Raw genomic sequence first — 57,671 nt, forward strand, 5'->3', positions numbered from 1 at the left:
ATCGTGTCAGGAAATGCCGGCAGCGCAGAAGTCGCCGTCCGCCAGCACTTGACGGAAACCGCGGCAGTCGCCGAGCGGCTGCTCTCCGGGGAAGAATAGGAATCATTCCATGCCCAAAGCTTTTTGGATTGCCAATGTGACAATCACAGATCCCGGCCGGTACAAAGGGTACCAGGCGGCGGCTCCCGCAGCCTTTGCCGAGTTCGGCGCCCGTTTTTTGGCACGGGGAGACGCGGAGACATTGGAAGGCCGTCCCTGGCAGCGCCGGGTCGTCATTGAATTCGACAGCCTGCAGCAGGCCAGGGCCTGCTATGAGTCTAAAGCCTATCAAGCCGCCCGGGCCGAGCGGGCCGGAGCTTGCGAAGCGGACATCGCTATCATCGAAGGCCTGGACTAAGCACAGCGCCCTTTGCACAGCACGCTTTCCTGCGCCTGCGGCCCGATAGCTGCTGCTGCGGCTTCCGGTTGTTAGCGGGTCCTATCAGCATCCCCCTTCCCCCGGGGCGGCCGCTGGACGGCGTTGCTGCCAAAACTGCCCGCGGCTTGGCAACCCGGCCTGACCGCTGCCGCACCTCAGAGCCAACCGGGCTAACCGGAAGACTACCGGATGCCGTCAGCCTGCCTGGACGGCGCCGCAAACTGGCTGTCTGTTACGGCCGCTGCCAGTCTTTCGATATCCTCCCCGAGCGGGCGGTCTTCTTTCAGTGCAGGCGATATCTCCCGGATGTCAGCACAGGCCTGCGCCAGGAAGCCGCCCAGGCCGCCCGCCTGGGTGCGCAACTCCACCGCCTGGCAGGCCACCAGAAGCTCTATTGCTGTCAGCCGCTGCAGGTGCCCGGCAATCCTGGCCAGCGCCTTGACCGCTGCAGGCGAGCCCGTCAGGCAGTCCTCCACGCCGTTTGCATTGACACTTGGCCAGACGGGCACCGGCTGCGCCGCATGGGTCAGCTCCGCCACCAGGGCCTCAGCCGGTTTCATCACCGGCGCAAACCCGTTGGAGGCACTGTCCGGCATCGCCAGGAAGTTTTGCAGGCCGCTGAAATCCGGGTTCAGCAGTTTGGAAATCCGCGCAAGCTGCGCCATGGCCAGCGGCACCAGAGCGCGGCTGAGCGTCTCAGCAGCGCTGGTGATTTCGGCGGTAAAATAGGCACCGCAAGATGTGATCTCGCTGCTGGCGGCGAAGGCGGCAGGATTATCGCTGGAGCTGTTGATTTCCAGCTCGACACATTCCACTGCGCGGACCAGCGCCATGCCGGCGGTGCCGTGAATCTGGGCGATGTTCCGGAAGGACAATGGATCTTGCAGGCGGCGTGCCTGACCGGGCTCTAACAGTTTGCTGCCCGCCAGCCGCCTGCGCAGCCCTTCGGCCGCTTGCAACTGGCCGGGATAGGGTTTCACCATCAGCACATGCGGCTGCAGCGGGCCGCAGTTGGCCCGGAAACCCTCCATCGACAGGGCTGCGGCCGTCTGCGCAGCCTCAAAGGCGCAGGCAGCGGCAGAGACGGCAAGTGCCGCCATACCGCCGGTGGCGCCGGAATGGTTGGCCAGAGCCAGCCCGTCGCGGGGCGCCAGCTTCAGCGGCTCGATGCCATGGGCTGCCATCAGGTCGGCGCTGGAGCCGATGCGGCCCTTGGCATCGCGCATCCGGCCCTCGCCGATCAGGGAGAGGCCGGCGGTGGCATTCAGCACCAGATCCGCAGCACCGATCGATCCCGTCTGGCCCGCAACCGGGGTGAGGCCCGCGTTCAGGCAAGCGGCGATGTGCTGCGCCACCTCCGGACGGGCGGCGCTGTGACCCTTGAGCATGGTATTCAGCCGCACGATCAGGCCTGCCCGGATGATTTCCGGATCTTCTTCCGGTCCAACCGCATGGGCGCGGCCGCGCAGGGTCTGGACCGAGAATTCGGCCAGCGCATCAGCGCTGAGAACCTCGGTGGCACGGGCACCAAGCCCGGTGGTCACCCCGTATACCGGCACCCGGTCGCGGATCACCTGCCCCACCAGCGCATGAGACTGTGCCATCGCCTCCAGCCCGGCCGGAGCCAGCTCAACCGTCAGGCCCTTCTTGGCCGCCTGGCTGAGGGCCGCAACCGTGAGCGAGGAACCGTCCAGCCGCAAAACTTCCATCTCAGGCATCCCGGTAGAGGAGGTTCTGGACAATGCCCATGCCGCGCGCTTTTTCCAGAATGCGCGCGCCCAGAGCGATATCGCCGGTCGACATGCCGCGATGCCAGAACAGGATGGTCTCGTCATCGGCCTCACGGCCTGGCTTCAGCCCGGCAGCAATTTCACCGATTTCAGCATAGAAGCTCTGCTCGCTGATCAGGCCCGCATCGATATGCGGGCGAAGCGCACCCAGATGGCCTGCCCGCATCTGGCCCAGATCATCCATCACGAGTTTGTCGAAGCCTTCGGTGAAATCCAGCGGCAGCGCGCTCATGGTGCCGTAAGGCACAACAAAGGCGCCTTTTTTCACCCATGAACGGTCGAACATCGGGGCCGGCTGGTTGAGGCGGGTGGCTTCGATCAGGATATCGGCGCCCTCCAGGCAGCTTTGCCAATCCTCCGTCACGATGACTTTTTTGCCCAAGTCGCGGCTCAGCCGCTCTCCAAAGGCATCACGGCTTTCGGGGCGGCGGGAGTGCACGCGGATTTCTTCGAAGTCGAACAGATGATCCAGCAGCCGCACGTTCCAGTATGAGGTGCCGCGGGCACCCACATGGCCCAGCACTTTGGGGTTCTTGGGTCCTAGCCATTTAGCCCCCAACGCGGTCAGGGCTCCGGTGCGCATGTCAGTGATACCGGCCGCGTCAATCACCGCCCGCGGCATGCCGGTGCGCGGGCAGAACAGGTTCAGAAGCGCCAGCTCCGACGGCAGCCCCTGCTTGTAGTTGTCGACAAAATCGCCCACCACTTTGACCCCGGCGTAGCCCAGCGGCTCGACATAGCCGCGCAGCACGTTGAAATGGCCGTTAAAGGCCGGATCCGGCGTCAGGTGCATGCGCGGCTCGATCACAGTCTTGCCCTGCCCGGCCGCGATCAGCCCCTGTTCGATCGCATCCAGGATGTCGTCATTGGTAAGGCCCACCCGGTCGATCTCCGGCTGACCCAGGTATTCAATTTCAATCCGTGCCATGCGCATCTTTCCTGATTTTTTCTCATCATGGGCTTTGCGCGCTGGCGTTACAGACCGGAAAATGTAAGCCTTGGCCAAGAATTTCTGATGCATAGTAGACAGGCACATGCGACTTCCCCCGCTGAACTCCTTGAAAGCATTTGAGGCTGCCGTACGCCTTGGCGGCTTTACCGCAGCGGCGGCCGAGCTCGGCGTTTCTCCCGCTGCTGTGAGCATGCAAGTCAGAAAAGCTGAGGAATTTCTTGGGAAATCCCTGTTTCGCCGCACCCATAACAGCCTGCTGCTGACCGATGCGGGCCGTTCCTACTACCCGGCAGTTTCGGAAGCGCTGATGGGGATTTCGGCTGTTACCGACCAAATTTTGGAAAACGAAGCGCGCTCCCGTATTGCGATCAGCACAATCCAATCTTTGGCAGAAAAATGGGTCGCCCCTGCGGTATCCCGGTTCCGCGAACACCACCCCGAAACCGGTATCGAGCTGCGGATCGAGCCGGATCCTGTCGACCTGCTGCGCACGCCCGCCGACATCCGGCTGACTTATGAGAGCCACCTGTACCCGCAGCATTCTTCAGTGCCCATCTTTCAGGACACGGCCCATCCGTTTTGCACCTGGGCATTTTTCGAACAGCACATTGCAGGCCGCGGAATAGCCGCAGTGCCGGATCACCTGCTGATCCACACAGATTGGGGTGAACAATACGCCTCCTACCCGACCTGGGCGGGTTGGTTCCGGGCCGCGGGCGCGGCCAAGACTCCCGATATGCGCAAAGGCCTGCGTGTCGGCGGTGCGGCGGTGGCCTTTGCCCTGGCTGCGCAAGGGGCCGGCATCGCACTGGCACCCAGAATGCTGACGGACGCAGCGACGGACGCCGAACAGTTTGTTCTGCCTGAACCGCTGAACCTGCCACTTCCCTATTCCTATTCCGCTATCCTGCCGCACCAATCAGGCCCGCCGGCCAAAACAGCACTGGTCAAAACGCTGCTTGACGAATTGGTGCGCGGCAGCGAGGCGCCGGCCTCATAAGCCGGTGGCAAACCAACGGGAAAGCGCGGGTCAGATCCTGCCTGACCCGCTTTGTCCATTAGCAGTGCAAACGGTGCTCAGCCGCAGCAACCGCTGGTCTTTTGCACGGCTGCATTGCCAGGAGCCTCGTTCAGGTTGGCGCCGCGGCCCAGCCAGGTGCGCTCGGCCAGGTAGAAGGCTGAGAACCTCTCCTCGAAATCCACTGGAACAGACTTTGCCGCGATGCCGGTCGCCAGCAGAGCCTGCTGCCAGGCTTTGACCTTGGGGTAGCCCGCCAGCAAGTCAAAGCCGTTATGGGCTTCCACCAGCGCCGCGCGGTGCAGCAAAGGCAGCCAGGCAATGTCGACATTGCCCAGGACGCTGCCATTGAAGTACGGCCCCTCGGCCAACTGTTTCTCAGCCTTCTCAAAGGCTGGCTGCAGCTTTGCCAGGCGCTCGTCCAGCACCGTCTTGTCGGCGCTCTGCATGGTGCTGCACTGCACCAGGTACTGCTTCGAGCCCTGATAGCTCCAGGCCCGGTTGGAGGCACGCTGTTCTGGCGTCAGGCCAGGCTCCAGCGGCGCGGTCACTTCGTCGATGTATTCCACGATCGCATCCGACTCGAACAGCGCTACACCGCCTTCGGTGACCAGAACCGGCACTTGGCCTGTGGGCGAGATGTCCAGGAACCACTGCGGCTTGCTGCTCAGCTCGATGTAGTCGATGCTGTAAGGCACGCCCTTGGCTTCAAGCATAGCAGTCACCCGTTGTACAAACGGGCAGATCTTAAAGCTGACGATCTTGATCATTGGCTGTTTTCCTTTCCTGTAGCCTTTGACCTGTAAGACGAAGGCCGCGCAGAAAAGACGGAGCTCGCAGGAAGAATTTTCGCAACCCTTTCATTTCCTGTCTTATTTTTCTCCTGCCGCATCACAAGAAAAACTTCCCGCGGCCCCCGTCCGCGGTATGGTCGGGGCATGGAACTACGCCAGATCAAATATTTTTGCGCCGTTGCCGAGCTCAAGAGCTTCACCCGTGCAGCGATCTTTTGCCGGGTGACTCAGCCCGCGCTCAGCCGCCAGATCGGCGCATTGGAGCAGGAGCTGGAGGTGGAGCTGTTCGTGCGGGATGGGCGCGGCGCGCATCTGACCCCGGCCGGGGCGGAATTCTTCCGGCGCTGCGCGGATATCAATGGCATGGTCAAAGAAGCGGCGGATGCAATGCAGCCCTTCCGCGGCCGCCGCCACGAAATTTCAGTTGGCGCGCCGCCTTCACTGGGACCGGAGTTCCTGGCCTCCATGTCCGCCGCTTTGACCGCGTTTTCTTCGGGGCCTGAACTACGTCTGGTGGAGGGCTACAGCTATCAGCTGGCCGATTGGCTGGCCTCGGGGCGGCTGGATCTGGCGCTCTTGTACCGGGGCGCCAGCCATGCCCAGGCGGAACTGCTGGCCAGCCTGGTGGAATCGCTGTTTCTGATCTGCCCGGGACCAAGCATCGGAGAGCCTGCACCGGTCCGCTTTGCGGAGCTTCCCGGATATTCGCTGATCTCTCCGGACCTGCCCAGCACCACCCGGGGAGAAATGGAGCGGCTGGCGCGGCCCCTGGGCGTGAAACTGAACTTCAAAATGCAGATTGATTCCGTTGCGGCGATCAAATCCATGACCGCAAGCGGCATCGGCCATGCGATCCTGCCCTATGCTGCAGTGGAGCAGGAGATCGGATTTGGCCTGGTCCATGCCCGGCCGATCACCGATCCGGTGCCGCAACTGAAGCTGGACCTGATGGCGAGCACAAGGTCGGGACTGGATCAGCGGATCTATGAACTCAGCCGCCCGATCCTGGACTGCCTGCGGCAGAAGACCGAGAGCGGCGAGTGGAAAGGCGCCAGGCTGCTGTAGCCTGCTCAAATACCCGGGGGCAGAAGCTGCAGCAGGTCTGTTTCCGGCTCGCCATGCAGGATAATTGGGGACAAATCCTCCCCTGCCCCGCCAACGGCGCAGTTACTCCGGTACTTCTGGATCAGCTGGTCTGCCGAGACTGGCAGCTCCAAGCTGCCCGGAACATGCGGAGCAGACCGGGTGAGGGTTTCACCGCTGGCGAGTGTAATGCTGAGCTGATCCGGGTGATCCGGGGACAAGTCCTCGATATCCGGGGGCACGTCTTCGGGGACGAGTTCGATGCAGGCTTCCAGGCGGCTGATGTCCGGGCGGCCGCAGCCGGTTTCAAAACAGGCTATGTCCAGGGTCCCGCCGGTCAGCAAAGCGGCGGCGCACCAGCTAAGGCTGAATTTTGCCGCCTGCGCGGTTTCCGGCGCGCGCCGCGCCACCACATCCAGGAAAGGGGCCGGCATGGCGATGCGGACGGCCTGGATGTCCTTTGACGGCACTTGCAGCAATTGGCAGAGGTGAAGGATGCGGTGACTGTAGTGGCAACACGGCCAAAGCTTGCGAAAGATCACACCCGGAGGGATGGCCAGTTTCCCAGGCGGCGCAGCTGAAATGTTTTCGCCATAAAGTTCAATGAAGCGCGGCAGCGTTTCAGTCGCGGTGGTGATCCCGCACTGAGCCAACCCGGCAGCCTGAAGACCCGCATGGGCGGCAAATCCGAGCTGCAATCCTTTGGCGTCGGTGCCGAACTGAGTTTTGAGCCCCGCTGACTGACTGGCAGCCAGCGACAGCGCATCAGCAGTTTGGTCCGCATTCAGGCGAAGCGCCCGGGCGCAGGCAGCTGCCGCGCCGAAGACGCCAACAGTCGACGAGGCGTGAAAGCCGCGTGCATAGTGGCCGTAGCCCAGCGCCCCGCCAATGAACTGGATGGCTGCAATGCCTGCTTCATATCCGTCCAGCGCCTGACCCAAGGTGAGCGGGCTCTTCTTGGCCAGCGCCATGAGCGCGGCATACAAGACAGTACTGGGATGGGTGGAGCCGATGAGCTCGCTGTCGTCGAAATCGTCGTAATGTCCGGCCACTGCGAGGCGCACAGCCAGCGGCATCTCCAGCGCCTGCAGCTTGGCCAGCAGCGGCGAGCGAGCGCCTGCAGCCATGCAGTCCAGAGTATCAAGCAGAGACAACCGCGCCTCGGGCCACTCACCTGACGCCGGTGCCGATGCCAGCCACTCCGCAAACTCTGCCGGGTCAGCCGCCATGGAAGCCTGTGACCGGAAACTTGGCGCAGATTTCGGCCTCCAGCGACGGGTCGGTCAGCGGTTCGGCAGCGCCGAGGATCTCATGCACCCGTTCCTTGGCCCGCTCACGCAGGTCCGGCTTGCCGGCTTCGACCCAGGCGTCCGGCGGCTCGCGGCTGGCCAGCGCCGGGTAGTGGTAGGCGGAGGACATCAGCTCCAGCGTTTGCGCGTGGCCCAGGTAGTGGCCCGGCCCGCCGAGGCAGACGTCGCGGATCACATCAATCGACAGACTCTCTTCGGTCACGTCGATGCCGCGGATCACTTGGCGGGCGGCGGCGATCATCTCGTCGTCGATCACATAGGCCTCCAGCGCGCAGCCGACGATGGAGCCAATCATGCCGGTGGCCTCATAGATCACATCCGCGCCGGCCAGGCCTGCTGCGAGGTTGGTCATGCCTTTCTCATAGCCATATTGCGCATCCGTGGTTTTGGAATCGGTCATTCCGCCGGAGGTGCAATTGGGCAGCTCGTACCAGCGCGCCATCTGGGCAGAGGCGGCATTCAGGACCGCAATTTCGCCGCCGCCGCCGGAGAAGGCACCGGTGCGCAGGTCCGAGACAAAGGGCCAGTTGGCCCAGATCACCGGCGCGCCTTTGCGGGCCAGCTGCACCATAGCGATGCCCGCGAGCGACTCGGCCACGGTCTGGGCCATAGTGCCTGCCAGCGCCGCAGGCGCAGTGGCCCCGGCCTGGGCTGCGTTGGTCATTTTGACCGGGAAGCCGCGGCGGGCTGCTTCCATGGCAACGACGGTGTTGTCTTCGCCGTACATCAAAGGCGGCACAACGGCGCACGTGTTGCAGGTGGTGAAGGGTTGCGCGGCAAAGGCGCCCTCGCCGCCCAGGATCATGTCATACATTTCTGCGCATTCGCTGACGTGTTCCGGCAGGTTGAAGCCGATCCCCAGCGGCTTGGCGGTGCCTGCCGCACAGGCATAGGCGATGGAGAGGTCGAACTGTCGCAAATCCGTGATCTCGGACGGCACGCAGGTGCGGTTGAAGACCTGGATATGCGGCAGGTTCTCGACCAGCCGGGCGCAGTCATAGAGGTCCTGCAGAGTTGAAGGACGCCATTCGCCGGTGCTGATATCCACCATCCGCACCGCCATCCCTCCGGTGGCGTAATGGGTAATGCCGGCGCCAAGCGGCACGTTCAGCTCTTGGCGGCGGCCATGCAGGGTGATCTGCTTGGGCACCCATTCCAGCATCTCGGCAATCCAGCTGCGCGGGAAGCGGAGGCGGCCGTCATCGCCGACGGGCAGGCCTGCGGCAACGGCGGCCAAACGCAGCTCTTCCGGCACCCCGCCCATGCCGATCTCTTCGAGAATGGTCAGCGCGGCCTCGTGGATCTGCTGCACCCCTTCGTCGCTGAGCGGGCAGTAGTGGCCACCGGAAACAGGTGAGACCACTCCCGCGTCTGGCGCGGTGCGGGCCGCCTTGCGCTCTTTGCGGCCGCGGCGGCGGGTTATGTCCGGCTGATCGTCCATCGCAATTGATCCAGTCTGTCTTGCCCGTAAACGGGCTGGTTTTGGTATTCGAACAGCGGCACGCCCCAGTGGCCGGCATCAAACATGGCCTGCTGGTTTGCCGTGAAATACGCGTCTGCCTCGGGAAGCAGCGCCTCATGCTGATCCGCCGGCCCCGCAGGCAGGCCGCAATCTGCCAGCAGCGCGCGGATCTGCTCCGGCTGGTCCCAGCCCCGGTGCAGCCCGGACCAGATGCGCCGCATCAGGCCGCTGTAGAGGGGGTACCGGCGCTCACCATCCGCAGCCCAAAGCATGTTGTAAAGTCGCCTGACCCGCGCCTGTTCGCTGGTGGCGATCCACAGCGAACCCGGCGTCCAGTTAACCGGCGAAGGATCGGGGTCACCGTAAGGCAACTTCAGGAATGCCGCGGTGCGAACCGCATCGAGACTGAAATAGGCCTGCTCAATCGGGCCGCGGTCTGCATAGGCTTCCGGGATGCGGATCACGCCCGGCAGCACCGGCCGCATCACGATCTCCACCCGGAGATCCCGGGCCAGCGCGTCAAGACGGTCCAGGGCAAAGTAGCAATAGGGGCTTTGAAAGGAGCCGAAAAAGGTGACACGCCGGGCCATAGTTCAATCTCTCAGCTTGGGGGTAGATTCCGAGGCCCTGTCGATCTGGACCCGCTCGCGCGTGCCCTCGCGCTGGCAGGCTGCGTCCGCCGCGCGCAAGCCCTCGTAGCGGGTGCCTACGGCGTATTTCTTGTTGCGCTGCTGCGGCTGCACGCTGTCCATGTCGCGTGGATCCACCTCTTCGGTGACGGTCAAGTAGCCTGCCTCCACCGCCCGGCGCACCAGATCGGCGTCGCGGGCGCTGCGCACCACGATGGCGTTGGTGCCGGGGTCATCATCATCGGTCTCAGGGGCAGGCGAGCAGCCGGACCAGATGTGGGGGGCGGCGGTGTCGGCGGTTTCACCGATGCCGTCCGGGCAGACTTTGCAGCAGAGGGGCAGTACCCACATGCTCTCGTTCGTGCCCCAGAAATCGGTGTAGCGTTTCTCGACCACGGTGCCGTCGGCCATCTCAATCCTGGTTGGGCCGGGGCAGCCGCGGTAGCGGAAGCCGGTGACCTGCTCCGGGTCCAGCCGTTCCAGCACATCTGCAGCGGTTTCCGAGACCGCGCGGCCGGTGGAGCTGGCATGGCGCACCTCGGGCAGGCTCAGCGAGCATTGCATGTGACTGTCGCCGCGGACAATCAGGAGTTCCTCGCTCGCGATACCCTCCTGCTCGGCGGTGATTACTTCCGGTGCAGAGTAGACGCGCCACGGCAGGCTTTCGCAGGCGCCCGGCGGTGTGGCGAATTCAATGGCTCTTGCATCCATGGCGTCCCTCCCTTGTTGTTCGCTAGCCGGGTGTGATGGTGATCAGGCGTTCCTCTGTCATATCGCGGATAGCGGCACGCGGCCCTTCACGGCCCCAGCCCGAAGCCTTGCAGCCGCCATAAGGCATCGGATCGGCGCGGTTGGACGAGGTGTTGTTGGTGTTGAAAAGGCCGACCTCAACCCTCTGTGCGGCCTTCAAGGCGCGGTCGATGTCTTGGGTAAAGATGCCCGCGGACAGGCCATAGGGCGTGGCGTTCACCGCATCGATCGCGATGTCGAAGTCGTCAAAGGGGATCAGGCTGACGATGGGGGCAAAGGCTTCCTCGGCCAGGACCGGCATATTCGGGGAGACATTTTCGAGGACCGTCGGCTGCATCAGTGCGCCTTTACGGGTGCCGCCCAGCCGCAGGGTGGCACCCATGGCAAGGCTGTCCTTGACCATCTGCTCTGCCCGTTTTGCCTCTGCCCCGGCGATCATCGGGCCGATATCGGTGGCCGGGTCGCGCGGGTCGCCGGTGACGAGCGCAGCAGCCTGGGCGGTGAAGGTTTCGGCAAAAGCCGCCATTACGCTGCGCTGCACATAGATGCGCTGGATCGAGGTGCAGACCTGGCCCGCCTTGCGAAAGGCAGTACCGATACATTTGGCGGCAGCCTTATCTGTGTCAACATCCTCGCAGACCACGACAGCTGAGATGTTGCCCAGCTCCATCTGGGTCCGGCGCATGCCTGCGGCGGCCTGGATGGCCTCGCCTGCCGGCCCGCCGCCGGTGAAAGCGAAATAGGCCACATCCGGATTGGCGCACAGCGCCCTGCCCGTCTCACCGCCGGGGCCGTGGATCAGGTTCAGCCAGCCGGGCGGCAGACCTGCTTCCTCAAAGATTTCGGTCAGCAGGGTTGCCGCAAGCGGCGTGTAGCTGGCGGGTTTCAGCACCACCGCACTGCCCGCGGCGATGGCCGGGGCGATCTTATGCGCGACGGTGTTGAGCGGCGAATTGAACGGGGTGATGCAGGCCACCACGCCCAACGGCACGCGGATGGTGAAGGCGAGTTCACCCGGATGGCCAGGCGCAGCGGCAATCGGGATCATCTCGCCGGAGATACGCTTAGCCTCTTCGGCGGAAGTCAGCAGCGTTTGCTCGCAGCGGGCAAAATCGCCTGCGTTGTCGGCACGGGTAAAGCCGGTTTCGGCGACAAGCGTATCGAGGACCTCCTCCCGGCGGCGCAATAGGATGTCCCGGGCGCGCATCAGCAGGGTGTAGCGGTCCGGCAGCGGGATCTCGCCGCTGCGGAAAGCGGCTTTGGCTGCAGCCACGGCCTGGTCCACCAGCGCCGCATCGGCAATTTCCGCCATTGCGATCTGCTCGCCGGAGTATTTGTCCAGCACCGGGAAGGCGCCCGCACCGTTCTGCCATCTGCCGCCGATGTAAAGCCGTGCTTGTTTCATGCCCGCATCCTTTCGCCCCTCGGATCAAAGGGCGCCGTCAGGTGAAGCTGCGCTGGGAAGCGCTCCAGCCCAACCTCCACTTCATAGCCGTCTGCCAGCAGATCGCGGTCCTCCATGGAGCCCAGCTCAACCCATCCCAAAGCGGCAATCTTGTCCAAAAGCGGCGAATAGGCCGCAGAGGTGATTTCCCCGGCCAGCACGCCATTCCGGTAAAGCGGCTGGTGGCCGGTGGCCCAGCTGTGTTTGGGCAGGGTCAGGGAGACCAGACGTTTGGTCAGGCCTGTTGCACGCTGGGTTTCCAGTGCATCGCGCCCCTTGAAATCCTTGGACCAGTCAATGGCAAAGCCGAGACCCGCCTCCAGCGGTGTTTCGCGGGCGCCCATGTCGTGGCCCCAGCTGCGGAAACCCTTCTCCAGGCGGCAGGTGTTGAGGGCATGGGCGCCTGCGGGCTGGATGCCCGGGTGCGCATCCATCAGGGCGTCATAGACTGCAGCCATCATTTCGGTGGGCACATGCAGCTCCCATCCGAGGTCTCCGGCAAAGGAGAGCCGCATTGCCAGCACCCGCACCGGCCCGGCCTCGATCTCGCGGGCATGGCCGAAAGCGAAACGGGTCAGGTCTTCAGGCGTGATCTTTTGCAGCGCGGTGCGGGCGTCCGGGCCGGTCAGCAGGAGCGTGCCAAGGCCGGAGGTCACGTCAGTCACGGTGACGAAGTGATCAGCTGTGTGCGATTTGAGCCAGGCTTGGTCGCGCGTCAGCTGTGCGGTGCCAGTAACAAGCAGGAACTCAGTCTCCGACAGGCGGGTGACCGTCAGGTCGCTCTCCATCCCGCCGGCATCATTCAGAACCGGCGTGTAATGAGCCCGGTCAAAGCCCGAGATATCCGCTGCACACATCTGCTGCAGTAAGGTTTCGGCATCGCGACCCTCGACCCGCAGCTTGCCAAAGCTGGACTGGTCAAACAGCGCCGCGCCTTCGCGCACAGCGCAGGCCTCGCGGTTCACGGCCTCCTGCCAGGCGGTTTCGCCAAAGCGCAAATCCTCCGGCGCGACGGTGCCTTCGGGATCAAAGTACAGAGGCTTTTCCCAGCCGGTGCGGGCTCCGAAACAGGCGCTACGGGCCGCCAGCCTCCCATGCAGCGCAGAACGGCGGATGTTGCGCGCGGTGGCGGGTTCGCGGCCCGGGTAGCGGATCGAGAAATGGTGCGACAGCATCTCGGGGATCCTTTCAGCCAGGGCCTGCGCGGTGTCCAGCGCCGCCGGGAAACGGCGGATGTCGCAGCCTGAGAGGTCCACCGGCGGCGCACCGTTCACGATCCACTCGGCCAGCGCCCATCCCGCGCCGCCGCCCAGAACGATGCCTGCCGAATTCATGCCGCAGCAGTACCAGAAGCCGGGCAGATCTGGCGCCTCCCCCATCAGCGGGGCGTTGTCCTGAGTAAAGCTTTCCGGCCCGTTCAGCAGCATCCGCACCCCGGCGGTTTGCAGGTCGGGGATGCGGTGGATGGCGCCTTCCATCATCGGCGCGAAATGATCCCAATCCTCGTTCAGAAGGATATAGGCGGCATCCTGCGGCAGCTTCTCCAGCGGCAATGCCTTGGGGTTGGGTTCGAAACAACCGACCAGCAGCCCGCCGACCTCCTCGCGCCCGTAAAGATGCGCGTCGCCGTCGCGGAACACCGGCAAGTCTGCGGTGACGCCCGCCATCGGCTCGGTCAGCAGATAGAGGTGCTCGCAGGCAAAGAGCGGTGCGCGCTGGCCGGCCATCCCGGCGATCTCGCGGCCCCAGAGACCGGCGCAATTGATCACATGGGTTGTGGCAATATGGCCTTGGGAGGTCTCCACCCCGCTAACCCGGCCATTTTGCCGGGCAATGCCGGTGACAGCGGCATGTTCCACGATGGTTGCGCCGCCTGCACGGGCACCCTTGGCCAGGGCGTGGCAAATGTTGGAGGGGTCAGCCCGGCTGGAGGATGGTGTCCAGACCGCCGCAATCACATCATCTGTGCGCATCATCGGCCAGCGGCGGGCGACTTCGGCGGCATCGACCATGTGGCCTTCCAGCCCGAAGTTGTTCATCAGCGTCAGCGTGTGCTTCAGCTCCTTCAGCCGCTCCTGCGATGTGGCAATGTTCAGATGGCCGCAGCGGCACATGCCCGTCTCGACACCTGTTTCTTCGCGCAGGCACTCGTACAGTTCGCCGGAATAGCGCGCCAGGGCGGTCTGCGCCCGGGTGCCGCGCATCGGGCTGACCAGCGCCGCGGAATGCCAGGTGGTGCCGGAAGTGAGCTCGTTCTTTTCCAGCAGAACCACATCCCGCCAGCCCTGCTGCACCAGGTGATAAGCCACCGACAGCCCGGCAATGCCGCCGCCGATCACAACGGCCTGCGCCTGTGCGGGGAGGGCTGAGCTGGCAGTTTCCGGCATCGGGGTATCCTTGTGCGGCTGTATGGCTGCAAGGATAGGCAGCGGCTTATGCCTGCTCCCAATGCCTTTTTGTAATAACAGTCATGCCGGCGAGTCAGCTTGCCGCATCCTCTGCTTGCCCGCAGACTGGCCCGGAAACGGGAGGCTGGCGTGGCGGATCACGTGCAGGTGGCAATTATCGGAGGCGGCGTTGTCGGATGTTCGACGCTGCTCCATCTGGCCGAGGCGGGGTGGCGCGATACCCTGCTGCTGGAGAAAAACGTTCTGACGGCCGGGTCGACCTGGCATGCGGCGGGCAATGGCGGCGCCTGGTCTGGCAGCACGCTGATCACCCGCTTCATGAAACATTCCCTGGCGCTTTACCGGCAGCTGGAACGGGAGGCGGGGCAGCCCCTGGGCCTGCACCAGCCGGGGTCGTTCACGGTGACCTCCAACCCGGCGCGGCTGGATGAGTTCCGCCGCCAGGTGGCGCGCGGTAAGACACTGGGACTGGAATTCAAGATCTGCGGCCCCCGGGAAATGCGCGAACGGGCACCGCTGATGGACACCGCAGGGCTGGTGGCCGGGATCTGGGACCCGCTGCATGGACATTTCGATCCCTCCTCGGTCACAAATGCGATGGCCTCTAAGGCGCGCGGGCTGGGGGCGAAGATCCGGCAAGGCGCCAAGGTGACAGGGCTGTCCCGCGAAAACGGGCTGTGGCGGATCGAGGTTGAGGGTCAGGACCCGGTGCTTGCCGAGCATGTCGTCAATGCCGCGGGCCAATGGGCGCCGGAGATCGCCCGGCTGGCAGGCTCAAACCTGCCGATTGTGCCGATGCTGCACCAATACGTGGTGACCGAGCAGATGGACGAGGTGGCCGCCCTGGCCTCGGAGCATCCAGTGATCCGCGACCGCGAGGGCTCGTTCTACTTCCGGCAGGAGCGCAATTCGCTGCTGGTGGGGCCTTATGAGGCCAAGCCCCTGCCCTGGATGACGCGCGGCATCCCGCCGGAGTTCGGCCAGGAGCTGCTGCCCGAGGACATGGAGCGGATCGAAGACGGCATGGTGGCGGCGATGTCCCGGGTGCCGCTGTTGGAGCGCGCGGGCATTGCCCGGGTCGTGCATGGACCGATCCCCTATACACCGGACGAACGGCCGCTGATCGGCCCGCATCCGGGCCTGCCAAACATGTGGCTCAACTGCGGCACTGCAATCGGCATCATCCAGGGCGGCGGCATGGGGCGCTTCCTGGCCGAGTGGATGGTGGAAGGCGCCACCGAATGGAACCCGATGGCCTGCCATCCGGGCCGCTTCGGGGACTACGCGACCGTCGAATACACCACGGCCCGCGCGATCGAAGCCTATGCCGAGCATTACGCCGAGGTCCCCTTTCCCGGGCTGGAGGGCCGCGCCGGTCGGCCCGCGCGCACCGGCATGATTTATGACCAGCAAAAGGCCGATGGCGCGGTTTTCGGCGTGGTGAACGGCTGGGAGCGGCCCTTATGGTTTGCGCCCGAAGGCGTAGAGCCGGTGGACAGCAACAGCTTCCAGCGGCCTGAGAGCTTTCGGTATGTGGGTGCAGAACACATAGCCTGCCGCGAGGCGGTGGCTCTGTTCGACATGTCGATCTTTGGCAAATACTGCGTGACCGGTCCGGACGCGGCGCGCTGGTACGAACGCACCTTTACCGGGCGGGTACCCAAGGAAGGCCGCTCCACGCTGGCGCTGCTGTGCAATGCCAAAGGCGGCATCATGGGAGATTTCGCTGCGGCTCGGCTGGCCGAGGATCAGCTGTACATCGTTGGCGCCGGCGGCGGTGAAGGCATGCATTGGGACATGCTGCGCAGTGATCTTGGGCTGGACGTGCAGATCAGCCGCGACACCACCCGGTTCGGCGTTCTGCACATCGCAGGCCCAAGGGCGCGGGCGCTGCTAGGGAATCTGGTGGCGGAGGATGTCTCAAATGAGGCCCTGCCCTTCCTCGCCGCGCGTCATTTGGATTTCGGCCTGTGCAAGGCGCTGGTGATCCGGGTGAGCTTCTCCGGCGATCTGGGCTATGAGATCCATGTGCCGACGGAATTCCACCGCGCGCTTTATGCCCGTGTGAAAAAGGCCGGCAAGGCTCACGGCCTGCGGCTGGCGGGCGGACGGGCGCTGCATTCCTTGCGGCTGGAAAAGGGCTGGTACCTCTGGGGCCATGACGTCAACGCCGAGGTCACTCCCTATCAAGCGGGACTGGGCTGGCTGGTCAGCCTGAAAAAAGACGCGGATTTCCCGGGCCGGAAGGCGCTGGAAGCGGCACAGGATCCGGATCAGAGCCTGTGCCTGCTGCAAGTGGAGGCTCAGGACAGCGACTGCCTGGGTGGTGAGCCCCTGTTCCACAAGGATGCCTATGCCGGGCAAGTCACCTCCGGCGGCTACGGGCATTTCACCGGCCAATCGCTGGCCATCGGCTGGCTGCCTGCGCCCCTCACTGCGGCGGGCACCCGGCTGGAAGTCGAACTCTATGGCGCGCGGATCGCGGCCCATGTGCTGAAGAAACCGCCTTTTGACCCGCAGGACACCCGCCTGCGCGGGTGAGGAGGACAGATGAGCAAATCACAGGAATTGTTCCAGCAGGCCCGCCAGACCATGCCCGGCGGCATCTCGCACCGCTACCGCTGGCGGCTGCCCAACCCGCTTTATGTCACCCGGGCGGCAGGCGCCCACAAATGGGACGCCGACGGCAACCGCTACATCGACTACAAGATGGGCGCCGCCAGCCAGATGATGGGCCATTGCCACCCGGAGATCACCAAGGCGCTGCAGGCGCAGGCCGCAGAGGCGATTTTTGCCGCCGACTGCAACCAGGTCGAAGTCGGCTGGTCACGCAAGATCTGCAATCTGGTGCCTTCGGTGGATCAAGTGCGGTTCACCGCTTCCGGCACCGAGGCAACGATGCTGGCCATCCGCATTGCCCGCGCCTTCACCTCCCGCGATATAATCCTGCGGGTGGACGGGCATTACCACGGCTGGCACGACCACGTTATGAAAGGCGCCAAGGCCGGTTCTGAAGCCCCGCCCTCGCTTGGGGTGCCCGAAGCCGTTACCGCCTTGACTGATATCTGCCCGCCGGATGCAGGGACGCTGAACAGGATGCTGGCCGGTGGCACCTATGCGGCGGTGATCGTTGAAGCCTCCGGCGCCAACTACGGCGCGGTGCCGATGGTGCAGGAGATCCTGACTGCGGCCCAAGCCGCCGCCCAAGCCAACGGCAGCCTGCTGATCCTGGACGAGATCATCACCGGCTTCCGCTGGTCTCCCGGCGGGCGGCAGGCACTGGCGGGCGTTACCCCCGACCTCACCACAATGGCCAAGATCGTCACTGGCGGCATGCCGGGAGGTGCAGTGGGAGGCTCGGCTGAAGTCATGGCCATGCTCGACCCCGCAGTTACCACCCGCGGCCACACGCCCGCGGTCCTGCACCAGGGCACTTTCAACAGCGCACCGATCGTCTCGGCTGCCGGCACAGTGATGATGGACCTGCTGGCCGATGGCAGCGCCCAGGCCCATGCGGACCGCATTGCCGCGGACATCCGGGACGGAGTGAACGCGCTTTTCACCAAACACGGCATCGAAGGCCTTTGCTATGGCGAAAGCTCCACCTTCCACCTGTGGTTCGGCCCGCATGACGGCACGATGGCGAACATCCCCGCCGCCGCCATCCGCAGCCCCTCCCCGGATCTCGTCAAGCTTCTGCAGAACAGCCTCAACCGCAACGGCGTGGACCTGATGTCGGCGATGAGCGCCGTCACCTCGGCAGCGCACAGTGACGATGATACCGCACAGACGCTCAGCGCCTTTGACAAAACCTTCGCTGAGCTCGCACCGATGCTGGACCCGTTGCAGCCGGGCTGAAACCACAGCCGCAGGGGTAATTCAGCCGCCCGGGCAGACGTACCGGGCTTTTGCCGCAGTGGAATTTCTTCGTACGAATTCGCGCGCAACATCCTGCACGGCTTGAATTTTCTTTCAGACACCTCACGTAATGCTCACACCGCGTGACGGCACCCACCCTTGCCTGTCGCTACCTGACCTTTAAGGTGTCTCTCAAGAGCACCTTCCGGAGAGCCTGCATGAAAGATCTCGCCCCCGCGCCGGACCTCAGTTCGGAAACCGCGCAGCCAGACCTGCCCGACAACCCGCCCGGCCTGCACGAGCGTGCCTTGCATTTCCTGGCCCGGTTCCTGCCGCTGGCCTATTTCAAGCGCCCGCCCAAGATCATCATCATCGACGCCACCAATAGCTGCAACCTGCGCTGCCCGGTTTGCCCGGTGACCTTTGCCATGCAGCGCAAGCGCGGCATGATGAAGCCCAATGTGTTCCGCAAGATCATCGACGATTTCAAGGACCAGCGGGAAAAGCCTGCGATCTATTTCAGCTTCTCGGGCGAGCCGACCCTGCACAGGGACCTGCCGGATTTCATCGCTTACGCGCATGAAAACGGCCACGACACCTATCTGTCGACCAATGCCACCCGCCTGACGCCTGAGATGAGCGAGCGGCTGATCCGCTCGGGCCTCGCCCGGGTAAACCTCTGTATGGACGGCTTCTCGAAAGAGGCGCAGGAAACCTACCGGGTCAATTCCGACTTCGACAAGGTGAAATCCAGCATCGAGGAATTCCTGACCATCAAGAAGGAAATCGGCTCCAAATCCCCGGTCACCGTGCTGCAAACACTGCTCACCAGCTATTCCGAGCCGCAGATGGACGAGATGGAGGCCTGGGCTAAGGACGCAGGCTTCGACCGGGTGCGGTTCAAGACCTTCTCGATCGGCTCATACACCTCCGCCGACCAAAAGCGCGAGTTTGCCCATTTCCTGCCGCGGCAGAAGGAGCTGCGCCGCCATCCGCGCCACACCAGTCACGCCATGTGCACGGTGCCGCTGTTTCAGTCGGTGGTGTTCTGGAACGGCGACCTGGGCCTGTGCTGCATCGACTACGACCAGGTGATCCAGCTGCCCAACGTAGAAAAGGACGGTTTTCTCGCAGCCTACCGCTCGGACGAAGCCGCCCGCGCCCGCAAGCGCGGCTTCCTCAAGCAATTCGGCATCTGCAAGACCTGCTCCTTCTCCAATGCCGAGAACATGGGCATCCGCCGCGATCTGAAAAAATAAACGCGCAGCCGGGGCTGCACGCTTTTTGCTTCTTTCTGGTCCCAAATACTCTGGGGTGAAGGCCGTCAGGCCCGAGGGGGCAAAGCCCCCTCCTCCCTTACCGCTGCAGCAGCACCGGGAACCAGTCTTCGCGCAGGCGCTGGCCGGGCTGCATATCATGGCCCGGGAACGGCGGCGAAGTGCGGCCCGGGCGCTCCACATAGCGCGCATCATCCCCGACCAGCCGCAGCGAGAATGCCCGGCGGCGCGAGGTTGAAGTATTGCCACGGGCGCCATGCAGGATCTTGTAGTTGAAGGCCACCGCATCGCCTGGCTGCATTTCATATTCCAGCACCGTCATGCTGTCTTCGGCATCCGGATCCGGCACCGCCATGTACTGGCCTTCATCCGGGAAGAAGTCCTCCTCGGACACCCAGCGGGTAGGCAGCACTTCCTTCTCCCATTTATGCGAGCCTGCGACGCAGCGCAGCGCGGCTTCCTTCACCTCGTCCAGCGGCGACCAGAAGCTGATGGTCTGCTGGCCTTCGACAAAGTAATAAGGCCCGTCCTGGTGCCACGGCGTCGGCATGGAGGTGCCCGGTTCCTTGACCAGCACATGGTCGTGGAACATCTGCACCGAAGTCGACTTCATCAGATCGGCAGCAACCTCGGCAACCGGCGACTGCTCGATGGCCTGCTGAAACTCGGGGATCCGGGTCCAGTTGCAGTAGTCGTCAAAGAACCGGCCGGTCTGGCCTTCCTTCTTGTTTTCCGAAGCGTAAGGCCCCGGGTCTTCCATATTTGCTGCAACGCCGCTGCGCAGCAATTCGACCTGATCCGCAAACAGGCCGCGGATCAGCACGACGCCATCGCGCTGGAACTGCTCGACATGTTCCTGGGTGATAAGGGGGTGGACCATTTCTGCCTCCGCTGCTGAATGATGCATTTCTGATGCGTCCTTCCTGCCGCGCTCCAGGCATAGTTTCAAATCATATCTCTCTAATATACCCTTCATCCCATGTTATACCTCACCCTGCGCCACTACGAATACATTTGCGCTGTCGCCAAGCACGGCAGCCTGTCAGCCGCGGCCGAAGCCGTGCATGTCAGCCAGCCAGCGCTTTCCGCGGCCCTCAGCCGGATCGAGGAACATCTGGGCCACCCCTTGTTCCTGCGCCGCCGCGGGGCGGCCCTGGCGCTGACGCCGCAAGGCCGCAAGTTTGCAGACCAGGCGCAGGAGCTGCTGGATCAGGCCGCACGGCTGGAGGACCCAAAAGGTGCTGGCCAAAGGCCGCAGCGGCTGATGCTGGCCTGCTTTTCGGACCTTGCCCCCTTCCTGCTGGCACCCGCGCTGAGAGCCCTGCGCGAGGCCCTGCCTGAGGTGGAAATCAGCCACCGCGCTTGCGGATTCGAACCGCTTATCACTGCCCTCACCACAGGCGAGGCCGATCTGGCCATCACCTATGATCTGGGCCTGGATGCCGCCTTCAGCCGGACCGGGCTGGACCGCTACGCGCCCCACGCACTGGTACCCCCGGAGCATCCGCTGGCCGGACGCGGCAGTGTCACCCTGGAGGAACTCACGCACTACCCGCTGGTGCTGTCGCAGGAAGGCATGTCGCTGCAGCATATGCTGGGGCTGTTCAAGACGCATGGGCTGGTGCCGCGGATTGCGCACCGGGCGGATTCGCTGGAGCTGCTGCGCAGCCTGGCGGCCAATGGAGAGGGCGTGGGCATTAGCTACAGCCTGCCGCCGGGCGGCATCAGCTATGACGGCAAACCGCTGACTGCGGTGCGGGTCACGGACCCGGCAGCGGAAGAGCCGGTGATTCTTGCCGCACATGCCCATGCGCCCAAGGCCTCCGCCGCGGCAAAGGCACATGAAATCCTGCTGAAGACGCTGAGCTCCGGCCGGTCAGACCTTGCGCAGGCGGATCACCACGTCGACTGAGGCAATCTCCATCCCCTCGGGGGCCTCCGGCAGCTTGTGAATCACCAGATCCTGCGCCGGCGCATCGCTGACGCGGCCCTCATCCTCCCAGAAGAAATGCGGGTGGTCGTGGGTGTTGGTGTCGAAATAGCTTTTGGAGCCGTCCAGCGGGATCTCCTGCAGCACGCCTGCATCGCAAAAGGCACGCAGCGTATTGTAGACGGTGGCCAGCGACACCGCAGCCCCGTTTTTCTTGGCGGATTCGAACAGGCTTTCGGCGGTGATGTGGCGGTGTTTGCCGTCGCCGACCAGCAATTCGGCAAGCGCCACCCGCTGCCGGGTGGGTCTCAGCCCGGCGTCTGTCAGCCAGCGTGTGGCCACGTGTTCGCTGTTTGGCGTCATGAGCAGGTCCTGCATCGCGTTGCTGACCGTATATATAGGAGCAACACCCCGGGTTTTTCAAATGAAATTCATTCGCAGCTGATGCACACTTTCCAATGCATCTGTGGCACATTCAGCGCAGGAAGTGACGCAGGGTACTCTTGCGGGACCCTTTGGCCCGGTGCTACAGGGTTCCAGATACCTATACACGAACCTCACGCAGGAGATGCGCCCGGATGGCCGATTACCCCAGCAGCTTTGACAAGGACGATTTGCTGAAATGCGCGCGGGGCGAGCTGTTCGGACCGGGCAATGCCCAGCTGCCGGCACCGCCGATGCTGATGATGGACCGGATCACCGAGATTTCCGGCGATGGCGGCGAGCACGGCAAGGGCCATGTGATTGCCGAGTTCGACATCACCCCGGACCTTTGGTTTTTTGACTGCCACTTCCCCGGCAACCCGATCATGCCCGGCTGCCTGGGCCTGGACGGCCTGTGGCAGCTGACCGGCTTCAACCTGGGCTGGCGCGGCTGGCAGGGCCGCGGCTATGCGCTGGGTGTGGGCGAAGTGAAACTCACCGGCATGGTGCGCCCGGACCGCAAGATGCTGACCTACCGCGTCAACTTCACCAAAGCCGTGCAGACCCGCCGCCTGACCATGGGCGTCGCCGACGGCATCGTCGAGGCGGACGGCGAAGTGATCTATCAGGTCAAAGACATGAAAGTGGCACTTAGCGAGAGCTGAGCATCGGCCAGGAAATGCCACGAGCTCAGAAAGAGGCCGCATGGCCTCTTTTTTGTTGCAGCAAGCGGGTGTTCAAGGTGTCTGGCGGACGGGCTCGCCCTCCGCCGGGGGCACCGCCCGCTGATAGAGATGCCACGTTGTGTGGCCAAGGACCGGCAGGGTGAAAATCAGGCCCAGAAATGCCGGAACCATCGACAGCAGCATAGCGGCAGAGATGATCACTGCCCAGCTGAGCATGACCAGCGGGTTTTCTGTTACGACGCGAATGGACGTCAGCATCGCGGAAACAAAATTTGTTTCCCGGTCGAGCAGCATTGGCATGGCGACAACAGTCACCGAGAACAGCACCACCGACAAAGCCGCGCCTGCACAGGTCCCGATCGCAAGGAAGGTCCAGCCCTGCGGTGTGAAGAACACGATGTTCAAAAAACCGTCAAAATCCGAGAAGGATGTATTCTTAAGGGTGATCGCCAGCCAAAGCCGGACCTGGTAGATCCACACCCAGAAAATGAACAGGGTGACAAAGGCCATCCAGCCCATTTCCCGTTTGCGCTGGCGGGCCATGACGGTGAAGATTTCAAACCAGCCGAAACTCTCTCCTTTCTGCAGCCGGCGGGACATTTCATAAAGCCCAGCGGCAGCAAAGGGAGCGACCAGCGGAAAGCCGACAGCAGCGGGAATGATCATCCAGATCTTGCCGAGCCAAACCAGGCACCAAACAAACAAGATTCCGAAAGCCGCATAAAACAGGCCGAAAAAGCCGCTCAGGAAGGGACGCGCCAGAAAGTCGGAAAATCCGGCCTTCAGCGAGGCGGTGATATCCCCCGGTGTGACCTTGTTGACCTTGGGTATTTCTTGCGGCCGCGGCGCCAGTTTGTCCGGTGATGTGGAACCTTCGGTCTTGGATGTCATGGCACACTCCTCCCAAAGCATGGCCCCTGCCGGTCCGTCTGCCAACAGACCCGGTGGAAAAACAGACATCGCGCCTCCGCGTACAAGTTTGCATCAGGTGCTGCATCCGGACAAGGGGAGTATTGCCGCGAAGTCCTGCAAACCTGACCATACCCGTCACCGCTGCCGCCTGCAGACCAACCCATCTTGCACCTCCCCCCCTCAAAGCCTAGTAAGGCTTAAGCAAACAAGGGAGTGCAGGTATGCGCCGTGTCGTCGTCACCGGTCTGGGGATCGTCTCCTCCATCGGGAACAATGCCGAAGAGGTCATCGCCTCGCTGAAAGCCGGCAAGTCCGGCATCGTCGCCAGCCCGGAAATGACCGAGCACGGCTTCCGCAGTCAGGTAGCCGGCACACTCAAGATCGACACGGCGGAACATGTGGACAAGCGCACCCTGCGCTTCATGGGCCCTGGTGCGGCCTATGCCCATATCGCCATGAGCCAGGCGATTGCCGACGCAGGCCTCTCTGAGGATCAGGTGGTGAACGAGCGCACCGGCCTGGTGGCAGGCTCCGGCGGCCCGTCGACTTCTGCCATGCTGGCCGCGCACCAGGTGGTGGCCAAGACCGGCGCGACCAAGCGGATCGGCCCCTTTGCGGTGCCGAAGTGCATGTCCTCGACGATCTCCGCCAACCTGGCGACTGCGTTCAAAATCAAGGGCATCAACTACTCGATCACCTCGGCCTGCTCGACCTCGCTGCACTGCATCGGCAATGCAGCGGAGCAGATCATGATGGGCAAGCAGGACGTGATGTTCGCCGGCGGCGGCGAGGAGCTGGACTGGACTCTCTCCTGCCTCTTTGACGCCATGGGCGCGATGTCTTCGAAAAAGAACGATGATCCGGAGAAGGCCTCGCGCGCCTTTGATCAGGACCGCGACGGTTTTGTGATCTCCGGCGGCGGCGGCATCGTGGTGCTGGAAGACCTCGACCACGCGCTGGCACGCGGTGCGAAGATTTACGCCGAGGTGACCGGTTTTGCTGCGACCTCGGATGGCCACGACATGGTGGCACCGTCCGGCGAGGGCGGCGAGCGGGCAATGCGCCTAGCGCTGTCGACCCTGCCCGAAGGCCGCAAAGTGGATTACATCAACGCCCATGGCACCTCGACCCCGGTTGGTGATGTGGGTGAAGTTGAGGCCGCACGCCGCGTGTTCGGCGAAGGCAAGGTGCCGCCGATTTCCTCGACAAAATCGATGACCGGCCACGCCCAGGGTGCCGCCGGCGCGCTGGAGGCGATTTTCTGCCTGCTGATGCTGGACAATGATTTCATTACCCCGTCGATCAATGTAGAGACCCTCGCCGAAGGCATCCTGCCGGGCGAGATCGCCACGGACCTGGTGGAAAATGCCGGGCTGGATTCGGTGATGACCAACAGCTTCGGCTTTGGCGGCACCAACGGCTCGATGGTTCTGAGCAAATACAAGGGATAAGTGACGATGGCGGGACTGTTGACAGGCAAACGCGGCCTGATTATGGGCGTTGCCAATGACCGCTCCATCGCGTGGGGCATTGCCAAGGCGATGGCGGATGCCGGGGCCGAGCTGGCCTTTACCTACCAGGGTGAAGCCTTCGGCAAACGGCTGGAGCCGCTGGCGCAAAGCGTCGGGTCGGACTTCATGGTCGATGTGGATGTGACCGACGACGCCTCGCTGGATGCGGCGTTCGAGCAGCTGGCAGGCCGCTGGCCGTCGATCGACTTCGTGGTCCATGCGATTGCCTATTCGGACAAGAACGAACTGACCGGACGGTTCCTGGACACGACGCGCGCGAACTTCAAGAACTCGCTGGATATCTCGGCTTATTCCTTCATCGAAGTGGCGCGCCGTGCGCATCCCATGATGAAAGAGAACGGAGGCACCCTGCTGACCCTGACCTATCAGGGCTCAAACCAGGTGGTGCCGAACTACAACGTGATGGGTGTTGCCAAGGCAGCATTGGAATCGGCCACCCGCTACCTGGCCAACGATCTGGGCCCAGAAGGCATCCGCGTGAACGCCATCTCGCCCGGTCCTATGAAGACCCTGGCCGGCGCCGCCATCGGCGGTGCACGCAAGACATTCAAGCATACCGACCAGAACGCGCCGCTGCGCTCCAACGCCACGCTGGAAGCCGTTGGCGGCACTGCCGTCTATCTGGCGTCCGACGCGGGCGCCTGCACCACCGGAGAGATCATCCGTGTCGACGGCGGCTTCCACGTTCTGGGCATGCCGCAGCCGGACCACCTCTGAGGGCCCAGCCCCTGACATGATAAAAGGCGCCTGCAGGGCGCCTTTTTTTACTGGCAGTCACCAAGCCTCTGCGGTCTCACCCGGATCTTCGCAGCGTCTCTCCCGCCCGTCGCAGGGCTTCTAGCGCAGCCCGCTCCCGTTGGGCGTGGCACCGCGCTCTGCGCGGTGCCACGCCCAAGGCCGCCAGGTATCGCTCCGGCGCAGCCGGGGGGATCTGCGGGCGCGGGAGCTCCCCCTGCCCGCGGACGCAGGGTCAGTTGACCGAGACCAGCTCGATGTCGAACACCAGATCCTTGCCCGCCAGGAAGTGGTTGGCATCCAGGGTAACCGTCTCATCGCTCACTTCCACCACGGTCACCGGCAGCACATGGCCTTCGGGACTTTGCATCTGCAGCTGAGTGCCCAGCTCCAGCGGGATATCCGCAGGGATGCCTTCGCGCGGGATCTCTTGGCGCGCGGCCGGATTAATTGGGCCATAGGCTTCGGCGCAGGGGATTTCGAGGACCTTCTTCTCACCCACGGCCATACCTTCGAGACCTGCGTCCATGCCGGCAATCACTTGGCCGGAACCGACAGTGAATTCCAGCGGGTCACGGCCTTCGGAACTGTCGAACACGGTACCGTCCGTCAGCTTGCCGGTGTAGTGGATGCGCACGGTGTCGCCGTTCTTGACCTCGGTCATGGGATCTCCAGTCCAGATGAGGGGTATCAAAGCCGCGCAGCCTAAGGCGTGACGCTGCGATGTAAAGCCGTAAGGGGTACAATTATCCGCTTTGCCCGCCCTGCCCTTCGTGCAACTCTCGCCGCAAGGGAGGGAGCCATGCCGATTACCACCTGTATCTTTGACGCCTACGGAACCCTGTTTGACGTGGCAGCAGCGGCGCGCCAGGCCGCAAGCGAGCCGGCGTTTCCGCATCTGCAGGACAGCTGGGCCGAGCTTGCCAATCACTGGCGGCTGAAGCAGCTGCAGTACACCTGGCTGCGCGCGATCACCAATGCCCATGCGGATTTCTGGGATGTCACCCAGGACGGGCTCGACTGGGCGATGGAAGCAAGCGGCCTGGCAGGCGACGCAGCCCTGCGCCAGCGGCTGCTGGATCTGTATTGGGAGCTGCAAGCCTACCCAGAGGTGCCCGCTATGCTGAAGGCACTGAAAGACGCAGGGCTCAACACCGCCATTCTGTCCAACGGCTCGCCCGCGATGCTGGATGGCGCGGTACAATCTGCCGGGCTCGGCGGGGTGCTGGACGATGTGCTGTCAGTGGAAAGCGTTGGAATCTTCAAGCCTGATGCCCGGGTCTATGACCTCGTCGGCAAACGCTTTGGCTGCGCCAATGAAGAGGTGCTGTTTGTTTCCTCCAACGGCTGGGATGCAGCAGGCGCCGCAGGCTATGGCTTTGCCACTGCCTGGGTGAACCGCGCGGGCGAGCCGGTGGACCGGCTGCCTTGGAAACCTGCCCATATCCTGCCGGACCTGACCGCCATTCCCGATCTCGCCAAGGGCTAAAGCACACCTATGCCATTTTTCAAAACCTCTGACGGTTTGAACCTCTACTATTCCGATACCGGCGCAGGCCTGCCGCTGCTGTGCCTGGCCGGGCTCACCCGCGACAGCCGGGATTTCCGCTACTTCGCGCCGCATGCCGCGCGCTGCCGGATGGTCACTCTGGACGCACGGGGACGCGGCCGGTCGGACCGTGACCCGGACTTCATGACCTACAACGTCCTGCGCGAGGCGCAGGATGTGCTGGAGCTGCTGGATCACCTGGGGCTTGGTCAAACCGCCATTCTGGGCACTTCGCGCGGCGGGCTGGTGGCGATGACACTGGCGGCCATGGCCAAGGACCGGCTGCAGGCGGTGATTCTGAATGACATCGGCCCGGAGATCGCTGCAGACGGCATCACACGCATCATGGACTATGTCGGGCGCCGGCCATCCGCGAAAACCCATGCGCAGGCTGCGGAGGCTTTGCAGGCGGTGATGTCCCCGGCCTTTCCTGATGTACCGATGGCACGCTGGCTGGAAGAGGCGCAGACATTCTACAAACAGGAGGCAGACGGTCTGTTACTGAGCTATGACCCGCGCCTGCGCGATGCTCTGCTGGCGCAAGCCGAGGCAGGCCCGGCCCCGGACCTCTGGCCCTTATTCATGTCCCTGGACGGCCTGCCCTGCGGGGTGATCCGCGGTGCCAACTCAGATCTGCTGAGCCAGGCGACCTACCAGGAAATGCAGCAGCGCTTGCCTGTGATCCAAGCCGTCGAGATTGCCAACCGCGGCCATGTGCCGTTTCTGGACGAGCCGGATGCGCTAGCCCTATTCCATTCCGTACTGGAGCAGATCCAATGACCTCGATTGCCATGATCGAAGCCGCCGCTGAACGGCTGAAAAGCCATGCGAGGGTAACACCGCTATTGTCCTCGCCGTTCTTGGACGAAATTGCCGGGCGCCGCCTGTTTGTGAAGGCGGAATGCCTGCAGCACACCGGGTCCTTCAAGTTCCGGGGCGGCTGGTCGGCGGTTTCGGCGCTGCCGGAGAACGACCGCAAACGCGGGGTGATTGCCTATTCCAGCGGCAACCATGCCCAGGGCGTGGCTGCGGCGGCCAAGGCGCATGGAGCGCCGGCAGTCATCGTGATGCCTGCGGATGCTCCGCAGCTGAAGATCCAGAACACCCGAGACCTGGGTGCCGAGGTGGTGCTCTATGACCGTGCAGGGGGAGAAAGCCGTGAAGCGGTTGGTGCTCAGCATGCGGAAGAACGCGGGCTGACCCTGATAAAGCCCTATGATGAGCCGCTGGTCATTGCCGGCCAAGGCACGACGGGCTTGGAGATCGCGGAACAGGCCGCTGCAGAGGGCGTCACGCAGGCAGATGTGCTGGTCAACTGCGGCGGTGGCGGCCTGTCCTCAGGCATTGCGCTGGCGCTGGAAGCCCGCGCACCGGGCCTGCGGGTGCGCCCGGTTGAACCGGAAGGATTCGACGATGTGACCCGGTCTCTGGCCACGGGAGAGGTGCAGCAGAACCCCAGTCTCTCCGGCTCCATCTGCGACGCGATCCTGACACCGCAGCCGGGCGAGATTACTTTTCCGATCCTCAGCCGCCTGTGCGGCCCCGGCATCGTGATCACCGAAGACGAAGCGATGCGGGCCATGGCCCTCGCCTTCCTGCGGCTGAAGATTGTGCTGGAGCCCGGCGGCGCGGCTTCTCTGGCCGCGGCACTGTTTCATGCGGACCAGATCAAGGGCGATGCGGTGTTTGCAGTGGCGACAGGCGGCAATGTGGATGCAGAGCTGTTCCGGGAGGCGCTCTCGCGCTATGCTTGAGCCCTGAGCGCGCGATTTGCCGCGCGCCACTCAGGGGGGCACGTCATGACACGTTTCACCATCGCCTCGTTCAACGTGAAGAACCTGATCGGGCCGGAGCGGGAGTACTACCGGTTCCAAAGCTACACGCCCGAGGAATACGCGTGGAAAGCCGATTGGATGGCCGACCAACTGCTGACGCTGAATGCGGATATCGTCGGATTTCAGGAGATTTTCGAGGAGATGCCCTTGCGGCAGGTGATTGCCGAGGCCGACCGGCGCGGGAGTGAGGCCAATGAGGCCAGCATTCCCGACCCCTCCAAGCGCTATCACCGCAAGGCGATATTCCAAAAACTGGCTTACGGCTCTTATGCCGAAGCCGAACTGGCCTTTGCCCCCAACATCAATGACAGCGGCGAGCCGGGTAAGCGGCGGCCAGGGCTGGCGGTGCTGTCGCGCTTCGGCTTCGTGGGAGAGCCGGAGGTGATCCAGGACCTGGCGCAGCCGCTGGACATTCCGATGGCCTGCCTGGGCGAGGAGGAGGAGGCGGGTTTTTACACCCTGCGCCGCCTGTCCCGCCCGGTCTTGAAAGTGCGCGTGCCTGTCGGGAACCAGATAGTCACCGTTTTCAACTGCCATCTGAAGTCGAAACTGGGAGAATACATCACCCCGCAAGGCGCAACACATGCCCCCGAAACCGTGCTGACAGCCTATGACGCGGCGGGGCGCGCCCTGGGTTCGCTCAGAGCCGCTCTTAGGCGGATGGGTGAGGCCTGGGTACTGCGCCGCGCCGTGCTGGACGAGTTGGAACAGGGCCGTCCGGTGTTGGTGCTGGGCGATTTCAATGACGGCGAACATGCGGTCAGCAGCGAGATCATCTCGGGCGAGACACCGTTCCGCAACTATGCCTGGATGCTGCGCCATGATGCCCAGCACCCGGGCGACCGCTACAGCGATGAGGAAGATGCGCAAATCCGTGAGGCAATCGACCGGCTGCGGCTGCGTTCGGCCGAAAAGATGTTCCTGAAAAAGAGCCTGCGCGATGTGGTCTACACCACCGCTTTTGGCGGCGTGCATGAAAGCATCGACCAGATCTACATGTCGCGCCACTTTGACCCTACCTGGGAAGGCGCCTTAGGAGAGATGCTCTATTTCAGCGTCTTCAACGATCATCTGACCGACGGCAGCCATCCGGAGGCCCCCTACAACAAGCTGGCCTCGGACCATGGGCAGATCATGGCCCATATGGAACTGCGCGGCTGAAGGGCGCGCCGGAAAAATGCAACTTTTCCGGCCAATTTTCACAAGGAAGAAAATTCCCCCGCTTGCGGCTGGCCGCTGGTTTACCTCTCTGCCCCGGCGCAGTTAGACTGCGGCGGAACAAACAAGAGGCTTTTCATGCAGACCGCAGATCTGGGCGATGTACAGCTCAACTACCGCATCGACGGGGATCCCGGCGGCGCGCCGCTTGTCTTTGCCAACTCGCTCGGCACGGATCTGACCGTCTGGGACGCCGTTGTGGAGCGGCTGCCTGCCGGCCTGCGCATCATCCGCTACGATAAACGCGGCCACGGGCTGTCCTCCTGCCCTCCCGCCCCCTACTCTATGGGTGCGCTGGTGCGCGATGCAGAGCGGCTGCTGGATCATCTTGAGGTGCGCGACTGTGTTTTTGTCGGCCTGTCGATCGGCGGCATGATTGCACAGGGGCTGGCGGTGAAGCGGCTGGATCAGATCCGGGCGCTGGTGCTGTCGAACACGGCGGCCAAAATCGGCACCGCAAAGATGTGGCAGGAACGGGTTCAAACGGTGCAGGACAGCGGTATCGAAGCGCTGGCGGATGCGGTGATGGAGCGCTGGTTCTCCAAGCAGTTCCGCGCCACGCCGGAACTGCGCCATTGGCGCGACATGCTGGTGCAGCAGTCGCGCGACGGCTATGCCGGCTGCTGCGCAGCAATTGCCGGCACCGATTTCTACACTCCAACCAGCGGCTTGCGGCTGCCGTGCCTCGGGATCGCGGGCACTGAGGACGGCTCCACGCCGCCCGACCTGGTGCGGGAGACTGTGGATTTGATTCCAGGCAGCCGGTTCCAGCTGATCCGCCGCGCAGGCCATATTCCTTGCGTCGAGCAGCCCGATGAATACGCGCAGCACCTGACTGCCTTTCTGCGGGAGACCGGGCACATTGGCTGAGTTCCTTCTGGTCCACGGCTCCTGCCACGGTGCCTGGTGCTGGCGCGATGTGCTTCCCTTGCTGGAGGCGCGCGGCCATACCGCCCGCACCGTTGCATTGCCGGGGCACAACGACGGGCGTGACCCGGCCGGCGTCACACTGGATGAATCCGCAGCGGCGGTATTGGCGGCCTCCTCTCCCGAAACCATTGTCCTGGGGCACTCCTGGGGCGGCTTTCCAGTTTCGTCAGCGGCTGAAGCCGGCCCCGGCAGACTGCGCGGGCTGATCTACCTATGTGCCTACCTGCCCGTCAGCGGCATGTCGCTGATTGATATGCGCAAGGCCGGGCCGCGGCAGACACTGACCGGAGCCACGCAGAAGAATGCTGCAGGCACCGGCTACAGCCTGCTACCGGAAACCACGCCGGATCTGTTTTACCATGACTGCCCCGAAGAGGCTGTGCAGTATGCCATGGAAAACCTCTGCCAGCAGCCGATCCTTCCACAGGACACGCCCATCGCTCTTGCAGAACAGTTTGCGAGCGTTCCCAAGGCCTATATCCGCTGCACCGGCGACCGGGTGATCCCGCCGGAATACCAAGCGCAGATGGCTGCTTCCCTGCCTCCAGGCCGGGTTTACAGTATGAACACATCCCATTCGCCCTTCTTTGCCGACCCCATTGGTCTCGCAGAGCTGATCGGGCACATTGCAAAGGATTTCTGATGGCGGGTTCCGTCTTTGACAGCCAAGTGTACGGCGGCCTTTTCAGCAGCGGCGAGGCAAGCCGCCTGTTCTCCGACAGCGCTGAAGTGCGCGCCATGCTTCTGGTAGAGGGCGCTCTGGCTAAGGCCCAGGGCGAGGCCGGCGTGATCCCGCAAGAGAGCGCCGCGGCAATAGGCCGGGCAGTGGTGGAGATTGCCGTCGATCCCGGAGTTCTTAAACAGCCTGCGGTGCAAAACGGCGTGCCGGTTCCGGGACTGGTCGCGGCTTTCCGGGAAGAGATGAAAGCCCCGGAACATGCGCAGTTCGTGCACTGGGGCGCCACCTCGCAGGACATCATGGACAGCGCGCTGATGCTGCGTCTGCGGCAGGTACTGGCGCTGGTGGAGGCCGATGTGAACACCGCTGTGAAGGCGCTTGGCAAGCTAGCCAAGGCGCATGCGGAATTGCCCATGCCAGCCCGGACCTATGGCCAGCATGCGACGCCGACCAGCTTTGGCGCGGTGGCAGCAGGCTGGGGGGCTCCTTTGCTGGACCTTCTGGAAGAATTGCCCGCGATGCGGCAATCCTGCCTTGTTGTTTCGCTATCTGGTGCGGCCGGCACCTCTTCAGCCCTGGGTGCCAAGGCCGCAGAAGTGCGCGCCGCAATGGCGAAGGGCCTGGCCCTTCAGGACCCGGGGCGCAGCTGGCACACAGACCGTACACCCGTTCTGCGGATTGCGGACTGGCTGCTGCGTGTGACGCTGGCCTTTGGCAAGATCGGCGAAGACAGCACCGCCCTGGCGCAGACAGGCATCCAGGAAATCCTCCTGGGCGGCGCGGGTGCGTCCTCGACCATGCCGCAGAAACAGAACCCGGTGGCACCTTCGGTGCTGGCAGCGCTGGCCCGTCAGAGCAGCGGGCTGTTTGCGGTTCTGCAGGGCGCCTCGATGCAGCAGCACCAGCGCGACGGCGCGGCCTGGTTCACCGAGTGGATGTGCCTGCCGCAGATTGTTCTGGGTGCGGCAAGCGCTGCCAAAACCGGCAAGGAGCTTTGCACGGGACTTGCCCCAAACCCGGAAGCGATGTCTGCGGCCCTGTCTGGCGGATTGGGCATGATCCATGCCGAAGCGCTGAGCTTTGCCCTGGCAGAAAAGATGCCGCGGCCGGATGCGCAGGCTGCGGTGAAGGCGCTGTGCCAGGAGGCCCAGTCCGGGAAAACACCCCTGCCGGAACTGGTCAAACGGGACTACCCCGATCTGGACACGGAAGCGCTGTTTGATCCGGCGCAGCAAATGGGCCGGGCGCCGTGGGATGCCTTGCAATTTGCCCGGCAAGCAGAAGAACTGGGCAACGGCTGACCACGGACCGGGTTGCGGAATGAAGCAGTTGCCGAATGGCTTTGAGAGCAGCGCCGGATCCGGCGTGGCAGACAGGCGGACTCTGCCTGTTTTGGCAGAGGCCCGGCTCCTGGTTGCATCTGAGTGGAAAGGGTGCGCCCCCGCATGCCGGCAGGCGGGGAACCTGTAATGCGGCTGTCTCTCGTCTTTGTCCTTGCCACCGTAATGATCGATGCCATGGGTATTGGGCTGATCATGCCGGTGATGCCCAGTCTGATCACCGAGGTGCAGGGCGGCTCGCTGGCGCAGGCGGCGGTGTGGGGCGGCGTGCTCAGCACCGTTTTTGCGGTGATGCAATTCCTGTTCAGCCCCATTCTCGGCAGCCTGTCCGATGCGGTGGGCCGCCGGCCAGTGCTGCTGGTGTCGCTGTTTGTTATGGCGCTGGACTATTTGATCATGGCTGTGGCCGGCACCATGTGGCTGCTGCTTCTGGGCCGTGTCCTGGGCGGCATCACCGCCGCTACTCATTCAACTGCAGGCGCCTATATCGCAGACATCTCTCCGCCGGAGAAGAAGGCCGCCAATTTCGGCCTCTTGGGCGCGGCCTTCGGCGCCGGCTTTGTGCTGGGCCCTCTGATGGGCGGGCTGCTGGGTGAACTGGGCACAAGAGCGCCCTTCTATGCTGCAGCGGTGCTGGTGCTGCTGAACTTCACCCTCGGCTGGTTTGCGATGGGGGAAACCGTCCGCGAGGAGAACCGCCGCCCGTTCGACTGGCGCCGCGCCAATCCCTTTGGCGCATTCCGCGCTGTTGGCCGCATCCCAGGCATCAAGGCGCTGCTGTGGGTCTATTTCCTCTATTCCCTGGCGATCTATGTCTACCCGTCGGTCTGGTCCTATTTCACGCTGGAGCGCTTTGGCTGGCAGCCGCAAGTGATTGGCCTGTCACTGGCGGTCTACGGCATCTCGATGGCTTTGGTGCAGGGCTGGCTCCTGCGCTACACGGTGGTCTGGTTCGGCGAGCGGCGCACGGTGTTCTGGGGGCAAATCTTCGACTTCATCGCCTTTGGCATCCTCGCCTTTATCAGCAACGGCGTGCTGGCGATGATGCTGATCCCGGTCTCAGCCCTGGGGGCCGTCGTGCAGCCTGCATTGCAAGGCATGATGTCCAAAGCCGTCGATGACAATCAGCAAGGCGAGCTGCAAGGCGTCATGACGGCGGCTCACGCGCTGGCCATGATCCTGTCGCCGCTGATGATGACAGCGGTCTTTGCGCGCTTCACCGCCGAGGGCACAGGGTTCTACCTGCCTGGCGCGCCGTTCCTTTTGGCGCTGCTGCTGATGGCGATCGGTTGCGCCGTGTTATTACGGAGCAGATCTTCCGTCGCGTAATACCGTTTCCGCTGCCGCATACCGGCTTGATACGAACAATTCCCCGCGCCACGCTGACGGAAAACGGGGAGAAAGATCATGCAAACCATCAAGGCCGCCGTCTGCCGTAAATTCGGCGCCCCGCTGGTGATCGAAGAGGTACAGCTGGCCGCGCCCGGCATGGGCGAGGTTGAGGTCACGCTGGACGCGGTTGCCATCTGCCACAGCGATATTTCCTATGCCGAGGGCGCCTGGGGCGGGCACCTGCCGGCCGTCTACGGGCACGAGGCCGCCGGGATGATCAGCGCCGTGGGCGAGGGCGTGCAAGGCTTTGCCGAGGGCGATTCCGTGGTAGTCACCCTGATCCGCAGCTGCGGCACCTGCCCCTCCTGCGCGGGCGGCAAACCCACTATCTGCGAAACGCCGCATGATACGGCGAACGGTCCGTTGAAAACAGCCGATGGCCAGCCCCTGGACCAGGCCATGGCCTGCGGCGCCTTTGCCGAGAAAGTGGTGGTGGATCAGCGTCAGATCGTGAAGATCCCCGCGGATATGGCGAAGGACGCTGCGGCATTGGTCTCTTGTGGGGTGATCACCGGGGTCGGCGCCGTGGTGAACGCGGCGCAGCTCCGCGCGGGCCAGGATGTGGTAGTCATCGGCGCCGGCGGCGTCGGCCTCAACGCAATCCAGGGCGCCCGCATCGCAGGCGCCCGCCGCATCGTTGCGGTCGATATGAGCCCGGAAAAACTTGGAATCGCGAAGGAATTCGGCGCCACCCACGGCGTGCTCGCCACCGAAGAGAAACCCTGGAAAGCCGCATACAAGGCGCTTGGAGGCCGCGGTGCCGATGCGGTGCTGATCACCGTCGGCGCCATCCCCGCCTATGACCAAGCGCCGCGCTACCTGGCCCGCGGCGGCAGGGCAGTGCTGATCGGCATGCCGCATTCCGGTGCCAAGGCGGCTTATGAGCCCGTGGTGCTCGCAGCCGTTGGCCAGGGGCTCATTGGCTCCAAAATGGGCGATGTGGTCATTCAGCGCGATATCCCGTGGATGGTGGATCTCTACCAGCAGGGCCGCCTGAAACTGGATGAGCTGATCTCGGGCCGCTGGACGCTGGAGCAGATCAACGAGGCGATTGCCGACACCAAGACTGGCAGCGCCAAGCGCAATGTGATTGTCTTCGGCTGACGCCCCAACCGGAGCCTGGCCTGTGCTGAAATTCCTGACCGACCTGTTCAAACCCGAAGCGCCCAAGGCGCAGCCGATCACCTCGGAGACCTCGATGAGCTTTGCCAGCATTGAGGTCGGCCCTTTCCTCACCCGGCTGGCCAATAATCCGCGCTTCGGCCTGCCAGCCAATTTCGCCGCCTCGATTGCCGATGAAGTCCCCGGCCTGGCCCGGGACGCCACACGCCGCTGGAAGGCCGATGGCGGATTTGACGGGGCGCCGGTTGAACTGGTGATCGAAGTCTTCATGAACGGCACCGACGCACCCGACCTCACCTTCTTCAGCAGCCAGGCAGCCATCGAAGAGATCGAACGGGAGCTGACCGCCTTTGCCGAGGCAATGGAAGGATAACGCATGAAGCTGCAGGACCTGGACATCATCGTCACCGCGCCCCCTGCCCCCGGCTGGGGCGGGCGCTACTGGATCCTGGTGAAGGTCACCACCGACACCGGCATCACCGGCTGGGGTGAATGCTATGCCTCCTCGGTCGGCCCCGAGGCTATGGTCCACGTGATCCGGGATGTCTTCGAGCGCCACATGGCGGGCGAGAACCCGGAAAACATCGAGCTGATGTTCCGCCGCGCCTACTCCTCTGGCTTCACCCAGCGCCCTGACCTGACGGTGATGGGCGCCTTCTCTGGGCTCGAGATCGCCTGCTGGGATATCCTGGGCAAGGACCGCGGCCGCCCGGTCCATGCGCTGATCGGCGGCCGGATGAATGACCGCATCCGTGCCTATACCTACCTCTACCCGCTGCCTGATCAGGACATCATGGCATTCTGGACCTCTCCGGAAATGGCCGCCGAGGCTGCCCGGCAGCGGGTCGCGGAAGGCTATACCGCGCTGAAGTTTGATCCCGCAGGTCCCTATACGATGCGCGGCGGCCATATGCCCGCGATGTCCGACATCTCGATGTCCGTGGCCTTCTGCAAGGCGATCCGCGAGGCGGTGGGCGACAAGGCCGACCTGCTGTTCGGCACCCACGGCCAGTTCAATACCGCAGGCGCTATCCGCCTGGGCCAGGCGCTGGAGCCCTATGCGCCGCTCTGGTTCGAGGAACCGACCCCGCCCGACAATATCGAGGACATGGCCCGCGTCGCCCGCAGCGTGCGTATCCCCGTTGCCACCGGTGAGCGGATGACCACCAAATCGGAATTCGCCGCCGTGCTGCGCTCCGGCGCCGCCGAAATCCTGCAGCCTGCCCTTGGGCGTGCCGGAGGTATCTGGGAGATGAAGAAAGTTGCCGCCATTGCCGAAGTCTTCAACGCGCAGATGGCACCGCATCTCTATGCCGGGCCGGTGGAATGGGCTGCCAACATCCACCTTGCCGCTTCAATCCCCAACATCCTGTTGCTGGAGACCATCGAGACCCCCTTCCACGACCAGCTGATCAAGGGCTCGATCCGGGTCGAAAACGGCTTTGTCACCCCGCCGGAAACCGCAGGCCTCGGCATTGAGGTGGACGAAGACCTTGCCCGCGCCCATCCCTTCGCCGGCAGCGATCTGCACCTGAACATGCAAGAAGCTCCGTGTAATTACGCCGGAGGCAATGCCTTTACCGGAGGCTCTCCGCCAATCGTCGAGTGAATTCGCACCAACGGGGTGACTCGGCGTCAGGAAATAGGGCAAGGTGCGGCAAAGACCGAAGCAGGATGCCGCAAATTGCCGACCAAGACCAGCGAAACCCTCCCCCCGGACACCCCCGAGGACATGCAGGAACGTGCCGCGGCGGCCGCCGCTTTCCTGAAAACGCTCGCGCATGAGGGCCGGCTGATGATCCTCTGCTACCTGGGAACCGGAGAGCGTTCAGTGGGCGAGCTGGAGGCGCTTTTGAACATGCGCCAGGCAGCGGTGAGCCAGATGCTCGCCCGGCTGCGCGAGGACGGACTGGTTGCCACCCGGCGGGAGGGGAAGACGATTTACTACTCCCTGAAGGACCGCAACGCCGAAGAGATCATCGCCCTGCTCTACAAACAGTTCTGCAGCGGCACGTAGCCCGGGCAGGAGGACGCACTTTGCCGCCTGTCCCAACACTTCAAACCGAACGGCTGCTGCTGCGCCCGCAGATTGCGGCGGATTGGGATCAATACCGCGACTTGATGCAATCGGACAAGGCGCGCTTCATGGGCGGCACCTTCAGTCTGCGCGAAGCCTGGGGGCTGTTCTGCCACGACCTGGCGCAATGGCAGCTGTTCGGTCACGGCGCGCTGATGGTGGAGTGCAGGGACAGCGGGCGCTGCTTCGGCCAGGTCAGCATCAACGCAGGCCCGCTGTTCCCCGAGCGGGAGCTAGGCTGGCTGCTTTATCCCGAAGCCGAGGGCCAGGGCTACGCCTATGAAGCCGCCCTGGCACTTCGGGACTGGGCCTTTGGCACCGCTGGCTTTTCAACCCTGGTCAGCTATGTCAGCCCGGACAACGCCAGATCGCAACGCCTGGCAGAACGGCTTGGCGCGGTGCTTGATCCGCGCGCCGCGCCGCAAGCCCCTGGTGATCTGGTCTACCGCCACAGCCCGTGAGACGCCGCGCTGCGCGTAAGCGCAGCGCCACGCCCAACCGTGCAGGTGCATTCTTTGAATGCTCCGGAGCGGGCGGGAGCCCTCCCCCGCCGCTTGGTTCAACGCTGTTTAGTCATCTGCCCGCACGGTCTGGGTCTGCACGCCCAGGCCTTCGATTTCCAGCCGCATCACGTCGCCCGCCTTCAGATAGACCGGCTCCGGCTTAATCCCCATGCCGACACCCGGCGGGGTGCCGGTGGCAATCACATCGCCCGGATGCAGCGTCATCAGCTGGCTCAGATGCGAAATGATCTGCGCTACTGTGAACACCATGGTGCCGGTATGGCCGCTCTGCCGCCGCTCGCCATTCACATCGCAGGTGAGCCAAAGGTCCTGCGGGTCCGCCACCTCGTCCTGGGTCACCAGCCAGGGTCCGATAGGGCCAAAGGTGTCGCAGCTTTTACCTTTGGTCCATTGCCCGGCAAGTTTGGTCTGGTAATCGCGCTCGGAAACATCGTTGATCACGCAATAGCCTGCCACATGGCTCAGCGCATCCGCTTCAGTGACGTATTTGGCTGCCGTGCCGATCACCACGCCCAGCTCCACTTCCCAATCCGCAGCAACCGAGCCGCGCGGCAGCACCACGTCGTCATTGGCTCCGGTCATCGAAGACGTGGCCTTCAGAAACAGGATCGGGTGCTCCGGCAGTGCAAGCCCCATTTCCTCGGCATGATCGGTGTAGTTGAGACCGATGCCCAGAAATTTGCCGGCCTGTCCGACGCAGGGTGCCAAGTCCACAGGCCCTTCCACCAGCGGCAAGGCTTCCGCATCCAAAGCCGCCAGCCTCCCCAGCGCCGCATCATCCAGCACCGCACCGGTAATATCCGGCACATGCGCTGACAGATCCCGGACCCGGCCCGCGCCATCCAGCAGCCCCGGCCTGACCTCTCCCTCTGCGCGGTATCGCAGCAGTTTCATGTCACACTTCCCTGTTGTTGATTTTCTGCTCAGTTGGAGACGTAGCCCGCCACCACCTGCAAAAGTTTGAAGGCGGTCGAGGCATCGTTTTCCACCACCGCCAGGAATTCCTCCTCACCGATCCGCAAGCAGTTGAGATCGGTGGCCGCGATCATGCTTAGCGCCCGCGGCTCGTGCCGGATCAGTCCCAGCTCACCCACCAGCCGCCCGGGGCCCACCATGGCAATCAGCCGGTCCTCGGCGCCCTCCTGCGGCAGATACAACCCAGCCTCGCCTTCCAGGATCATATAGGCACCGTCCGAGGCTTCATCATCCTTCAGGAACACCACCTCGCCCGCCTTGGCATCATACCAGCGCGCGCCAAAGGCCAAGAGGCGCAGCTGGCGGCGGTTCAGCCCAGAAAACAGCTCGGTCTGCTCCAGCGCCCTGAGCTTGCGCGCCAGGTCCTGGCTCGCCGCCCCGTCGCCTGCCGCCGCGGCCTGGGCCTCGTCGCTGACCAGACGGCCTTGGCGCAGCTCGTAATAGACATCAAAGACATCCGGGCTCTGGAAAGCAGGCGCCAGGTAGATCAGCGTGGTTTCCGGCAGCAGCTTGCGCAGGTTCTTGTGCACCGCCACCCGGGTTTCCAGGTCATAGCTCGCCATGGCGGAATCAAGGATCAGCACATCCGGCCGTTTGATAGTCGCCCGGCAGAAGGCCAGCGGTTCGGCAAAGCTGGCGGCCAGCCCCTGCCCGCCCACGGCAATCGGCATGTCAAAGATCAGCTCAACAACCTGATCGCGCAGGCCGTCCCGCACCATGAGGTCCGAAACGAGTTTCCGCACCTCGTCCCCCTTGGCACCAGCAGCATCGGAGATCTTGCCGAACAGGGCGTTTTCCAAAACCGTCAGGCTGGGTGCGAAACTGTCGTTGGAAAACGGCACGAACCCTGCGCCCAGCGCCTTGCGCAATCCCTGCCCGTGGCTGCGGCGGAAGCCGAGGATGCGCTCCATCATGCCGTCCTCGAAGGCCGGGCCGATCTGTTCGGCTGAAATGGTGAAAGGCACGATCAGCAGCTGAGCCAGCTCTTCGCGGCTTAATGCTGCCGCATCGACGTCGCCTGGCTTGTCGACTAGCGCCAGTGCCGCTTCATAAGCCTCAATATCCAGGCCAAGCTTGCGGAACAGCGGATGGGTTGTACCGTCCATTCCGAAAATCTGCCGCAGCATCTCGACCACATCGCGGGTCAGTGCTACCAGCCCCTCGTCCAGGCCCAGCTGCTTGAGCTGATCGAGAAACTCAGCATGGCGGTGCAGCATTTCGCCAGTCATTGCTTTCTGCGAAGCTGCAAACAGCAAGTTCTCCGCCACCGGCAGTGCCGGGTTGTAACTCTCGGCCTCCAGGAAATGCACATGCATATCCAGCCCGGCTTCCTGCAGCGCCTGCCGGACAACAGGGCGGAGTTTCACCAATTGCTCCGCCAGCTCTGCGTGGGCTGAGGCGTCAAAAACCTGTTCTATGCCGCGGCGGAACAGGGCGGTGTCCGAGCCGATCCCTTCGACCAGCTTCAGCCACCAGTCCCGCAGCTCTGCCTCGCTGGAAAACCCGGCCAGATGCGGATCCAGCCAGGGCACATCAAAGGGATCCGGGCTGTTGCCTGCCTTCTTGGCGACCTCCAGCTTCTGCCTGTCGCGCGGCTCGCCGACCGGGCGCAGCCGCATCGGCATCATCACATTGTCGCCAAAGGAGCCCTGAAACAGAACGGGCCGCGAGGTGGCGTAGCCGATCCGCGCCGCAACCGTGGCCTGATGCAGCCCGCTGAGGTTCTGCTCTGCCACCGTGACAGTGCCTGCAGTTGGCAGGATTTCCCGGGTCAAGAGTTCCGCAAGCGCCCGCCGGTCTTCCTCTGACGGCGCCGCAATGCCAATCACCTGCCCCGCCGGGAAGGTAGCGCTCAGGTCCTCCAGTACCAGGTTGCCATCAGTATCGCGCACATTGACCGCATCCAGCACCACGTCTCCCTTGAGCCGCCCCAGCTCTTCTGGCGCGCCGCGCATCAGGTTTTCATCCACCATGCCCTGCGGCGCAAACCGCTCCAGGATCACTTCCCAGCGCAGGGACATGTCCTGGGTCTGGTTGTAATAGGCCAGCAGTTCCTTCCACGGGGATGCCAGGTCCTTGTAGGCCGCCAGCGCCGCCACCAGCGCGCCCAGCGAGACCTTGCCCTGCAGCACCAGAAACCCGCCGACCGCGTAGAAGAAGAACGGTGTCAGCTGGGTAATGAAGTTGTTGAGAAACTTCATGAAGAATTTCTTCTGGTAGATCTCGAAGCGAATATCGAACAGCCGCCCCAGCCGGTCGGTGATCACCGCCATCCGGTAGCGCCAGCCGCCATTGATCCGAAGCGTCGAGGCCCCCGCTGCGCTTTCGCCGATCTCGGTCGCCAGCGCCCGCACCTGCTTGATGCGCTTCTTGTTCAACAGGTTGATCTGGCGCTGCAGCTTGGGAATCAGCCAGCCCTGCAGCGGAATGAGCGCAATGGCAGCCAGCCCGAACCAGACACTTTGCAGAAACAGAAAGAACAGGATCGTCAGCATCTGCCCCGCCTGCAGCACCGGCTGGCTGACCGCATCCCCCATCAGCCCGCCCATCGGCTCGGATTCGGAGGTGACCATCGACACCAGCTCGCCCTGGCTGACCCGCTCGAAATAAGGCTGCGGGAAGCGCAGTACGCGGGCGATCAGCTGATAGCGGAAGCGGCGCAGCATGCGCTCGGCCAGCACCCCCTTCATGGTGTTGATCCGCATCTTCAGCAGGCCGTGGCACAATACGGCTAGCAGGAAGCCGCCGCAGAGGATCCACAGGAAGGTCAGCTGGTCAAAGCTCTGCCCCAGCACCGTGATGGTTGAGGTTTCCGAGCCGATGGCATCATTGATGATCCGCTTCGGCAGTTCCAGCGTCAGGTAGAGCAGCGGGAACAGGCAGGCGGTGACCAGCAGCAGTACCAGCTGGTCGCGTTTTGAGTATTTCCAGATGAAACGGAACAAAGAGCGTTCGATGGGAAAGCTCCATCAATGGCGGCTTCGGATATGGGCTGCCTATGGGTAGCGCGGTTTGGCAGGCACAGGCAATGGGCAGAAACCCGCCCGGCCGCGCCCTGTCCCGTTACGGCACCTTGCCGGCGCAGCATTTGCCAGACGGCAAAAAATCCGTAAGGTTCCAGCACCGTACACTTGCTGGAGGTCATTCGGTTTGCCTGAATACGTCGGTTCCGTCCTGCTTTTGCTCTGCGCGCTGCAGGTCAAGCACATGTTTGCCGACTTCTTTCTGCAGACGCCGAAGATGCTGGCCGGCCGCTGCGCCTATGTCCACATGGGCCGCGCGCAGCATGCGGGGGTGCATATCATCGGCTCGGCCATTGTCTTTGCCCTGTTCGGAGCACCTGTGGTTTTCATCCTGGTGCTGGCCGCATTGGAATGGGTGGTGCATTTCCACATCGACTTCGGCAAGGCGCGCTATTCAGAGGTGAAGAAACTGAACCCGCAGCAGGCACGGTTCTGGCAGGCCATGGGCGCGGACCAGATGCTGCACCAGCTGACCTATGTCGCCATGGCCTGGGCCTGGGTCAAATACACGGCGATGTAAACCGCAGCCTTGGGGGCCAGCCCCCAAACCCCCGGAGTATTTCCAGCAAGATGAATGAGCAGGCCCCTTTTCATCTTGCTCCAAATACTCTCGTCCCGCCGCCCGGCAGGCGGCTTTGCCGCCGAGAGGGGGCCAGCGCCGCGAGGCGCAATTACTAGGGCACGACAGGTTTATCCCGCTTAATGGTCCGCAGCACCACATTGGTCTGGGCGCTGGCCACGGCCGGCAGGCGGAACAGGAAATCCTCCAGGAACCGGTTGTAAGCTTCCAGATCAGGTGCCAGCACCCGCAGGTGATAGTCCGCCTGCCCGGTAGTGGCATAACATTCCTGCACCAGCGGGCTGGTTTCCACCGCCCGTATAAACTCCACCAGCCTGTCCGGGTCGTGACGGGTCAGATGCACATGCACCAGCGCCTGAAACCCCAGACCCATGGCCGGCGCATTCACCACCGCCCCGTAACGCTCGATAATGCCTGCCTCCTCCAGCGCCCGCACCCGGCGCCAAAGGGCGGAGGCGGACATCCCCACCGCCTCGGCCAGATCGGCATTCGAGATGCGGGAGTCTTCCTGCAGCAGGGTCAGAATGCGGCGGTCGCGGTCGTCGATCTTCATGAATCGGTCCAGATTTTCAGAAAGCGGCGGTGATTTGATCAATCTAACCATAAATCTCCGCAAAACCAGCAACAGGGGCAAATCTTTTCAGGCTTTGGGGATTATTCTTCCGAAAAACACGACTTTGCGCGCAAGGACTCCCCCGCGATGACCAAGCTGAGCCACGATTTCCGCAGCTACAAGCTGGATGACAGATACGACATGACCAAGGGCCGGGTGTTCCTCACCGGCACCCAGGCGCTGGCCCGGATCATGCTGGACCAGGCCCGGCGCGACCGCGAAAGCGGGCTGAACACCGCAGGCTTTGTTTCGGGCTACCGCGGCTCGCCCTTGGGCGGCGTCGATCTGGAGTTCTGGCGCGCCCAGGAGCGGATGCAGGCGAACCGGATCAAATTCATGCCCGCCGTAAACGAGGACCTCGGCGCGACGGCCGTCCTGGGCGCGCAGCAGGCGGTGCTGGACCCGCACTGCGAGGTCGAAGGCGTGTTCTCCATGTGGTACGGCAAAGGCCCGGGCGTGGACCGCTCCGGCGATGCGCTGAAGCATGGCAACGCTTATGGGTCGTCGGAAAAGGGCGGCGTGCTGGTGGTGGCGGGCGATGACCATGGCTGCGTCAGCTCCTCCATGCCGCATCAGTCGGACGCCGCTTTCCTGGCCTGGTTCATGCCGATCCTGAACCCGGCGGATGTGTCGGAATACCTGACTTTCGGCGAATACGGCTTTGCCCTGTCGCGCTACTCGGGCACCTGGGTGGGGTTCAAGGCAGTGTCTGAAACCGTGGAGAGCGCCCGCTCGGTGGAGCTCCGCCCGGACCGCAGGTTCATCTACCCGGAGCTGCCGGACTACCCCGGCGGGCTGCATATCCGCCGCGCCGACCTGCCCTCGCCCGAGATCGAAACCCGCATCCATGCCAAGCTGGACGCAGTGCGCGCCTTTGCCGAGGCCAATCCGATCGACAAGCGGATTTATGACATCAAGGAGGCGAAGTTCGGCTTTGTCTCCACCGGCAAGGGGCATCTGGACCTGATGGAGGCGCTGCGGCTTCTGGGGCTGGACGAGGCCGCCTGCCGCCGCCTCGGCATCGACATCTACAAGGTTGGCATGGTCTGGCCGCTGGACCGCACCGACGCGCTGCGGTTTGTCCGCGGCAAGCAGGAGGTGCTGGTTGTTGAAGAGAAGCGCGGCATCATCGAGAGCCAGTTCAAGGAGAACTTCTACGACTGGCCCGGCAGCAAACCGGAGAAGATGGTCGGCAAATACGACAGCCAGGGCGCGCCGCTGATCCCCTGGACCGGAGAGCTGAGCCCGCTGTTGCTGGCGCCCATCGTGGCGGCGCGGCTGGACAAGTTCTTCCCCGAGGAAAACCTGCCCGCAAAGGCCGCAGCGCTGACGGCTGAACCGCCGAAGGTGCTGAACGTGCCCGGCGCCACCCGCACGCCCTATTTCTGCTCGGGCTGCCCGCATAACTCCTCGACCAAGCTGCCTGAAGGGTCCAAGGCGTTTTCCGGCATCGGCTGCCATGTGATGGCCAGTTGGATGGACCGGGAGACCGCAGGCTATGCGCAGATGGGCGGAGAAGGCGTGCCCTGGACTGTCGCCTCGCAGTTCAACGGCAACAAGCATGTGTTCCAGAACCTGGGCGAAGGCACCTGGTACCACTCGGGCTCTTTGGCGATCCGCCAGGCGGTCGCGGCCGGCACCAACATCACCTACAAGATCCTCTACAATGACGCGGTGGCGATGACCGGCGGCCAGCCGGTGGACGGGCCGGTCTCGGTGCATGGCATCGCCCAGACCTGTCGCGCCGAAGGGGTGGAGCGGATTGCCCTGGTCTCTGATGACATCGGCAAATTTATTCATAGCGATTTCCCACGCGGCACCACCTTCCACGACCGCGCCGAACTCGACAGGGTGCAGCGCGAGCTGCGGGACATCCCCGGCGTCACCGTGCTGATCTACGAGCAGACCTGCGCCACCGAAAAGCGCCGCCGCCGCAAGCGCGGCAAGATGGAGGACCCCAAGCGCTTTGCCTTTATCAACGATCTGGTCTGCGAGGGCTGCGGCGATTGCTCGGTGGAGAGCAACTGCCTGAGCGTGGAGCCGAAAGAGACCCCCTTTGGCCGCAAGCGCAAGATTAACCTCAGCACCTGCAACAAGGACTTCTCCTGCCTGAACGGATTCTGCCCCAGCTTTGTGACCGTCGAAGGCGCCACCCGGCGCAAGAAGAAGCCAGCCGGGCTGGACGCGGCTCAATTGACCACCAAGCTGCCCGCCCCCGAACTGCCTTCGCTCACGGAGCCGTTCGATCTGCTGGTCACTGGGGTCGGAGGCACCGGCGTGGTCACCGTTGGCGCGCTGATCACCATGGCCGCACATCTGGAGGGCAAGGGCGCCAGCGTCCTGGACTTCACCGGCTTTGCCCAGAAGTTCGGCACAGTGCTGAGCTATATCCGGCTCTCCAAGGAACCGGAGAGCCTGAACCAAGTGCGCATTGATCAGGGCGGCGCCGATGCCGTCATCGGCTGCGACGTGGTGGTGAGCTCGGCGCCCAAGGCCTCGGTGCACTACCGCCGTGGCACCAAGGTGGTGCTGAACCGGGCAGAGATGCCCACCGGCGATCTGGTGCTGCGCCGCGATGCTGACCTGATGGCCGGGGTGCGGGAACAGACCGTCGCAGAAGCGGTGGGTCCGCAGAACCTGTCGGGCTTCAACGCAAATGAAGCGGCGGAGGAGATGCTGGGCGATGCGGTGCTGGCCAATGTCATGATGCTGGGCTTTGCCTGGCAGAAAGGGCTGGTGCCGGTGAGCGCTGGCGCATTGGACCAGGCGATTGAGCTGAACGGGGTTGCGGTAGAGAAAAACCGCCTTGCATTTGCCATCGGCCGGGCGATGGCCGCGGACCCGCATCTGGTCGCCAGCCACTACGAGGAGAAACCGGAACAGGATGAAACCCTGGACTGCATGATCGAGCGGCGCGCGACCTTCCTCACAGGGTATCAGAACATGGCCTATGCCGGACGCTATACCAGTGCCTTGAAACGGTTCCGCAGCACGCTGCCGGAGGCTGCGCAGGAAGAGCTTACCAAGCCCGCCGCCCAGGCGCTGTTCAAACTGATGGCCTACAAGGACGAGTTCGAAGTGGCCCGCCTCCTGACCAGCGAGGCTTTCCAGCATCAGCTGGCAGATGAATTCGAAGGCGATTTCAGCATCAAATACCACCTCGCCCCGCCGTTGCTGAACTGGAAACAGGACGCGCAGGGACGCCCTGCCAAACGTGCCTTTGGCGCCTGGCTGCGGCCCGCAATGAACCTGCTGGCCAAAGGGAAAGCCTTGCGCGGCTCAGCCTTCAATCCCTTCGGCTACCACGAGGAGGCGCGGCTCCACCAGGACCTGCTGGCGTGGTTTGAAACTGCTTTGGACACCGTCGCCAGCCGCTACAGGGTGGAAACCCATGACGATTGCCTGAAAGTGCTGCAGGCGCCGATGGAGATCCGCGGTTATGGACCTGTGCGCCTGGAGGCCGCCCGGGACGCGCGGAACCGGGCCGAGGAATTGCTTGCCAGTCTCTAGGGTCAGACGTCCCAGTGCTGTTTGGTGAACTCGGTGAAAGCCTGCATTTCCTCCGGCAGCGGCTCGCGGCCGGTGAAGACTTTGAGGTACTCCGGTGTCACTTCCAGCCGGTGGGCATGGCTTTCGTTCGGGTCCGCCATGTCATAACCCAGCTGCATATAATAGAGTACTTTGGCCCGGGTCATCGCCTCGCGGTTTGCGTAGCCGTAGCGTTCGAACATGCCTGTCAGCGCCTCGACCCTGCGGCTGTCGGAGCGGTCCAGCAGGCTGCGCACCTTGCCTGAGCGGCGCGACCAGTCGCGTACCGCAAAATCCAGCGCAGTGTTGAAGAGGTTAGGATTGGTGATGCAGTGGAAGACGTTCAGCACCGCCCCGGTGATGGTCTTGGCCGGCGCCTCGGCCTGGCGCACCATGCCGGCGGTGTTGGTCTGCTCCCAGGTTTTCAGCAGCGCGTCCAAAAGGTCCTGGCGCGACTTGAAATACCAGTAGAAAGAGGAGCGTGAAACCTGCATCCGCTCGGCCAGCGCCAGCACCTTGACCTGCTCCACCCCGTCCGAGATCAGCACGTCCATCGCCACGTTCAGCCAATCATCGCGGGTGACCTTGATATTGCCCACCAGCGGCTCGGCCTCGGGGTTGTCCCGGTGCAGTACAGGTTTTTGCGCCATTTGCCGCCTTTCACGTCCATCGCTTCCCGCCCCATCCTAGGAGGGCGGGCTGCCGCCGCCAACAGCACAGCCCCGCCGTTTCGGCCAGCAAGTGGCGGCAAAGCAACAGCCGTGCCCCGGCGGCGTCCGGATCGGTTCCGGCATGGAAACCATAACCGGAACGCGGATGTTATCATTTGTGAACCCAGGCTATGTACAAACCGCAAAACCGTCACAAAACCGGTACCGGCATTGGCTAACAGGCGCGTACCGGGCCTTTGGCGGCGGTCGGAAAGCCGTTCACATTTCCCTTGCGCCGCGGACGGATGGCCAAATGGGGTTTGACTAAACGGCGCCGGTCGCGCGAAGGTGAGCAAAAAAACAGGGGAAAACACGATCTCATGAACGCCTTAAACCAGCCGGGCGGGCAAAACTGAATGCGTCCGCTGCTGTCCGTCGAAAACCTCAGCATCGGATTTGGCAAGGGCGAGCCGGTCGTGAAGGACGTGAGCTTTGCCGTGCAGCCGGGTGAGACACTGGCCCTGGTCGGCGAAAGCGGCTCTGGCAAGACGATCTCCTGCCGTGCTGCCCTGCGCATCCTGCCCAAGGCGGCACAGCTGCGTTCGGGGCGCATTCTGCTGGAAACCCGCGGCGAAACGCTGGACCTGGCAACGCTGGACGAGCGGCGGATGCGCGATGTCCGCGGCAATACCGTGTCGATGATTTTTCAGGAGCCGATGCGCTCGCTGTCGCCTTTGCACCGGATCGGCAACCAAGTGTCCGAGGTGCTGTGGCTGCACGGCCGCAAGTCCGAGCGCGCGGCGCGCAAGGAGGTGCTGGAGTGTTTCGAACGGGTCGGCTTTCCGGATCCGGACCGCACTTACCGGTCCTATCCGTTTGAGCTCTCGGGCGGTATGCGCCAGCGGGCGATGATCGCGATGGCAATGGTGGCCAAGCCTGACCTGCTGATTGCGGATGAACCCACCACCGCGCTGGATGTGACCACCCAGGCCCAGGTGCTGGGGCTGATGAAGGAACTGCAGCGCGAAACCGGCATGGCGATGATCCTGGTCACCCACGATCTGGGGGTTGTCGCCAATATGGCCGAACAGGTGGTGGTGATGCACAAGGGCCGGGTGATGGAATCCGGCCGCGCCGAGCCGATGCTGCGCGCTCCCGCCCACCCCTACACCAAGGCTCTGTTCAGCGCCGCCCCCGAGATCCCGGATGAGGCCATCGTCGCTATCCCGCCGTCGCGCGACGATCTGATCATGGAAATAAAGTCGGTCTCCAAGACTTATACCCTGCGCGCCAGCAAAGGCTGGCAGGCCCCCACCCTGATCCACGCCTGTCGCGAAATCGACTTGCGGGTCACGCGCGGCGAGACGCTGGCAATCGTCGGTGAAAGCGGCTCGGGCAAGACCACCGCCGCGCGGATTGCCCTGGGGGCTGAGCTGCCCGATCCGGGCGGTGAAGTGCTGTTCCGCCCCGACGCGGAGAAACCGCCCATCGAGGTCCACAACATGGACCGCGCGGCCCGCACCGCCTTTCAGCGGCAGGCGCAGATGGTGTTCCAGGATCCCTACTCCTCGCTGTCGCCGCGGATGCGGATCCAAGACACACTGACGGAGCCGCTGGAAATCCACGGCATCGGCTCCCGCACCGAACGCCGCGACAAGGCGGCCGAGATGCTGCGGCTGGTGGGCCTGTCGCCAGACATGCTGAAACGCTATCCGCATGCGTTCTCCGGCGGCCAGCGCCAGCGCCTATCGATCGCGCGCGCCCTGATGCTGGACCCGGCGCTGATTGTTTGCGACGAGCCAACCTCGGCGCTGGATGTTTCGGTGCAGGAGCAGATCCTGCGGCTGCTGGAAGAGATCCGCGACCAGCAAAACCTGTCTTACCTGTTCATCAGCCACGACCTGGCGGTTGTGGCGCGGATTGCCGACGAGGTTGCCGTGATGCGGCGCGGGCTGATTGTCGAACAGGCACCGCCGGAAACCCTGTTCTACAACCCTCAGCATCCCTACACTAAGGCGCTGATAGCCGCCCAGCCGGAACCGGACATTGACCGCCCCATCGACCTGGACCTGGTGTCGCAAGGCGCCGGCGCGCCGGACTGCTGGCCCGAGGAATTCCGCTTCAACGGCACCCATGCGCCGCCTCTGGTGAACCTCAGCCACCTGGAAGCCGGTCACAAGGTACGCTGCCATGCTTGATGTTTTGAAACCGCTTCTGACAGCGGCCCTATGCCTGGCGCCGCTGCCTGTGCTGGCCGGGCCTGACTTGCAGGAAAGCAAGTTCTGGAAATCCGAGGTCAAGGCAGGCTACCTGCCCCCGGTTGCCGAACGCCTGCCGGATGTGCCGCTGGTGGTGAACCTGGCCGCCAAGGGTCGTGAATTCGGCATTCAGGGCGGGACCCTCAACACCATGGTCACCCGCTCCAAGGACATCCGCCAGATGGTGGTCTATGGCTATGCGCGGCTGGCCGGCTACGATGAAAACTACCGGCTGCAGCCGGATATCCTGCTGGGGTTTCTGAACGAGAACAACCGCCGTTTCACCCTGAAACTGCGCCCCGGCCATCACTGGTCCAGCGGCGATCCCTTCACCTCGGATGATTTCCGCTATTGGTGGGAGGATGTTGCCAACCATCCAGAGCTGAGCCCCGCAGGCCCGCCGGATTTCCTGCGGGTGAACGGCAAACTGCCGCGGGTGAGCTTCCCGGACGAAACCACTGTCATCTACGAATGGGACGACCCCAACCCCAGCTTCCTGCACACGCTGGCCCAGGCCCGCCCGCCGTTCATCTACCGGCCGGCAAAATACCTGAAGCAGTACCACGCGGATTATGCTGATCCGGAGATGCTGGAAGAAGAAGTTGACTATGCCCGCGTCAAAAGCTGGGCGGCGCTGCACAACAAGTTCGACAACATGTACAAGTTCGACAACCACGAACTGCCGACCTTGCAGCCCTGGATCAATGCCTCGCCCGGCAAGAAGATCCGCCACCAGTTCGTGCGCAACCCCTATTACCACCGGATCGACAGCCGCGGCGTGCAACTGCCCTATATCGACACAGTAGAAATGGAGATCGTCAGCCCCGGGCTGGTCGCTGCCAAGTCGAACGCCGGTGAAGCCGACCTGCAGGCCCGCGGCCTGGGTTTCCGCGACATTCCGATCCTGCGCAAGGGCGAGAAGGACGGCTCCAACTACAAGACCTTTCTCTGGGGCAGTGGCGCCGCCTCGCAGATCGCGATTTATCCGAATCTCAACGTGAACGACCCGGTCTGGCGCGGGATCTTCCGCGACGTGCGGGTGCGCCGGGCCTTGTCATTGGCCATCAACCGCCGCGCCATCAACCGGGCGCTCTATTTCAACCTGGCCAAGCCCGGCGCCATGACGGTGCTGGAGCAAAGCGAGTTCTTCGACCCCGAGCTGCGCGCTGCCTGGGCGGATTTCGATCCGGAACTGGCCAACAGGCTGCTGGATGAAGCGGGACTGGACAAGAAGGACGGCTACGGCATCCGCTACCTGCCAGACGGTCGGCTGATGGAACTGGTGGTGGAGACCGCCGGCGAACGCCAAGAGGTGGAGAACGCGCTGCAGATCATCTCGGACGACTGGCGCGATGTAGGCATCAAGCTCGTGATGCGGCCCTTGGACCGCGACATCCTACGCAACCGGGTGTTTTCCGGCAACACCATGGCCTCGGCCTGGTTCGGCTGGGACAACGGGCTGCCGCAGGCCTATACCTCCCCGGTCTATCTGGCGCCGACCGATCAGGTGTTCCTGTCCTGGCCGAAATGGGGCCAGTATTATCAAACCGGCGGCGACGCAGGCGAGCCGCCGGATATGGCGCCCGCCCAGCGGCTGATGGAGCTGATGCAGGACTGGGACCGGGCCACTACGGATGAAGAGCGCTCGGCAGCCTGGCGCGAAATGCTGAAAATCCACGCCGACCAGGTCTATGCCATTGGCGTCGTGGCCGGTGCGCCGCAGCCTGTGGTCGTCAGCAACCGTCTACGCAATGTTCCCAAACAGGCAACCTGGGCCTGGGATCCGGGGGCGCATTTCGGCCTCTACCGCCCGGACGAATTCTTCTTCGAGGACGGCAAAGGCTGATGGAAATCCTGAAATACGCCATTTACCGCTTTGGCACCATGCTGCTGACCCTGCTTGTGGTCTCGGTGCTGGTCTTTGCCATCATCAACCTGCCGCCCGGCGACTACCTGTCGAACCAGATCGCCGAGCTGCAGGCCACCGGCCAATCCGCAGGTGTGGCCAAGGCGGAATTCCTGCGCAAGGAATATGCACTCGATAAGCCTTTATGGCAGCAATACATGATCTGGATGGGGTTCATGCCTGGCCCGCATGGGTTCTCCGGCATGATCCAGGGCAATTTCGGCTGGTCGTTTGAATTCGACAGCCCGGTTGCGGATATCGTCGGCGACACCCTGTGGCTGACAGTGCTGGTGAATCTCGCTGCCGTTGCCTTTGTCTATGCCGTGGCGCTGCCGCTTGGCGTGCTTGCCGCCGCCCGCGCACGGACCTGGGTCGACTACACCTCTGCCTTCATCGGCTATCTGGGCCTTGCCACACCGAACTTCCTGCTGGCGCTGATCCTGTTCTACTACGGCCACCGATGGTTCAACCTCCCGATCGGCGGGCTTATGGCGCCTGAATTCGAAGGCGTTCCGATGAACTGGGAGAAGGTGAAATCTATTCTGGTGCATCTGATCGTGCCCACCTTCGTGATCGGCACCGCAGGCGCCTCTGCCATGATGCAGCGGCTGCGCGCAAACATGCTGGACGAGCTGGGCAAGCCCTATGTGGAGACCGCCATCGCCAAGGGCATGAAGTCCTCGCGGATGCTGGCCAAATACCCGCTGCGGGTGGCCTTCAACCCCTTTGTCGCCGATATCGGCAACCTGCTGCCCTCGATGATCTCCGGCTCGGTGCTGGTGTCAGTGGTGCTGGGCCTGCAGACCATCGGCCCGACCCTGCTGACGGCGCTCAAGACCCAGGACATGTTCCTGTCGGGCTTCGTGCTGATGTTTGTCGCCCTGCTCACCCTGATCGGCACCATGATTTCGGACGTGCTCCTGGTGCTGCTTGATCCCAGAATCCGCTATGAGGGGCGCGGCACATGACTCAGCTACCCGACGGACGTTATGTCGACGATGCCCCTTTCGATCCGCAGGCCTCGCTGCTGGAAATCGAACGTAAGGACCTGGACGCCCCCAACTGGCTGCTGGTCTGGCGCAAATTCCGCACCCACAAGCTGGGCCTCATCTCCGGCGCCTTCCTGCTGATCTGCTATCTGCTGCTGCCAGTGGCCGGGTTTATCGCCCCCTACGGGCCGAACCAGCGCCACAGCGAGCACCTCTATTCGCCGCCGCAATCGATAAACCTGTTCCACCAGGGCGAATTCATCGGACCATATGTCTACCCGCTGACCTCGCATGCCGACCTGGAGACTTTCCAGTGGGTGTTTACTCCTGATCTCGAGAACCCGCAGAATCTGGAGTTTTTCTGTGAGGGGCGCGAGTACAACATCGCCGGGCTGATCCCCTCCACCACACATCTGTTCTGCTCGCCTGACGAGAACAGCCCGGTGTTCCTTTGGGGCTCCGACCGGCTGGGCCGGGATATCTTCTCGCGCATCCTTTACGGTGCACAGCTATCGCTGACTGTCGGCCTGATAGGGATCACCGTGTCCTTTGTGCTCGGCATCTTTTTCGGCTCGCTGGCGGGCTATTTCGGCGGCAAGACCGATTGGGTGATCAACCGGGTGATCGAAATCCTGCGGTCGCTGCCCGAACTGCCCTTGTGGCTAGCGCTCTCTGCCGCGGTGCCCTCTAACTGGTCGCCGGTGGCGGTGTTCTTCATCATTTCAATCATCCTTGGCATTCTCGACTGGCCCGGACTGGCAAGATCCGTGCGCGCCAAATTCCTCAGCTTGCGCGAAGAGGAATACGTCCGCGCTGCCGAGATGATGGGTGCCTCTTCCGGCCGGGTTATCCGCAAGCATCTGCTGCCGAACTTCATGTCGCATCTGATCGCCTCAGCCACTTTGTCGATCCCTGCTATGATCCTGGGTGAAACAGCGCTCTCCTTCCTTGGCCTCGGCCTGCGCGCGCCTGCCGTCAGCTGGGGGGTAATGCTGAATGACGCGCAGAACCTGGCCTCGATCGAGATCTACCCGTGGACGGCAATCCCGATGCTGCCGATTGTTGTGGTCGTGCTCGCCTTCAACTTCCTGGGCGATGGTCTGCGGGACAGCCTGGACCCCTATCAGCAATGACCCTGCTCACCGCTCTGCCTGCCCCGGACAGCTACCGCACCTCCGGCACCGGCCAATGGCGCAGCGCCTTTGCGGTGACTGAACTGGCCAATGCCTCGGTAGCCGCCGTGGGGCTGGAGCTGGCGGGGCTGATAGAAGCGCTGAACCTGGCACCGGCTGCACCTGAGGTCACTGTGGACCAGCGGCTGGCCTCGCTCTGGTTCAGCTACAGTTTCCGCCCCGAAGGCTGGGAGATTCCCAGCCTCTGGGATTCGATTGCCGGCGTCTACGAAGCATCTGACGGCTGGATCCGCCTGCACACCAACCTGCCGCACCACCGGCGTGCGGCGCTGCAGGTGCTGGGATGCACGGGTGAGCGCGCTGCCGTCGCAGCTGCGGTCAAATCCTGGCAGGCAGACACTCTCGAATGCGAAATCGTTGCCGCAGGCGGTGTTGCCGCTGCCATGCGCAGCCGCGCAGAGTGGCTGGCGCATCCGCAAGGCCACGCGGTCGCTGCAGAACCGTTGATCCATTGGACCGAACCCCAGCACATCAAGCTGCGCGGCAGGCCGCAGGCAACCGCTGCCCGCCCTTTGGCCGGCCTCCGGGTTCTGGACCTGACGCGGGTGCTGGCCGGCCCGGTCTCCACCCGCACCCTGGCCGGCTTCGGCGCCGAGGTGCTGCGCATCGATCCGCCTGGCTGGGACGAGCCCGGGGTGATCACCGACATCTCACTGGGCAAACGCATGGCGGCCCTCGACCTGGCCAAGGGCGAAGACCGGCTGGTGTTCGAAACACTGCTGTCCCAGGCCGACGTGCTGGTGCACGGCTACCGCCCCGGTGCGCTGGAGGGATTGGGCTATGATCGCGAGACCCGCCGCCGGATCGCACCGAATACCGTGGAGGCCAGCCTGGACGCCTATGGCTGGACAGGCCCCTGGGCCGCCCGCCGCGGCTTCGACAGCCTGGTGCAAATGAGCGCAGGCATTGCAGAGGCCGGGCAGTACTGGGCTGGCACAGACGGGCCGCACCCTTTGCCCGTGCAGGCGCTGGACCACGCCACTGGCTACCTGATGGCCGCGGCGGTGTTGTCGGCGCTGACCGTCGCAGCCCGCAACGAAGCAGCACCCGCCGCCCGCCTTTCCCTGGCCCGCACCGCTGAACTGCTTGCCGGCCTGAACAAGACTGCCGAGGGCGCCGAAATCACCGCTGCGGACACAGGCGACTACAGCGGCAGGCTTGAAAACAGCGGCTGGGGCCCGGGCCGCCGCCTTGCTGCGCCCCTTGTCCTCAGCTCAGCGCAGATGCGCTGGGAACTGCCTGCCACCCGCTGCGCCAGTGCCGCTGCCTGCTGGCAGGGATAGCCCCCAGGAAAAGGGGCGCTGCCCCTCTTGGCCCTCCCGGGCCAATTCACCCCGGAGTATTTTCGACCAGAAAAAAGCCTGTCCGGGACAGCTCTGTTTCTTTCTGGTCTCAAATACTCCCGCCGGAGGCAGCGGCGCGCATTAGCGCGGCGCCACGCCCAACCCCAAGCGGAGCGCGCCAGCGGTCCGGCGCGGGGGCGGGAGCCGCTCCGCTCAGTCAGCGGTCGTCGCCGCCGGGGCCACCCATTTCTTCCAGCAGATCTTCATCAATCGCAGCCTGGACCGCGCCAACGGCCGCTTCCTTCTGCTTCGGCGTTACCTCGCCTTCCTGATCGGGGGCCAGCCGCACAGTGACTTCGCGGTGCGCAAACTTAACGCCTTCCCGGGCAAACAGTTCCCGGATTTCCTGATAGACACGCTTGCGGACAATCCATTGATCCCCTGGCTTGGTCATGAATTTCACCCGGATGATCATCGCTGAATCCTGCATCTCGATCACCCCTTGCGACTTCAGCGGCTGGATGAAGGTGTGACCGACAACCGGATCATCCATCAGCCGCTGCCCCAGCTTCTTGATCAGCTTGCGGACCTTTTCCACATCGGTGTCATAGGTCACCCGCAGCGGCAGCTTCATCATCACCCAGTCGCGGGAGTAGTTGGTCAGCACCTTGATCTCACCGAAAGGAATAGTGTGCAGCGCGCCCAGGTGGTGGCGCAGCTGGAACGAGCGCACTGAAATCTTCTCGACCGTCCCTTTCACATCGCCGATGTCGATGTATTCGCCTTTGCGGAACGCATCATCGACCAGGAAGAACGCACCCGAGAAAATGTCCCGCACCAGTGTCTGCGAGCCGAAACCCACGGCCAGCCCGACCACACCGGCACCGGCAAACAGCGGGCTCACATTAATCCCCAGCTCCAGGAGCACGATCAGCACGATCGACACCAGCACCACCGCCAGGATCGCGCCGCGGAACAGCGGCAGCAAGGTGGCCAGCCGGCTAGCGCCGCCGGCGCCGCCTTCGTCACCCAACTCCCCAGGCTGCACGTCGCCAACTTCCTCGTCGATCTTGCTGTCGATCCAGATCCGGAACAGGTGATAGACGATGTAGCCGATGAACAGGATCACGGTGACATCAATCACCCGCTCCGCTGACGTGGTTTCAGTCCAGCTGGCCTCCGGGTTCCAGACAATCACCAGCGAATAGGCGCCAACCACGAAGGCTAGGATGCCAGCAACCCGGCGCGCAAGATCCTCGTAGGTGGAAATCGGGTGCTTTACCGCCGGAAGAGCTTCTGCTTCCTCCGCCTCGGCCGCCTCTTCCGCGTCTGTTTCTTCAGGCGCTTCCACCAGCCGGCTGCGGCGGAAATAGCGCTCGATGAAATAGTTGATGGCACCGTAGACGATCAGAATTGTCGTCAGCACAAAGTAGCTGCCCGCCATCAGCGGTATCGACACATCGTTCTCCAGCACCAGGTCAAAAGCCAGTTTGAGCCAGCCGAAGGCCATATAGGCCATCAGAACCGGAGCCCAGGCCACCGCCAGGACGCGTACCAGCCAGGAACAGTCCTCCGGCACCCGCCCAGCGCGGATCGCATTGGAAATCGCCCGGCCGTTGACAAGCACCATCAGCAAGTTGCCAATCAGCCCGGCCAAGGCCAGCACCCCGTAGACCATCGCGTAGACATTATAGTTGAGCCCGAAGTCCCCGACCCAGGTGGCAAACAGCACCGAAGAGATATCGTAAGTCGCCAGAAGCGCAGCCCAGATATAAAGCCGCTTGGCATCCCTATCGGAGAACACCGGTATCCGGTACTGGGCCAGGAACGGCGACAGAACCATCCGCCACAGGTCCGACACCGTGCGGGCCAGAAAGAAGGCGGTGTAAATCGCTGTGGCGGTGAATTCGATGGAAGGATCCCCGGACGAACCGAAGATCAGGTAGGAAATCAGCGCTGCAAAGATCATTGCAAACACTGTGCCGCCGATCCCCATCAGGAAACGGTAGACCAGGAACGGCATCTTCTCTTCGTAGCCCTCCGGATTGGCCCGGATCCGCGCCACCACAAAGCGTTTGGCAAAGCGCTTGCCGTAGATTTCCGTCGACAGCCAGCGGCCGATCAGCAGGAACAGCACGCTCCAGCCCAGCACCTCGACATAGGTCATGATGCGCCCGTCCGGACTGGTCTGGCGCAGGATGTACTGCATCTCGAAGATGGAATAGGGCAGCGCCTCCAGCCGGCTGTTCAGCTCGGCCCGGAAGGCGCCGACCTTGGACTGCGCCTTCATCAGCATCGATGGCTGCTCCATCAGCTCGGTGGCTGGATCTTCGTCCTCCGGCCCGGTGCCGGGCGGCGCATTCAGCAGCTGACCGCTGCTGTCGACAACCACAACACTGACGCCGCTTTCCGCCGCCTGTTCGATCGCCTGGGCCAGCGCATCCGCTCCCGCAGCGTCACTTTCCTGCGCGCCGGCGTGAGCGGTCAGGGTGAAACTCAGCAGCCCGCAAAGCAGAAACCGGTACAATACTTGCAGCATGAAGGCCTATCCTTTTGGAAACTTGCATCAAATTAACCACGCGCCGGAGCGTTGCGC

General features: G+C 63.5%; 48 protein-coding genes. 30 read left to right on the forward strand and 18 right to left on the reverse strand.

The features are described 5' to 3' along the window. The first annotated feature begins 109 nt into the window (after positions 1-109). Positions 110-397 (forward strand): DUF1330 domain-containing protein, encoded by a 288-nt coding sequence (locus RA19_RS01280; RefSeq protein ID WP_039158842.1) that lies wholly within the window; start codon positions 110-112, stop codon positions 395-397. Positions 398-600: 203 nt separating this feature from the next. Here RA19_RS01280 and RA19_RS01285 read toward each other — a convergent pair whose 3' ends face one another. Together RA19_RS01285 and RA19_RS01290 are read right to left on the reverse strand one after the other, a co-directional pair. Then, on the reverse strand, positions 601-2,136 hold the full coding sequence (locus tag RA19_RS01285; protein ID WP_082020427.1) for an aromatic amino acid lyase: 1,536 nt from the start codon (positions 2,134-2,136) through the stop codon (positions 601-603). After that, on the reverse strand, positions 2,129-3,136 hold the full coding sequence (locus tag RA19_RS01290; protein WP_039159000.1) for an ornithine cyclodeaminase family protein: 1,008 nt from the start codon (positions 3,134-3,136) through the stop codon (positions 2,129-2,131). Before RA19_RS01290 ends, RA19_RS01285 begins: the two co-directional genes overlap by 8 nt. Before the next feature lie 106 nt (positions 3,137-3,242). On the opposite strand from RA19_RS01290, the gene RA19_RS01295 reads away from it, so the two are divergent. Continuing rightward, the gene (locus tag RA19_RS01295; RefSeq protein WP_039158843.1) at positions 3,243-4,160 is read left to right on the forward strand and encodes a LysR substrate-binding domain-containing protein; all 918 of its coding nucleotides are present in this window, start codon (positions 3,243-3,245) and stop codon (positions 4,158-4,160) included. Between the two features lie 77 nt (positions 4,161-4,237). Here the strand turns inward: RA19_RS01295 and RA19_RS01300 are convergent, their stop codons facing one another. Beyond that, positions 4,238-4,948 (reverse strand): glutathione S-transferase family protein, encoded by a 711-nt coding sequence (locus RA19_RS01300; RefSeq protein WP_039158845.1) that lies wholly within the window; start codon positions 4,946-4,948, stop codon positions 4,238-4,240. A gap of 168 nt (positions 4,949-5,116) precedes the next feature. On the opposite strand from RA19_RS01300, the gene RA19_RS01305 reads away from it, so the two are divergent. Then, positions 5,117-6,037 (forward strand): LysR family transcriptional regulator, encoded by a 921-nt coding sequence (locus tag RA19_RS01305; RefSeq protein WP_039158846.1) that lies wholly within the window; start codon positions 5,117-5,119, stop codon positions 6,035-6,037. 5 nt (positions 6,038-6,042) lie between these two features. Here RA19_RS01305 and RA19_RS01310 read toward each other — a convergent pair whose 3' ends face one another. From RA19_RS01310 to RA19_RS01335, 6 genes are read right to left on the reverse strand one after another with little or no spacing between them, the layout of a single operon-like run. Next, positions 6,043-7,284, reverse strand: coding sequence for an MmgE/PrpD family protein (locus RA19_RS01310; protein ID WP_039158847.1), 1,242 nt, complete (start codon positions 7,282-7,284; stop codon positions 6,043-6,045). After that, positions 7,274-8,806: a trimethylamine methyltransferase family protein gene (locus RA19_RS01315; protein WP_039158849.1), complete on the reverse strand. Its 1,533-nt coding sequence runs from the start codon at positions 8,804-8,806 to the stop codon at positions 7,274-7,276. Before RA19_RS01315 ends, RA19_RS01310 begins: the two co-directional genes overlap by 11 nt. Further along, entirely contained in the window at positions 8,785-9,417 is a 633-nt protein-coding gene (locus RA19_RS01320; protein ID WP_039158850.1) for a DsbA family protein, read from the reverse strand. The genes RA19_RS01315 and RA19_RS01320 overlap by 22 nt, the downstream gene beginning before the upstream one ends. A 3-nt stretch (positions 9,418-9,420) precedes the next feature. Then, positions 9,421-10,167: a Coenzyme F420 hydrogenase/dehydrogenase, beta subunit C-terminal domain gene (locus RA19_RS25615; protein ID WP_052261601.1), complete on the reverse strand. Its 747-nt coding sequence runs from the start codon at positions 10,165-10,167 to the stop codon at positions 9,421-9,423. Between the two features lie 22 nt (positions 10,168-10,189). Continuing rightward, the gene (locus tag RA19_RS01330) at positions 10,190-11,611 is read right to left on the reverse strand and encodes an aldehyde dehydrogenase family protein (protein WP_039158851.1); all 1,422 of its coding nucleotides are present in this window, start codon (positions 11,609-11,611) and stop codon (positions 10,190-10,192) included. Beyond that, on the reverse strand, positions 11,608-14,037 hold the full coding sequence (locus RA19_RS01335) for a GcvT family protein (RefSeq protein ID WP_039158852.1): 2,430 nt from the start codon (positions 14,035-14,037) through the stop codon (positions 11,608-11,610). Before RA19_RS01335 ends, RA19_RS01330 begins: the two co-directional genes overlap by 4 nt. A gap of 150 nt (positions 14,038-14,187) precedes the next feature. Here RA19_RS01335 and RA19_RS01340 point away from each other — a divergent pair, with 150 nt between their 5' ends. The 3 genes from RA19_RS01340 (at position 14,188) to RA19_RS01350 (ending at position 19,175) form a co-directional block, all read left to right on the forward strand. Beyond that, a complete protein-coding gene (locus tag RA19_RS01340; protein ID WP_039158854.1) occupies positions 14,188-16,599 on the forward strand; it encodes an FAD-dependent oxidoreductase in 2,412 nt (803 codons plus the stop codon). A 9-nt stretch (positions 16,600-16,608) separates the two neighbouring features. Beyond that, on the forward strand, positions 16,609-17,916 hold the full coding sequence (locus RA19_RS01345; RefSeq protein ID WP_039158855.1) for an aspartate aminotransferase family protein: 1,308 nt from the start codon (positions 16,609-16,611) through the stop codon (positions 17,914-17,916). A gap of 218 nt (positions 17,917-18,134) precedes the next feature. Beyond that, positions 18,135-19,175, forward strand: coding sequence for a radical SAM protein (locus RA19_RS01350; protein ID WP_039158856.1), 1,041 nt, complete (start codon positions 18,135-18,137; stop codon positions 19,173-19,175). 97 nt (positions 19,176-19,272) lie between these two features. Here RA19_RS01350 and RA19_RS01355 read toward each other — a convergent pair whose 3' ends face one another. Continuing rightward, the gene (locus RA19_RS01355; protein ID WP_039159002.1) at positions 19,273-20,073 is read right to left on the reverse strand and encodes a phytanoyl-CoA dioxygenase family protein; all 801 of its coding nucleotides are present in this window, start codon (positions 20,071-20,073) and stop codon (positions 19,273-19,275) included. A gap of 99 nt (positions 20,074-20,172) precedes the next feature. Between RA19_RS01355 and RA19_RS01360 the strand changes: the two genes are divergently transcribed. Then, entirely contained in the window at positions 20,173-21,105 is a 933-nt protein-coding gene (locus RA19_RS01360; RefSeq protein ID WP_039158858.1) for a LysR family transcriptional regulator, read from the forward strand. On the opposite strand, the gene irrA is transcribed toward RA19_RS01360, so the two are convergent. Next, positions 21,070-21,486 carry an iron response transcriptional regulator IrrA gene (gene irrA, locus RA19_RS01365; protein WP_039159004.1) on the reverse strand — a complete coding sequence of 139 codons (417 nt, stop codon included), beginning with the start codon at positions 21,484-21,486 and terminating at the stop codon, positions 21,070-21,072. The genes RA19_RS01360 and irrA overlap by 36 nt on opposite strands. 215 nt (positions 21,487-21,701) lie before the next feature. On the opposite strand from irrA, the gene fabA reads away from it, so the two are divergent. Beyond that, entirely contained in the window at positions 21,702-22,211 is a 510-nt protein-coding gene (gene fabA, locus RA19_RS01370; RefSeq protein ID WP_039158860.1) for a bifunctional 3-hydroxydecanoyl-ACP dehydratase/trans-2-decenoyl-ACP isomerase, read from the forward strand. Between the two features lie 72 nt (positions 22,212-22,283). On the opposite strand, the gene RA19_RS01375 is transcribed toward fabA, so the two are convergent. Further along, positions 22,284-23,123, reverse strand: coding sequence for a DUF2189 domain-containing protein (locus RA19_RS01375; RefSeq protein ID WP_039158862.1), 840 nt, complete (start codon positions 23,121-23,123; stop codon positions 22,284-22,286). Between the two features lie 242 nt (positions 23,124-23,365). Here RA19_RS01375 and fabB point away from each other — a divergent pair, with 242 nt between their 5' ends. Next, positions 23,366-24,595 (forward strand): beta-ketoacyl-ACP synthase I, encoded by a 1,230-nt coding sequence (gene fabB / locus RA19_RS01380; RefSeq protein WP_039158864.1) that lies wholly within the window; start codon positions 23,366-23,368, stop codon positions 24,593-24,595. Between the two features lie 6 nt (positions 24,596-24,601). After that, on the forward strand, positions 24,602-25,393 hold the full coding sequence (locus RA19_RS01385) for an enoyl-ACP reductase FabI (protein WP_039158866.1): 792 nt from the start codon (positions 24,602-24,604) through the stop codon (positions 25,391-25,393). Positions 25,394-25,646: 253 nt separating this feature from the next. Here RA19_RS01385 and RA19_RS01390 read toward each other — a convergent pair whose 3' ends face one another. Further along, the gene (locus RA19_RS01390) at positions 25,647-26,075 is read right to left on the reverse strand and encodes an FKBP-type peptidyl-prolyl cis-trans isomerase (protein WP_039158868.1); all 429 of its coding nucleotides are present in this window, start codon (positions 26,073-26,075) and stop codon (positions 25,647-25,649) included. A gap of 138 nt (positions 26,076-26,213) precedes the next feature. On the opposite strand from RA19_RS01390, the gene RA19_RS01395 reads away from it, so the two are divergent. The 13 genes from RA19_RS01395 to RA19_RS01455 all read left to right on the forward strand — a co-directional run bounded on the left by RA19_RS01395 (position 26,214) and on the right by RA19_RS01455 (position 38,014). Next, positions 26,214-26,900, forward strand: coding sequence for a haloacid dehalogenase type II (locus tag RA19_RS01395; protein ID WP_039158870.1), 687 nt, complete (start codon positions 26,214-26,216; stop codon positions 26,898-26,900). Between the two features lie 9 nt (positions 26,901-26,909). Then, on the forward strand, positions 26,910-27,740 hold the full coding sequence (locus RA19_RS01400) for an alpha/beta fold hydrolase (protein WP_039158872.1): 831 nt from the start codon (positions 26,910-26,912) through the stop codon (positions 27,738-27,740). Further along, positions 27,737-28,714: a threonine ammonia-lyase gene (locus RA19_RS01405; RefSeq protein ID WP_039158874.1), complete on the forward strand. Its 978-nt coding sequence runs from the start codon at positions 27,737-27,739 to the stop codon at positions 28,712-28,714. The genes RA19_RS01400 and RA19_RS01405 overlap by 4 nt, the downstream gene beginning before the upstream one ends. A 45-nt stretch (positions 28,715-28,759) precedes the next feature. After that, positions 28,760-29,956, forward strand: coding sequence for an endonuclease/exonuclease/phosphatase family protein (locus RA19_RS01410; RefSeq protein WP_039158876.1), 1,197 nt, complete (start codon positions 28,760-28,762; stop codon positions 29,954-29,956). A gap of 135 nt (positions 29,957-30,091) precedes the next feature. Next, positions 30,092-30,883, forward strand: a complete 792-nt coding sequence (gene pcaD / locus RA19_RS01415; RefSeq protein ID WP_039158878.1) for a 3-oxoadipate enol-lactonase — start codon at positions 30,092-30,094, stop codon at positions 30,881-30,883. After that, entirely contained in the window at positions 30,876-31,586 is a 711-nt protein-coding gene (locus RA19_RS01420) for an alpha/beta fold hydrolase (protein ID WP_039158880.1), read from the forward strand. Before pcaD ends, RA19_RS01420 begins: the two co-directional genes overlap by 8 nt. Beyond that, complete coding sequence (locus RA19_RS01425; protein ID WP_039158881.1) at positions 31,586-32,923, forward strand: class-II fumarase/aspartase family protein; 1,338 nt, start codon at positions 31,586-31,588, stop codon at positions 32,921-32,923. Before RA19_RS01420 ends, RA19_RS01425 begins: the two co-directional genes overlap by 1 nt. Before the next feature lie 168 nt (positions 32,924-33,091). Next, on the forward strand, positions 33,092-34,291 hold the full coding sequence (locus tag RA19_RS01430; RefSeq protein ID WP_039159005.1) for a TCR/Tet family MFS transporter: 1,200 nt from the start codon (positions 33,092-33,094) through the stop codon (positions 34,289-34,291). A gap of 78 nt (positions 34,292-34,369) precedes the next feature. Further along, entirely contained in the window at positions 34,370-35,458 is a 1,089-nt protein-coding gene (locus RA19_RS01435) for a Zn-dependent alcohol dehydrogenase (RefSeq protein WP_039158882.1), read from the forward strand. 22 nt (positions 35,459-35,480) lie between these two features. Beyond that, positions 35,481-35,849 carry a hypothetical protein gene (locus RA19_RS01440; RefSeq protein WP_039158884.1) on the forward strand — a complete coding sequence of 123 codons (369 nt, stop codon included), beginning with the start codon at positions 35,481-35,483 and terminating at the stop codon, positions 35,847-35,849. Between the two features lie 3 nt (positions 35,850-35,852). Continuing rightward, a complete protein-coding gene (locus RA19_RS01445; protein ID WP_039158886.1) occupies positions 35,853-37,085 on the forward strand; it encodes a mandelate racemase/muconate lactonizing enzyme family protein in 1,233 nt (410 codons plus the stop codon). A 123-nt stretch (positions 37,086-37,208) separates the two neighbouring features. After that, positions 37,209-37,493, forward strand: a complete 285-nt coding sequence (locus tag RA19_RS01450) for an ArsR/SmtB family transcription factor (RefSeq protein ID WP_039159007.1) — start codon at positions 37,209-37,211, stop codon at positions 37,491-37,493. A 20-nt stretch (positions 37,494-37,513) separates the two neighbouring features. Then, positions 37,514-38,014, forward strand: coding sequence for a GNAT family N-acetyltransferase (locus RA19_RS01455; RefSeq protein ID WP_039158887.1), 501 nt, complete (start codon positions 37,514-37,516; stop codon positions 38,012-38,014). A gap of 108 nt (positions 38,015-38,122) precedes the next feature. Here the strand turns inward: RA19_RS01455 and RA19_RS01460 are convergent, their stop codons facing one another. Together RA19_RS01460 and RA19_RS01465 are read right to left on the reverse strand one after the other, a co-directional pair. Next, positions 38,123-38,971 (reverse strand): fumarylacetoacetate hydrolase family protein, encoded by an 849-nt coding sequence (locus RA19_RS01460; RefSeq protein WP_039158889.1) that lies wholly within the window; start codon positions 38,969-38,971, stop codon positions 38,123-38,125. A gap of 29 nt (positions 38,972-39,000) precedes the next feature. Beyond that, complete coding sequence (locus RA19_RS01465) at positions 39,001-41,997, reverse strand: ABC transporter transmembrane domain-containing protein (protein ID WP_241479002.1); 2,997 nt, start codon at positions 41,995-41,997, stop codon at positions 39,001-39,003. 205 nt (positions 41,998-42,202) lie between these two features. On the opposite strand from RA19_RS01465, the gene RA19_RS01470 reads away from it, so the two are divergent. Continuing rightward, positions 42,203-42,595, forward strand: coding sequence for a DUF3307 domain-containing protein (locus RA19_RS01470; RefSeq protein ID WP_039158890.1), 393 nt, complete (start codon positions 42,203-42,205; stop codon positions 42,593-42,595). A gap of 154 nt (positions 42,596-42,749) precedes the next feature. Here RA19_RS01470 and RA19_RS01475 read toward each other — a convergent pair whose 3' ends face one another. After that, on the reverse strand, positions 42,750-43,208 hold the full coding sequence (locus RA19_RS01475; RefSeq protein WP_039159011.1) for an Lrp/AsnC family transcriptional regulator: 459 nt from the start codon (positions 43,206-43,208) through the stop codon (positions 42,750-42,752). A gap of 147 nt (positions 43,209-43,355) precedes the next feature. On the opposite strand from RA19_RS01475, the gene RA19_RS01480 reads away from it, so the two are divergent. Beyond that, positions 43,356-46,778, forward strand: a complete 3,423-nt coding sequence (locus RA19_RS01480; protein WP_039158892.1) for an indolepyruvate ferredoxin oxidoreductase family protein — start codon at positions 43,356-43,358, stop codon at positions 46,776-46,778. Positions 46,779-46,780: 2 nt separating this feature from the next. Here the strand turns inward: RA19_RS01480 and RA19_RS01485 are convergent, their stop codons facing one another. Beyond that, a complete protein-coding gene (locus RA19_RS01485) occupies positions 46,781-47,446 on the reverse strand; it encodes a TetR/AcrR family transcriptional regulator (RefSeq protein WP_039158894.1) in 666 nt (221 codons plus the stop codon). 416 nt (positions 47,447-47,862) lie between these two features. On the opposite strand from RA19_RS01485, the gene RA19_RS01490 reads away from it, so the two are divergent. From RA19_RS01490 to RA19_RS01510, 5 genes are read left to right on the forward strand one after another with little or no spacing between them, the layout of a single operon-like run. Then, a complete protein-coding gene (locus RA19_RS01490) occupies positions 47,863-49,644 on the forward strand; it encodes an ABC transporter ATP-binding protein (protein WP_039158896.1) in 1,782 nt (593 codons plus the stop codon). Next, entirely contained in the window at positions 49,637-51,550 is a 1,914-nt protein-coding gene (locus RA19_RS01495; protein WP_039158898.1) for an ABC transporter substrate-binding protein, read from the forward strand. Before RA19_RS01490 ends, RA19_RS01495 begins: the two co-directional genes overlap by 8 nt. After that, the gene (locus RA19_RS01500; RefSeq protein WP_039158900.1) at positions 51,550-52,578 is read left to right on the forward strand and encodes an ABC transporter permease; all 1,029 of its coding nucleotides are present in this window, start codon (positions 51,550-51,552) and stop codon (positions 52,576-52,578) included. The genes RA19_RS01495 and RA19_RS01500 overlap by 1 nt, the downstream gene beginning before the upstream one ends. Continuing rightward, positions 52,575-53,732: an ABC transporter permease gene (locus RA19_RS01505; protein WP_039158902.1), complete on the forward strand. Its 1,158-nt coding sequence runs from the start codon at positions 52,575-52,577 to the stop codon at positions 53,730-53,732. The genes RA19_RS01500 and RA19_RS01505 overlap by 4 nt, the downstream gene beginning before the upstream one ends. Continuing rightward, positions 53,729-55,075, forward strand: coding sequence for a CoA transferase (locus tag RA19_RS01510; protein ID WP_039158903.1), 1,347 nt, complete (start codon positions 53,729-53,731; stop codon positions 55,073-55,075). The genes RA19_RS01505 and RA19_RS01510 overlap by 4 nt, the downstream gene beginning before the upstream one ends. 217 nt (positions 55,076-55,292) lie before the next feature. On the opposite strand, the gene RA19_RS01515 is transcribed toward RA19_RS01510, so the two are convergent. Beyond that, a complete protein-coding gene (locus RA19_RS01515) occupies positions 55,293-57,614 on the reverse strand; it encodes a mechanosensitive ion channel family protein (RefSeq protein WP_039158904.1) in 2,322 nt (773 codons plus the stop codon). Between the last annotated feature and the right edge of the window lie 57 nt (positions 57,615-57,671).

The sequence above is a fragment of the Leisingera sp. ANG-M1 genome (genome assembly GCF_000813745.1).
In the GTDB taxonomy this organism is placed as follows: domain Bacteria; phylum Pseudomonadota; class Alphaproteobacteria; order Rhodobacterales; family Rhodobacteraceae; genus Leisingera.

Coding starts and splice junctions, on each gene's coding strand:
- RA19_RS01480 (WP_039158892.1), top strand. CDS start 43,356: ATGACCAAGCTGAGCCACGATTTCCGCAGCTACAAGCTGGATGACAGA.
- RA19_RS01350 (WP_039158856.1), top strand. CDS start 18,135: ATGAAAGATCTCGCCCCCGCGCCGGACCTCAGTTCGGAAACCGCGCAG.
- RA19_RS01305 (WP_039158846.1), top strand. CDS start 5,117: ATGGAACTACGCCAGATCAAATATTTTTGCGCCGTTGCCGAGCTCAAG.
- RA19_RS01490 (WP_039158896.1), top strand. CDS start 47,863: ATGCGTCCGCTGCTGTCCGTCGAAAACCTCAGCATCGGATTTGGCAAG.
- RA19_RS01280 (WP_039158842.1), top strand. CDS start 110: ATGCCCAAAGCTTTTTGGATTGCCAATGTGACAATCACAGATCCCGGC.
- RA19_RS01335 (WP_039158852.1), bottom strand. CDS start 14,037: ATGCCGGAAACTGCCAGCTCAGCCCTCCCCGCACAGGCGCAGGCCGTT.
- RA19_RS01285 (WP_082020427.1), bottom strand. CDS start 2,136: ATGCCTGAGATGGAAGTTTTGCGGCTGGACGGTTCCTCGCTCACGGTT.
- RA19_RS01500 (WP_039158900.1), top strand. CDS start 51,550: ATGGAAATCCTGAAATACGCCATTTACCGCTTTGGCACCATGCTGCTG.
- RA19_RS01320 (WP_039158850.1), bottom strand. CDS start 9,417: ATGGCCCGGCGTGTCACCTTTTTCGGCTCCTTTCAAAGCCCCTATTGC.
- RA19_RS01445 (WP_039158886.1), top strand. CDS start 35,853: ATGAAGCTGCAGGACCTGGACATCATCGTCACCGCGCCCCCTGCCCCC.
- RA19_RS01385 (WP_039158866.1), top strand. CDS start 24,602: ATGGCGGGACTGTTGACAGGCAAACGCGGCCTGATTATGGGCGTTGCC.
- RA19_RS01410 (WP_039158876.1), top strand. CDS start 28,760: ATGACACGTTTCACCATCGCCTCGTTCAACGTGAAGAACCTGATCGGG.
- RA19_RS01390 (WP_039158868.1), bottom strand. CDS start 26,075: ATGACCGAGGTCAAGAACGGCGACACCGTGCGCATCCACTACACCGGC.
- pcaD (WP_039158878.1), top strand. CDS start 30,092: ATGCAGACCGCAGATCTGGGCGATGTACAGCTCAACTACCGCATCGAC.
- RA19_RS01355 (WP_039159002.1), bottom strand. CDS start 20,073: ATGGTCCACCCCCTTATCACCCAGGAACATGTCGAGCAGTTCCAGCGC.
- RA19_RS01495 (WP_039158898.1), top strand. CDS start 49,637: ATGCTTGATGTTTTGAAACCGCTTCTGACAGCGGCCCTATGCCTGGCG.
- RA19_RS01360 (WP_039158858.1), top strand. CDS start 20,173: ATGTTATACCTCACCCTGCGCCACTACGAATACATTTGCGCTGTCGCC.
- RA19_RS01475 (WP_039159011.1), bottom strand. CDS start 43,208: ATGAAGATCGACGACCGCGACCGCCGCATTCTGACCCTGCTGCAGGAA.
- RA19_RS01300 (WP_039158845.1), bottom strand. CDS start 4,948: ATGATCAAGATCGTCAGCTTTAAGATCTGCCCGTTTGTACAACGGGTG.
- RA19_RS01430 (WP_039159005.1), top strand. CDS start 33,092: ATGCGGCTGTCTCTCGTCTTTGTCCTTGCCACCGTAATGATCGATGCC.
- RA19_RS01450 (WP_039159007.1), top strand. CDS start 37,209: ATGCAGGAACGTGCCGCGGCGGCCGCCGCTTTCCTGAAAACGCTCGCG.
- RA19_RS01505 (WP_039158902.1), top strand. CDS start 52,575: ATGACTCAGCTACCCGACGGACGTTATGTCGACGATGCCCCTTTCGAT.
- fabB (WP_039158864.1), top strand. CDS start 23,366: ATGCGCCGTGTCGTCGTCACCGGTCTGGGGATCGTCTCCTCCATCGGG.
- RA19_RS01375 (WP_039158862.1), bottom strand. CDS start 23,123: ATGACATCCAAGACCGAAGGTTCCACATCACCGGACAAACTGGCGCCG.
- RA19_RS01395 (WP_039158870.1), top strand. CDS start 26,214: ATGCCGATTACCACCTGTATCTTTGACGCCTACGGAACCCTGTTTGAC.
- RA19_RS01345 (WP_039158855.1), top strand. CDS start 16,609: ATGAGCAAATCACAGGAATTGTTCCAGCAGGCCCGCCAGACCATGCCC.
- RA19_RS01515 (WP_039158904.1), bottom strand. CDS start 57,614: ATGCTGCAAGTATTGTACCGGTTTCTGCTTTGCGGGCTGCTGAGTTTC.
- RA19_RS01315 (WP_039158849.1), bottom strand. CDS start 8,806: ATGGACGATCAGCCGGACATAACCCGCCGCCGCGGCCGCAAAGAGCGC.
- RA19_RS01460 (WP_039158889.1), bottom strand. CDS start 38,971: ATGAAACTGCTGCGATACCGCGCAGAGGGAGAGGTCAGGCCGGGGCTG.
- irrA (WP_039159004.1), bottom strand. CDS start 21,486: ATGACGCCAAACAGCGAACACGTGGCCACACGCTGGCTGACAGACGCC.
- RA19_RS01485 (WP_039158894.1), bottom strand. CDS start 47,446: ATGGCGCAAAAACCTGTACTGCACCGGGACAACCCCGAGGCCGAGCCG.
- RA19_RS01510 (WP_039158903.1), top strand. CDS start 53,729: ATGACCCTGCTCACCGCTCTGCCTGCCCCGGACAGCTACCGCACCTCC.
- RA19_RS01400 (WP_039158872.1), top strand. CDS start 26,910: ATGCCATTTTTCAAAACCTCTGACGGTTTGAACCTCTACTATTCCGAT.
- fabA (WP_039158860.1), top strand. CDS start 21,702: ATGGCCGATTACCCCAGCAGCTTTGACAAGGACGATTTGCTGAAATGC.
- RA19_RS01330 (WP_039158851.1), bottom strand. CDS start 11,611: ATGAAACAAGCACGGCTTTACATCGGCGGCAGATGGCAGAACGGTGCG.
- RA19_RS01295 (WP_039158843.1), top strand. CDS start 3,243: ATGCGACTTCCCCCGCTGAACTCCTTGAAAGCATTTGAGGCTGCCGTA.
- RA19_RS01425 (WP_039158881.1), top strand. CDS start 31,586: ATGGCGGGTTCCGTCTTTGACAGCCAAGTGTACGGCGGCCTTTTCAGC.
- RA19_RS01310 (WP_039158847.1), bottom strand. CDS start 7,284: ATGGCGGCTGACCCGGCAGAGTTTGCGGAGTGGCTGGCATCGGCACCG.
- RA19_RS01290 (WP_039159000.1), bottom strand. CDS start 3,136: ATGGCACGGATTGAAATTGAATACCTGGGTCAGCCGGAGATCGACCGG.
- RA19_RS25615 (WP_052261601.1), bottom strand. CDS start 10,167: ATGGATGCAAGAGCCATTGAATTCGCCACACCGCCGGGCGCCTGCGAA.
- RA19_RS01435 (WP_039158882.1), top strand. CDS start 34,370: ATGCAAACCATCAAGGCCGCCGTCTGCCGTAAATTCGGCGCCCCGCTG.
- RA19_RS01405 (WP_039158874.1), top strand. CDS start 27,737: ATGACCTCGATTGCCATGATCGAAGCCGCCGCTGAACGGCTGAAAAGC.